This is a genomic window from Enterococcus sp. 5H (assembly GCF_028128615.1).
Taxonomy (GTDB): Bacteria; Bacillota; Bacilli; order Lactobacillales; family Enterococcaceae; genus Enterococcus_L.
The window spans coordinates 230,686-288,356 of record NZ_AMDP01000018.1 but is presented as its reverse complement, the minus strand read 5'-3'; the positions used below and the strand labels follow the sequence as shown (position 1 = coordinate 288,356).

The window sequence follows — 57,671 nt, the reverse complement described above, 5'->3', positions numbered from 1 at the left end:
TAAACTTTCCCGTTCTTCTTCTACTATAAGATTAACCGACGATTTATAAGTGATAACAGCAAATATTGTAAATACAGCAAATATGAAGAAAGAACTTGCGGAAGCCCACTTGATAGTCAAGGAAGGCCCCTTCAGTTCTTTGTTTTCATTTCTTTTCTTTTTTATCGTTTTCACGAGCGCATCACATAACCTGTCCCACGAACAGTTTGAATGTAGCTTTCTTCCCCTGGAACATCAATTTTATTACGTAAATAGCGAATATAAACATCTACTACATTTGTTTCAACTTCTGTCTCATAGCCCCATACTTTGTTTAAAAGTACGTCTCTGGCTAATACAACATTTACATTTTCCATTAAAGTTAATAATAGTTCATATTCACGTTTTGTTAATTCGATCATTTCGGAGTTACGGCGAACTACACGATTTTCTTTTTCAATCGTTAAGTCACGGTAAGTAATTGTTGTTTGTTTTGCAACGTTTTTATCACCTTCAATATCGATTCGGCGAAGTAATGCGCGTAAACGTGCTAATAATTCTTCTATTGCAAATGGTTTAACAATGTAATCATCTGCTCCATGATCTAATCCAGATACTCGATCAATTACTGAATCACGAGCTGTCATCATGATGATTGGTGTATTTTTCACCTGACGCACACGTCGACAAACTTCAAGTCCATTTAATTCAGGTAACATCAAATCTAAAAGGATAGCATCCCAATCATTATTTAAAGCCGCTTCTAAACCAGTACGTCCATTGTAGTGAACTTCTGTAGTATAGCCCTCATGCTTCAACTCTAGTTCAACAAAACGTGCTAAGTTCTTCTCATCTTCAATAATTAGAATATTACTCATTGGTTATTTGTCCTTTCTCTTTAAAAGCTATCTTAAAGCCTACCCATTATACCCATTTTTCTTTTAAAAAGCTAGCAGCAACTTAATTATTCCTTACAAATCTACATATTTGTATATAAAAAGAAAGAAAACCATGAGAATCTTTAAAATCCCATGGTCTTCAAACATATTATTCTTCGTTATACCAACTGTAATGATAGGTTCCTTCTTTATCTGTACGTTGATATGTGTGTGCGCCAAAATAATCCCTTTGTGCTTGAATAATATTTGCAGGCAAGCGCTCTGAACGATAAGAATCATAGTAGGCAATTGCTGAAGCAAATGTTGGTACTGGGACACCCGCTTGTACAGCAATTGAGACCACATCACGAACAGCTTGTTGGTATCTTTTTGTGATGTCGGTAAAGTATTCATCTAATAACAAGTTTTCAATTTTAGGATTTTTTTCATAGGCATCAGTGATTTTTTGTAAAAACTGAGCGCGGATGATACAGCCAGCACGCCAGATTTTAGCAATTTCGCCAAATGGTAAATCCCAATCATATTCTTCAGAAGCCACACGCAATTGTGCGAATCCTTGCGCATAACTCATGATTTTACTGAAATAGAGAGCTTCACGGATTTTTTCAACTAGTTCTTCTTTATCACCTTGATAAGAAACATTCTCCGGTTTAGCTAAAACTTTACTTGCTTTTACACGTTCATCTTTATATGCAGAAATAAAACGAGCAAATACAGATTCTGTAATTAATGGTAACGGCACACCTAAATCTAAAGCACTTTGGCTCGTCCATTTACCTGTTCCTTTATTACCGGCAGCATCCATAATAACATCAACAATCGGTTTGCCTGTTCCTTCATCGTCTTTACGTGTTAGAATATCTGCTGTAATCTCAACCAAGTAACTGTCTAACTCACCTTGATTCCATTCTTTAAAAATCTCAGCCATTTCATCAACTGATAAACCAAGAATATTTTTCATTAAATCATATGACTCTGCAATTAATTGCATATCACCATATTCGATCCCATTATGGACCATTTTTACATAGTGACCAGCACCATTAGGACCAATGTAAGTCACACATGCTTCACCATCTTCTGCTTTGGCAGAAATCTTTTCTAAAATTGGAGCAACTAATTCATACGCTTCTTTTTGTCCACCTGGCATAATTGAAGGTCCTTTCAGCGCACCTTCTTCTCCGCCAGAAACTCCAGTTCCGATAAAGTTGATGCCTGAATTAGCTAATTCTTCATTTCTACGAATAGTATCTTTAAAGAAAGTGTTCCCTCCGTCAATCAAGATATCACCTTTATCTAAATGCGGCAATAATTCTTGAATTGTTGCATCAGTTGCAAAACCAGCTTGAACCATCAACATGATACGACGTGGTTTTTCAATAGAGTCGACAAATTCTTCAATTGTATAAGTCGCTTTAAAGTTTTTATCTGGATGTTCTTCAACAACTGCTGTTGTTTTCGAACCTGTTCGATTAAATAGAGCAACTGTATATCCTCTACTTTCGATATTCAATGCTAAATTTTTCCCCATTACGGCCATTCCGACTACGCCAAATTGTTGTTTTGTCATGTTGTGTCCTCCTACTATCTTTGAAAAGAAATTTCATTAGAATTTTCTTATAATCTACATTATTATAACGTAGAATGCTTGATATGAAAACAAAAATAGTTCGAAAAATCCATTTATCTTTTTCTATTTTCGATGATCTAACTTATTCCCTAATTTTGTATAAAAATAAATACCCTAGGCTCCATGGTTAGCCTAGGGTATTTTAACATTTTCAAAAAATGTTTTATGCTTCTTTAGATATTACGTCTTTTCCATCATAATGACCACATGCTGGACATACGTGGTGGCTTTTTCTCATTTCGCCACAGTTTGAACATGCATTCAAACCTTTGATTGTTAATTTGTAATGAGTACGACGTTTTGCCTTTTTAGCTTTCGAAGTTCTTCTAGCTGGTACTGCCATTGGTGTTCCACCTCCTTGTAAAGATGTGTGCAAATACATGCACAATATATTCCAATCTTACTGCTCATCACTTTCATCAGGTGTTTCACTGAATAATTCGGATAGTTTAGCAAGACGAGGATCCGTAATTTGTTGTGCTTCTTCTTGCCTCTTTTGCAAATATGTTTCTTCAGATAAAACTTCCCAATCATCACCCTTAGGCATATCCTGACTGTCTTGTTCTTCTTCAGATAGTACTTGTAGAGGAATCGACAATAAAATATTGTCTTCGACTGATTCATCTAAATCAATTGTTGGTTTTTCCAACAAAATAATTTCTTCCTCAGGCAAACGTTCATCTTTACGCTGATATTGTTCAGAAGTCATAAATAATTCGTCCACATTAATTGTTAGCGCAAGCGGAACAGGTGTTAAAGAACGTGAAGATGGAACTGTTACAATAACATCAATTTTATAATGAATTAAATACTCGTCCTTTCCTACTGTCAAAATCCCAGTTACTTTAACCGGACTAACATCTAGGATCAGATTATCTCTTTGTATCAGCGACTCTTTTAAATCTAATGTCTCTGAAAATTCACACGGTTTGTCTTTATATTTGTTTAATTCTAGTAAAGACCATTTCATATTCATCACCTCTAAGCAACAAAAGCAATTATACAGGGGTATGAAAGCTTTGTCAATGAAATTTTCTTGACAGTATTTTCTTCTTTCAGATTTTTTCAGGTTATTTTATTTTATAATTTATTTTTAATGGTAGAATAAAGAAAAGGAGGAGTTTTATGAAAGCATTTGAATTTAAAAATGTCTCTTTTATTCGGGATAAGAAAACATTGTTAAATAACGTAAACTGGAAAGTAAATGCATCAGAAAATTGGGCGATTCTCGGCCTAAATGGTGCTGGAAAAACATTGCTTTTGCAATTAATTTGCGGCTATCTTTGGCCTTCTAGCGGTAGATTAGAAGTTTTAGGACAAGTATTTGGACAGGATTCTATTCCAGAATTGCAACGCAGAATCGGCTGGGTTAGCACAGCATTACAATATCGCATGAAGAATTGGGAAACTGCTGAAAAAATTGTTCTTTCAGGTAAATTTGCAAGTATCGGATTATATCAAAGTTATACAGAAGCAGAATTAGCGCACGCAAAACAAATTTTAATAGATGCTGGCGGCGAGTCATTAATCGGAAAAAGATACGATGTATTATCTCAAGGTGAGCGGCAGCTAGTGTTGATTTCTAGAGCATTAATGACTAATCCAGAATTACTCATTTTAGATGAACCTTGTAATGGTTTAGACTTGTTTGCTAGAGAAAAATTGCTGATGCAAATCCAACAGATTGCTAAACAAGATAAACACCCTACGTTGCTTTATGTGACCCACCATACGGAAGAAATTCTGCCTTGTTTTAATCATTTAATGCTTTTAAAAGATGGTGAAATTTTTGCAAAAGGAAAGCAAGGTGAACTATTTGACGAGGCAAAACTAGCTGATTTTTATGCCGAGCCTATTCAGATTATCTCCTTAAAAAATGAACGATTTGCAGTATATCCAAAATAACCCTAAAGTAGCTAGCTCAAAAAAATTGAGCTAGCTACTTATTTTTTACTATTTTTTCTTTAAGTCGACAACCATTCTACCTTTGATTTTTCCTTGTTCCATCTCTTCAAAGATATCATTGACTTCATGCAAACAACGTGTTTCAACAACCGGAACTACTTTGCCTTCTGCACCAAATTGGAATGCTTCTTCTAAGTCTTTGCGAGTACCTACAAGTGATCCGACAATTTGGATACCGTCTAAAACTGTTTTAACAATTTCTAAATCCATTGTTTCTGGCGGTAAACCAACTGCAACAACTTTTGCTGCCGCGCGCACTGAGTTAACGGCTTGATTGAAGGCAACTTTTGAAACAGCTGTTACAACTGCTGCATGAGCTCCGCCAACTTGTTCTTGAATCCATTGACCTGCATCACCAACAGTTAGCGGATTACAAACTAAATCTGCACCTAATTCTTTGGCAAACGCTAATTTATCATCATTAATATCCACAGCAATAACTTTTGCATTAAAGACATTTTTTGCATATTGAATAGCTAGGTTCCCTAACCCTCCAATACCATAAATTGCGATCCATTGTCCTGGTTTTACATCAGATACTTTAATCGCTTTATAACAAGTAACACCTGCACAAGAAATACTACTGGCTTGTGCTGGATCTAATCCTTCTGGAACTTTAACTGCATAGTTCGCTTTAACGATACATTGTTCTGCCATGGCACCATCCACAGAGAAACCAGCATTTTTTACATCGCGGCAGAACGTTTCACGACCAGTTGTACAGTATTCACATGTACCGCATCCTTCAAAGAACCATGCAATACTAACACGATCCCCCACTTTTAAGTTTTTAACATCCGGAGCAACTTCTTTAATATTCCCAATACCTTCATGCCCAATCACGCGGCCCGGCACTTCACCAAAGTCACCATGCGCTACGTGTAAATCAGTATGACAAACGCCACAATACTCTACATCAACCAATGCTTCACCTGCTTCGAGTGGACGTAGATCTAAGTCTTTAATTTCAACTTTCCCATTACTTTCTTTTGTTACAACAGCTGCTTTCATTTTATCACTCCTATTTTTATAGTAAGTCACATTTATAGTTTACCATGTATGAAATCGTTTTAAAAGAATTTTTAAGAAAATGTTCTATGATCTTGAAAATTTGTTCACAAGAGATAAAAAAGAATAGAAATAAATCAATTTGCATGATTTATTTCTACTCTTTTTAATATATAATGTGTCCTATTTAGATTGCTGTTGTTGCGCCACGGTATACAATACCACGACGAGGATCAACAGTGATTAGCTCATCGTTGTTGATTAGGTTTGTTGCATCAGCAGCTCCAACAATAACTGGAATATCTTTAGCAATTGCTACAACAGCCGCATGAGAAGTTAAACCACCTTCTTCAACAACTAATGCAATAGCTTTTTCAATTGCCGGCATATAATCTTTGTCTGTTGTTTTAACAACTAATACAGAACCTTCAGTTGCATTTGCAACTGCTTCTTCAGCTGTTTTAGCAACAACTGCTTTAGCAATAACTGAAGCTTCGCCAATCCCTTGACCTTGAACTAATTTTGAACCGATCATTTGAATCTTCATTAAGTTTGTAGTACCTTTTTCACCAACTGGAACACCAGCAGTAATGATGATTAAATCACCTTCGCTCGCAAAACCTTCTTCTTGAGAAACATGAGTTGCTAAACTGAACATTTCATCAGTGCTTGATGGTTTTTCAGCAACGGTTGCATATACACCCCAAGATAATGATAGGCTACGTGCTTTTTGTTCTGTGAAAGTAATCGCTACAATATGCGCTTTTGGACGATATTTAGAGATCATACGTGCAGTGTGACCAGATTCTGTCGCTGCAACAATTGTTTGAATACCTAAATTACGTGCAGTATGTCCAACTGATTGACCAATTGCTTCTGTCATATCTGTTTTGCTGTATAGTTTCAACGCGAATGAATCTTGGTTGATTAATGCTTCTTCTGTACGAACAGCAATACGAGCCATTGTTTGAACTGCCTCAAGAGGATAATCCCCAGCTGCTGTTTCACCTGAAAGCATTACTGCATCTGTTCCGTCATAAATAGCATTAGCAACGTCATTTGCTTCCGCACGTGTTGGACGAGGATTACGTTGCATAGAATCCAACATTTGTGTAGCAGTAATAACTGGTTTACCTAAAGCGTTACATTTTTTGATTAATTCTTTTTGGACAACAGGAACATCTTCTGTTGGAATTTCAACACCCATGTCACCACGAGCAACCATTAAACCATCAGAAACTTTCAAGATTTCATCGATGTTATCGATACCTTCTTGGTTTTCAATTTTAGGAATGATTTGGATGTGTGTAGCATTTTCTTCTTCAAGAATTTTAGTGATTTCTAGAACGTCTGTTGCACGACGAACGAAACTTGCAGCGATAAAGTCAACGCCTTGTTCAATCCCAAAACGGATATCAGCAGCATCTTTTTCTGTAATACCAGGAAGGTTTACAGAAACGCCAGGAACGTTTACGCCTTTTTTATTTTTTAATACGCCTTCGTTTTTAATTTCAGTAACGATTTCGTTTGCACCACGATCAATATCAGTAACTTCTAAATCAATTAATCCATCATCTAAAAGAATATGAGAACCAACGTTTACGTCGTTAATTAATTCTGGGTAAGTAATTGAGAATTTTTCGTTTGTTCCTAAAACTTCTGTCATAGAAAGTCTAACAGTATCACCAGTTTTTAAAGTGATAGCGCCATTTTCCATTTCGTTTGTACGGATTTCTGGACCTTTAGTATCTAGTAAGATAGCCACACGTTTCCCTGTAATTTTTGCAGCTTCGCGGATATTTTTGATACGATTACCATGCTCTTCAAAATCACCATGTGAGAAGTTCAAACGGCAAACATTCATTCCTTCATTCATTAAGTTTACTAGCATATCAACTGTTTCACTAGCTGGTCCGATCGTACATACGATTTTCGTTTTTTTCATTACCAAACGCTCCTATTCCATTTTTGTTTATACATATGTGAAAATATCTATTTTCCTCAAGGTTACTTTTCAAAAATGCTTAAAAAGAGATCTCTTGATTTAAATCATAAAGTGATAAGTCAGGTTTGTGTTTATGGTTTTCTAATGTATCAACAATATCAGCTGAAACGACTTGATTATCAAGCATACCGATACATAATCCGCCTTTACCTGCTTTTAATAGTTCAACAGCATAAGAACCAAATTTACTTGCCAATACGCGGTCGCGTGCACTTGGTGATCCGCCACGAACAACGTGACCTAAAATAGATACGCGAGTATGGAAATCGCCATGTTCAGATAATTTATCAGCGAATTCATTTCCGCCCATAACACCTTCAGCCAAAATAATTAAGCAATGCTTTTTACCACGATCACGGCCGTCTCTGATGCGTTTTGCAACATTAGCCATGTCAAAATCATGTTCTGGAATGATGATTTCATCTGCACCGCCAGCAACACCAGACCAAAGAGCGATATCGCCTGCTCCGCGTCCCATTACCTCAATCACGAATGTGCGTACGTGTGAAGTCGCTGTATCACGAATACGGTCAATTGATTCTAAAACTGTATTGATCGCTGTATCAAAACCGATTGTAAAGTCAGTTCCAGGAATATCATTGTCAATTGTTCCAGGAATTCCTACAGCAGGAAATCCACGTTTTGTTAAAGCCATCGCTCCATGATAAGATCCATCACCACCGATGACAACTAAACCTTCAATACCGAATTTTTTCAATTGTTCGATACCTTTTAATTGTCCTTCTTCTGTTGCAAATTCTGGATAACGAGCCGAATATAGGAAAGTTCCGCCGCGTTGGATTTTGTCACCAACATCAGCGATATCTAAACGGCGAATGTCACCTGCTACTAAACCAGCAAAACCGTAGTTGATCCCATAAACTTCGATTCCGTCAAAAATACCTTTACGCACCACTGCACGAATTGCAGCGTTCATTCCTGGGGCGTCTCCCCCACTGGTTAAAATACCGATACGTTTCATTCGTTCTTTCACCTCATAATAATATACTTTTAAGCTGTAACAGATTTTGTCACAGTTATTAATACTCAAAAATATTACGTCACTCATTTTACCATTAATAGTGCAAAATGTCTTGATTTAAGAAGAAAAAGTTGAAAAAGATGAAAACAATTAGTATTTTTTACCGTAAATCATTTGAAAACAACATTTTCATCGCCTAAAATTGCTTTTAATTCTACTTTGACTTCTTCCGAATCAAGCACCCAGTTTTCTTCACCTAGGACTAATTTTTTCTGATCTTTTTCAAAGTATAGAATGACAGGAGTCTGTCCCTTGTTAGCTTGAATGACCTCATGGACATGCTGTAATATCTCTTTTTGATCTTTTTCTTCTGAAATTTTCAAATAACAAGTTGTTGCACTAATCATTTTTTCTATATCACTAGCTTTTTCTATTCTATTTACCAAAAGTTGCAGTTCTTGATTATAATTACTTTTTTCAACTTTACCTTCTACGTAGTAAACTTGGTTTTTCTCTACATTCTGGCGGAGCGTTCGATAAACTGTCGGAAATAAGGTTAACGAGAGTGAACCTGTTAGATCATCTCCTTCAACAAAAGCCATTTGTTCGCCTTTTTTCGTTCGAATCACCCGAATATCTTTCACGTAAATTAATAACCGAACACTTTGTTTTTCAACAATATCAGTGATTAAAGTTACTTGTTTGGCAATTTTAGTTTTTTTGAATTCTTCAGTTGGATGTCCCGATAAATAGACCCCAAGGTACTGCTCTTCTTGCTCTAATTTTTCTTCTAGAGAATAATCAGGCACTGTGATTTTTTTTAACTTCAACGTGTCTTCCAGCAGATCCATGCTGCCGCCGCTATAAACAATATTTTGAATTTCGCTATCTAGGCTATCAGCTAATTGTCGACGATTGGGCTGTAGTTCATCAAATGCTCCAATAGCAATTAGCGGTTCGATATTTTCAACTTTTAACCATTTGCGGTCAATTCTTAATAAAAACTGTTCAAACGATTGAAATATGCCGCGTTCTTTCCGCTCATCTAAAATGTTTTGAATAAAATCTCGACGGATGCCTTTCAATGAGCTAAAACCAAACATAATTTGTTTTTCATCTTTTAAGTAGAAGCTATATTGGCTTGCATTAATTGATGGCTGAAGAATGGTCATTTTATTTTTACGAGCTTCTCCGATATATTCTTTGATTTTGTTTGGATTATGTCTGACAGAATGGAGAATCGCTGTATAAAAAGCTCCTGGGTAATGAACCTTAAGATAAGCCATTTGAAAACCGATGAATGAATACGCAAACGCATGTGATCGGTTAAATCCGTAATCAGCAAAACGTTCTATATAATCATAAATAGTTGTCGCTACGGCTTCACTATGTCCTTGTTCCAGTGCACCAGACACGAAATGTTTACGCTCTTCATCTAGAATATCTTTTTTCTTTTTGCTGACAGCTCGTCTTAAAATATCCGCTTGACCTAAACTAAAGCCAGCCATTTGAGAAGCAACTTGTATAATTTGTTCTTGGTAAACAATTACGCCATAAGTATTTTTTAAAATTGGTTCTAGAATCGGATCTGGATAGTCAATAGCTTCCAAGCCTTTTTTTCTTCGAATAAATAAATCGATGTTCTGCATTGGTCCAGGGCGATACAATGCATTCACTGCCGCTATATCTTCAATACTCGTCGGTCCTAATTTTCTTAGCACATTTCGAATACCGGCTGATTCAAACTGAAAAACACCACTTGTTTCACCGCGTCTAAAAAGAGCGAGTGTTGCTTCATCATTCAATGGTATTTGATTTAAAATGATCTCTTCTTGATTAATCCGTTTAACAGACTTGAGTGTATTATCAATAATTGAAAGATTTCTCAATCCCAAAAAGTCCATTTTAAGTAAACCGATTTTTTCAACATCATTCATTGTGAATTGTGTAAGAAAGATGTCGTTAGAGCCTGGTTGCAGAGGAACTAAATCCAATAAGTTTTTGTCACTGATTACTACACCAGCAGCATGGGTAGAAACATGGCGCGGCAAACCTTCCAAACGCAATGCTGTATCAAAAAGCAGCTTGTTACTTTCAGAAGAATTCACCAGCTCAACTAATTTTTTTGATTCAGCAAAAGCTGTTTTAAGAGTCATTTTTAGCGCATTAGGAACAGCAGCTGACCAGCGATTAGATTCACTTTGAGAAAGCCCGAATACACGAGCTACGTCTCTTAAAACCATTTTAGCAGCCATCGTACCAAACGTAGCAATTTGCGCCATATGATTATGTCCGTATTTTTCACGAACATATAATAAGACCTCTTCTCGGCGATTATCAGGAATATCTAAATCAATATCCGGCATGGAATGTCTCTCCGGGTTCAAGAATCGCTCAAAAAGTAAATCATATTTTATCGGGTCAACATCTGTTATCGATAAGACATAAGAAACTAATGATCCAGCAGCAGATCCTCGACCGGCACCAGTCACAATTTTACGCTCATGAGCAAAAGCCATCACATCCCACACAATTAAAAAGTAGTCATCGAACCCCATAGTATGAATGATATCTAATTCTTTAGCTAAACGTGCTTCATATTCAGAGGTTAATTCTGTAACTCTTTCAGGTAACTTCTGATAACATAATTCTTTTAAATAGTCTCCAGCCAGTTTATTTTCCGGAACAGGATAGTGGGGTAATAATCGTTGATGTAATGGAATTTCTACAGAACAATTTTTTGCGATCACATCTGCATTCTCAACTGCCTGTTCACTTGTTAATGCCAGCAGTTGCTCTGCAGCATCCTGTTGGTTTCTAAGATAAAAAGGGCCTTCAATTTGTGTTGGTTCATTGGCGTTAATTGTCATTTGCTGCCCCTCGTCTATATGAGCCAACACTTGTAAGGCGAAACCATCTTCCCGATTTAAATAACGAGTTTCTTGAAACGTAACTGTTGCTTGTTCGTTTTCTAGATAAAATTGGAAGAGTTCAGGATCTGTTTTAGGATTGCTGGTAAAAGAGGCTCCAACAAAAAATGATTCCGGGTCAAATGAATTGCTTAAGTGAGTTAAAGCTTCCGCTGCTTCTATTTTGTTTCTTTTAAATGTATAAGCAATTTCACCAGTATCAGAAGGCATTACTGCGAATAAATGAGGTAAATATTCCTTGATAGTTTCTAAATAAAAAACATTGCTGCTTGTCATTTTTGCACTGGAAATTTTCATTAAGTTTTGGTAGCCGGTTAAATCTTTTGCATATAGAATTATTTTTGCAGACTGCTCCGATTTCACAGGTGTATATTCTAAAGTTAAACCAATAATTGGCTTTATATCAGCTTGTTTACAAGCTTCAAAAAATTCGACAGCTCCATGCAATACGTTAATATCTGCAATTCCTAAAGAGCTATAACCTAATTTTTTTGCTTGTGCAACGAGTTCTTTAATCCGAATCGTACTGGATAATAACGAATAGGCTGTAATTGTATATAATTGTGGAAAAGGCATAGAATATCTCCTTTACAAATTAGTAGTTTTTTAATGAAAAATGTAACGGTCAAATTCTTTACATTTAAGAAAAATGTGCTAAACTAAAGCTTGAAAAGAGGTGCAGTCCATGCGTTACATTCTTGTATTGTTGTGGTCCTTTTTACTAGGACAAGTAGTTGGCTATATCGGTGGTGCTTTAAATAGCGGTTCTTATGATTTCATGTTAACAACTATTTTATCTTTAGCTACTGGTGTGATTATCCTATTGATAGGTCAATTTGCATTACCAAAAAAAGAAACAACTAAAAGTGTTGAGTAACACAAAAGCGATTAGACAGAAGTTTTGGCTTTTTATTAGAGCAGCTTCTGCCTTTTTATTTGTCCAAAATCTAAATCAAACTAATTGTTATTTTACTATTAAAGAAAAACCAGTTACTACAAACATTGTAACTGGTTTTTTTATGTTTTCAACTGTTTAGAGTCTTTTATTTAAAATTTTGCGAAAATTAAACAATGATAGGAAGACATTTCCTAAAACAAAACAAGCAGTAACAAGAAAAACTGCACTATAGCCCATACTATGCGCAACGGTTGAACCTACCATTGGACCTAAAACTTGCCCAAAATTACTGAACATTTGATTATAGCTGTAAACTCGACTGACACCTTCTGTAGGCGTAATTTTACTAATCAACGTATTAATAGAAGGCATTAACGCTCCTGTTGAGAAGCCTAAGAAAAATCTTAGTAAGCCCAGTTGAAAAGGCGTTTGAACAAAGGCCATGGGGATATAACAAATTAAAGATAAGACTAAGCCTGCCAATAAAACTTTATGATTCCCAATTCGATCGCCTAATTTTCCAAGAACTGGTGAAGAAATCACTGCTGAAACGCCGGCAACTGAAACAATCAAACCACTAACAAATAAGATATTTCCTGTATTACTGCTTAATGAGCGAATATACAAGGTTAAAACAGGACTAATACTTGTCACACCTATTTGTAAAATTAATGTGGTAACAAACAATCCAATTAAAATAGAAACATGATCCATTTTCGAGAATATTTCTTTGGTACTTAACAAGTCTTTTTTCTCAACTGGTTGAAAATCTTCTTTTACCATAAAAATTGTCAATAAGGTCGTAATCATCAAAACAACGCCCGTGATAATAAATACATTTTCCATACCAAACCACTGTGCTAAAGCTCCGCCAAATGATGGGCCAATCAAATTACCGGCAATTGCTCCAGTTGAAAGTGTTCCAAGAGCCCAACCGCTTTTTTCTTTTGGCGCTTGTGAAGCGATCATTGCAGTAGCATTCGGAATGTAACCAGAAAGTATGCCATTAAAAAAACGCATAATTAACAGCCAATATACATTAGGCACAAAAGCTAATGAACCCATTGTAATTGTCATTCCCGCAGCAGCCCGAATCATCATCAACTTCCGACCTTTTCTGTCAGCTAGATTCCCCCAAATCGGAGCCACAATAGCCGCAGCAAAAGCAGTGACAGAAATTGCTAATCCAGAAAATAGCTCAACCTGACTTTTAGGTGTTCCCAACTGTTCTACGTAAACAGGAATAAAAGGCATTACTAAACTAATACTCGCACCTGTGAAAAAACAACCTAGCCACGCAACCATCAAGTTCTTTTTCCAATCAATTTTCATTTACATACACACCTCACAAGTTCTTCACTATTAACTATACTCCAAAATTAACAATCTCTCAAAAAAATATTTTTATGATATCGTATTCATATAATAAAAACACAAAAAAACTACCTACTCAGCAGATGTTTTGCGACTAGGCAGTTCTTATTTTTCTATCTATAAAATAGCTAAGATAACAAAGTTTAAAATAAACAATGCGTTAACGATCCAAAGAATTGGTGAAATTTCACTAATTTTACCTTTCGCCACTTTTACAATTGCATAGAATATAAAACCAACAGCGATTCCGTATGAGATGCTATAACATAAACCCATGAAAACTGAAGCAAAGAACGCGGGAACAGCTTCTTCTAAATCAATCCAGTTAATATCTTTAAACGATGCCAACATCATAACCCCGACTAAAATCAAGGCTGGAGCAGTGGCTTGCGCTGGGACAATAGCAATTAGTGGTGATAACAAACTACTTAATGCAAACATCACGGCAACAACCACTGAAGTCAAGCCAGTTCTTCCGCCGGCGCCAATCCCTGCAGCACTTTCGACATATGTTGTCGTATTAGACGTACCAAAAACAGCACCAATGGATGTCGCAACTGCATCTGCAAATAAGGCTTTATCCATTTTTGTTGAAAAACCTTTACTATCTTCAAGTGCAAGTTCATCTTCTTTAGAGAAAATTCCTGTTCTGCGACCAGTACCGATAAATGTCCCGATTGTATCGAATGTATCAGATAAACTAAACGCAATAATAGTCATGATGACTTGAGGAATTTTTGATGCATCACTAAACAATGATTGCATTCCATTGGTTCCAAACGCTGCACCAAAAGTTGTTCCTAATTCGTTAATGGAACTCCCTAAAGAATTTTCTTGCCAATTAATTGACGAGACATTTACTACACCCAGTGGAATACCAATGATTGTAGTTGTCACAATCCCAATTAAAATAGCTCCCCGAACGTTTAATACCACTAATACTGCTGTAATAACTAAACCAATAACTGCAAGTATAATCTCAGGGTTATTGAAATTCCCTAATCCTGGGACAATGCTATCACCATTAACAATACCATTGTTAGGTTCAGCTTGAACAGTAAATTCTAATAGTCTGGCATTCTTAATCCCAACATAGGCTACAAATATTCCAATACCTCCGCCTATAGCATGTTGTAAACTTTCTGGAATTGCTTTAATAATCAACTTTCGAATTTTCGTCACAGTAATCAAAACATTAATTAATCCGCAGATAAAAACCATTGCTAGAGCTTGTTGCCAAGTATATCCTAATCCAAATACCACAGTAAAAGTAAAAAATGCATTTAAACCCATTCCAGGTGCTTGCGCATAAGGAACGTTTGCAAATAGTCCCATAATTAGCGTACCAATAATTGAAGCAATAATTGTCGCTAAAAATACGGCTTGAAATGGCATTCCAGTCTGAGAAAGGATTGATGGGTTTACAAATAAAATATAACTCATCGCAAAAAATGTTGTGATCCCTGCCATCATTTCAGTTGAAACGTTTGTTTTGTTTTCCTTTAACTTGAAAAACTTTTCCATGAATTTGTTACTCTCCTCTTTGCTAAAAATTTCATCAGCAGTTTATACGTGAATAAAAATAAGTGCCCTGTGCTTCGCCGATGAATACTTTTAAAGTATAAAGTAGTAACAATTCCATTTCAACAAAATATTAACTTTGAAACTCAAAAAACTTATTATTGTTCGTGTTTTAACAAAAAAAGGACTTTGCGAAAAATAATTCCATACAATCACGCCGAAATTATTAACAATTCTAAATTAACCCCGATTTAAAATCGAAAATCAGTTTTTGTTTTCAAGTTGTTCAACTTCAGCAAAATAATCATGTGTCATCTGTTCAATCTGTTTTAGATGTTGATGAATAGAGGCAATCAATTGCTGAGAAATTCTTGCTAACTCAGAACAATCATTTGCGTCAAGTGTTTTTTCTTTTTGCTTTTGAATTAATTGCTGCTTTGTTTGAAATACATAGGGATTATCACTAAAAATAATACTCAACTCCAAAGCTTTATAAATTCCGTGAAATTCTTTGAAAATATCTAAGGGGATAAATTTCAGATAAATGGCATAAAATTCAGTAATTTCTCCAGTAATATACTCGCCAACTTCAGTAGATAGTTCCAAAGCTGTTAGATCATTTGACTTTATACGATCTTCGTTAATCATGTATTTGTTGGAAGAAAGCAATAGATGCTCTTTAAGCAGACCTTTATGCCAAAATTCAGGCGTTAAGATTTCAACCCTTTTTTGATACAATTCTTCAAAGGCTTTATCAACATCGTCAACAGAACCTACAAAATTTTCGAGTAATCCGTGTTTAATTGACCAGATTAATTGTTCCTGCGCCTCTTCCCCGATTGAAAAGTAATCTGAATCTTCTCTGATTTCTTCCAGTAATCGATCTCTTCTGTTTAAGAATCGCTCTAATAGAAAAACTGTTGCATAAACTTCGATAGGAACAAAAGCAATACCTGACAATAAATTAATCGCAATATTTCGGGAAGATTCACCCAAGGATAAAAGTAGAATATTTGATACAGCAAATAGGAAAATCAGTGAAACGATTAATATAATATGGTATTTATCTTTTTTCATAACAAGCCCTCCTTAATCTTTCATCTCTTAGTTTAAAGTATAGTACATAGTTGTTAAGAAACAAAAGCAAAAAGAGTGAGTGAAACAAAACTAAAGATCAGTTTTGTTTCACTCACTAGATCCGAATAAACGGCGAGAAAAAAGCAGCTACTGCACTTCGTTCCGATCACAACAATTTCTAAGAGCTAAAGCTCTAAGAATTGAAGGCTTCGGAAATAAGCCGAAGTTGCTATGAAACACAGTGAGGTACGAACTGATGTAGAATAGTACCTACTTGGTTCAAAAATTTGAAGAGCACCGAGTGGGTACCAATCATCATCCATTCGCAAGCTCATGGTGATTCTTGGCAATTTTCGTGAATCCCTTCTTATTACTGTAAAACACAACGAAAACCGAGTTGATGTTGCACAGTACCTACCCGGTTCTCGGAGCTAAACACTTTGGTTTCAGCCTCTCTCTAAAACAAATTAATTAAACAGTTTTTTCAGACTTTTTTCTTGCGTAGCACAACTACCCACAAACCAATAATTGCTGTGCCTGATAGTAACCAAATGACTGATGATTGTTCACCAGTTTTTGGCAATTCTTTCGTTGAATTTGTTTCTGGAAGTTCTTTTGTATTTTGTGTTACCAGATTCAATTCTTTTTTTGGTAGTATTTCGATTGGAAAGACTGCTTGATTTTTTTGTTCATCAACAACAACAGCCGTTAACTTTTTCTTTCCTGCAATAGCTAAAGAAGTAACGTTAATTTTAATTCGTCCTTCTGAGTCAGCCTGTCCGACTAAATCACCTTCCGGAAGTTCAGTCGATCTTGTTGTAGACTGCGGAATATCACCATCGTAAAGAATGATGGTCGCGTTGGGCAACGTAACACCTCTTAATAGTTCGTCATTTTCATATAACGGATCAAAAATCGTTGCTTTTCTAAGTTTCGCTTCACCCTCATTTGCGTCGGGATTTTCTGGTTCTTCTGGTACTAGTGGATCTACTAATTTTTTACGTCCTTCAACGGAAGCTGTGATTAGTTCACCAGCCGCTTCTTTCGACTCTATATAATCAATAAAGGTTTCCGTATCAGGTTTAATCGCATTAACCAACGTAGCTCCAGTGAATCCAGAAAATCCATCACCACCGCCAAACAAGAAATCATTGATAACAACAAGATAAGTCTGTTCCTTTTGAAGCGGTGTTCCATCATTTTTTTCGATTTTTTGAACTTTAAATGGCTGATTTTCATCTTCTGTTTTCTCATAGGTATATTTCAGACCAGAAATTTGTAAAAAGTAACGCTCTTCTTCATCATATTGCTCGTTGAGGACTTGCTCAATTTGAGCCCCTGTCATTTCCACTACTTGCATAATATTACCAAAAGGTTGAACAGCTTGTGCTGAGCCCCAAGTGATTTCTCTATTTGGTCCAACAGCTAAATCTGCACGTATTCCACCATTATTTGTCATTGCAAAATCAGCTTCAATTCCTTGCGCTTTAGCCATCGCTACCTGACCATCAGTAATTAGATTACCCAATGGTGACTCGTTAGCTTCATTTACTTCTCGTGAAATTGGGCCGTTTTCTTTGGCTGTTCCGATTTTTTTATTTGTGACTGTTGCTACACGTTCTTCAGCATCCGACACAGTAGCAGCTACCTGCTCATCAACTTTCGGTACATCTTTGCCCGCTGGATCTACTGGTAAAACTTGAGCTGTAGGTGTTTCAACAAAATCATTTGTCTTAGGATCTAATCTTCCTTGTAAATCGATATAGCCCTTCCCTTGGGCAGTCGATTGTACCACGCGTGTTTGATTCACAACTCCATTGGTATATTGATGATTATGAGCTGCAAAAAAGGCATCTACACTATTATTTGGATCAGTCTCATTTACTTGTTTTAAAATACTTTCAGCATCGCCAAAAACTTGATTTTCCTTACTAGTTGCCGGAATGTGAGCTAAAACAACAATCGCATTAACGCCTTGTTCTCTTAATTCATGTGCATAATATACAATGGTTTGCGCTTCGTCTAAAAAGTCGTAAGCTTCATAGTGCTGTTTTAAAACTAAATTTGGAATCTCTGTCGTAACAACACCGATAAATCCGACTTTTACTTTATTTTCACCAGTGCCAACTTCTTTAATTGTATACGGCTTCCAGTTAAAAGGAATTTCCGGATTATCCGCCGTTCCTTTTTTCACTACATTTCCAATAACGATTTCAGTCTTTGAAGCTTCTCGAGGATACTCTGCTAAAATGCCATAAGGATCAGATATCGGATTCTGGCCCGTCATAATTCGATTGAATTCATCTAATCCTTCATCAAATTCATGATTACCAATTGTTCCTACAGTGAAATTCATTTGGTTTAAGACTTTAATTGTTGGTTCATCTTGCAATAAGCCTGAGCTTGCCGGACTAGCTCCAACCATATCCCCTGCTTGTACGCGAATCGTTTGAGCACCGATATGCTCTTTTGCAAAACGATCTTGCGCTTGATTCAAATAACCTGCAAGTAAAGGGGCTGTTCCAGCATTTGCTGTTTTTGTCCCTAGATCATCATAGAATGAGCCCGTACTATTCAATGCCCCATGAAAATCATTAATCCCCAAAATTTGAAACGGAATTGTATCTTCTTCAGCTAGGCTACTATTACCAGTTACATTTTCTGCAACTACAGTTTTGTTAGCCCCAACTAACGTACCGCCGATACCTCCGATAGTAAATAAAACGGTTACTAAAGAGTATTGCCACTTTTTCATATTTATGTATCTCCTCTTCACTTTTTTCCAAACAAACACTATCCAAAGAGTAACAATTTACACACAGACTGTCAATCAACAGCTGTCTGTTTTTATTCCATTGATTGCCATAAGAAGTACTAATTGAAAGCCTGTTAGTATCAATATAAAGCCAAGTTTTTCTATCGACCAATCGAAGAAGATAATTTTCAAGGTATTGATTGGCTGGGTAAATAAATGTACGCTGTGTAATCGATCAAAACGTCCAACAAAAATGGCTAAACTAGATAACAAATTTACAGCTAAAAATAAAACAGCTTGGTGCCATTTTTTCTTGATTAGCTGCCTTTTACGAAATTCAGAGAAAACCGTAAAGAATGTATTCATTCCAATCAAACCCCACGCACAAATCCCAATTGCTAATAAACTAAAAGAAAGCCATCCTGAAAGAGATAGTCCAAAAATATAATCCATTCCTTGGTAAATCGGCAAAAGTTCTAAATGAAAAAAGTCTGTAAATAAATAGGGCGCATTCGGATAAAATAATAACCAAAGAACACTAAGTATTACAAAAAACTTGGAATTAACTTTTTTTAAATGAAAACTTATTTCTATAGGTATGTAGGCTAAAAAAACATTTAATGCCATAAATTGATAAATTTTGGCAAAAAATATCATGTAGATACAATAGCCTATAGTTAATAACCTTAAACCCCAGCGATATTTTTTCTGCATCACGTCTCTCACCTCACTCTTTATTTTATCATAATGAAATTTTTTTCAAAGATTTTCTTGAAAACTTGTTATTCTCTCATTTTATGCTAGACTAAGTTAAAGAAAAACTTTCCGGGAGGAACGATTTTGAAAAAATTAATTGCAATTGATTTAGATGGTACGACGTTGAACGCACAATCTTTAATTAGTGAAACAACGGAAAAAGCCTTAAAAAAAGCCATGAATCACGGACACTATGTCAGCATTGTCACTGGTCGTCCTTATCGCATGAGTAGTCAGTTTTATCGTCAGCTTGGTTTAGCGACACCAATGGTTAATTTCAACGGCGCACTTGTCCATATGCCGGAAAAACAATGGGCGAATGAAAAAGAAACAGGCATCCAAAGAGATTTGGTTTTTGATATTTTAGCTCAGAAAAAAGCGTTAAATCTTGATTTTGTAGCTGCAGAAAATAAGGAAACATTTTTCATTGATAGTTTAGATTATTTTGACTCAGCCTTTTTTGCTTCTGATGCAACAGCTGATAATCTTTTAACTGCTAAAAATTTAGTTTCCGATCCAACATCCATGATGGTGCGGACATCGCAAGATCAAGCGAAAATGGTGTCGGATTCTCTAATGAAACAATATGGTGATTATGTAGATGTTAGAACTTGGGGTGGACCAACACCTATTTTAGAAATAGTCTCTAAAGGAATTCAAAAAGCCAAAGGTGTTGAACAAGTGGCGAATTATCTAAATATTAAGCGTTCAGATATTCTGGCTTTCGGCGATGAACATAATGATGAAGAAATGCTTGATTATGTTGGCTGGGGTGTCGCAATGAAAAATGCTACCGACCAAATTAAAGCTGTTGCTAACGACGTTACAGAAAAAACAAATGATGAAGATGGTCTAGCAGATTACTTAGAACGTTATTTAGATTTGAAGGACTTCCAGTAAGAATTGAACTACTTATATAAAAAAGACTGAAATCACAGCTTTTGCTTGATTTTGGTCTTTTTTCTTTTTGACAACAAGCTTATCTCTTGTTAAAATAAGAACATATGTTCTTTTCAATAAAAAGAAAGTTGGAGCTATTATGGATTTGTCTAGAAAAATAGAGATTCTTTCTGAATCTGCTAAGTATGATGTTTCTTGTTCCAGTAGCGGTGTCACAAACAATACACGTTCCGGTTCTGTGGGCAGCACTTCAGCTGCTGGTATCTGTCACTCGTTTACTAGTGACGGCCGTTGTGTCTCGCTCTTAAAATTGTTGTTTACTAATGCCTGCATTTTTGATTGTCATTACTGTATTAACAGAAAGTCAAACTCAATTCCCCGTGCAACTTTCACGCCCCAAGAAGTAGCAGATTTAACGATGGAATTTTATATGAGGAATTATATTGAAGGACTTTTTTTAAGTTCAGCAATCATCAAAAATGTCGATTATACCAGCGAACTATTAATCAAAACCTTAAAGATCTTACGGTATGAAAAAGGGTTTAAAGGATATATTCATGTCAAAGCTATTCCTGGCGCTGATGAAAAATTAATCGAAGAGTTAGGATTTTTAGCGGATCGAATGAGTGTTAATGTGGAACTACCTTCCAGAGAAAGCCTTAAGTTATTGGCGCCTGATAAAGATCCCTTCGCTTTATATAAACCGATGAAACAAATTACTCAGACAAAAAATGAACTGGCACAAGTTCCAGCCTTAAGAAAAGGAAAAAGCTTTGTCCCTGCTGGTCAGTCTACTCAAATGATTATCGGAGCTTCTCCCGAAAGTGATCATTCTATTGTTAAAATTGCGGAAAATCTTTATCAAAAATATGAGTTAAAAAGAGTTTATTATTCGGCGTATATCCCTGTTAACCAAGATTCATTATTGCCGGCTGTCACTACTGACCCGCCACTTTTACGTGAGCATCGCTTATACCAAGCCGATTGGCTTTTGCGTTTCTATCGGTTTTCAGCCGATGAGATTCTATCTGTAGAAAAACCAAATTTCAATTTATACTTAGATCCAAAAGCAAATTGGGCTGTACAAAATTATGAACAATTCCCAATAGATGTACAAAGCGCTTCTTATGAACGGCTATTAAGAATACCTGGAATTGGACCAAAAAGCGCTCAAAATATCATAAAAGCCAGGAAATATTATCGCTTACATTTATCTGATTTAAAAAAATTAGGTGTTGTCATTAAACGAGCGCAGTATTTTATTAGTTGTAATGGTGTTACTCAACCAGGATTAATTCATGATCCTGAATGGGTCATTTCTTCCTTAATTTCATCTCGGCAATATGAGACGTTGAAAAAAGTAAACAGTCAGTCAAAGCAAGAACAACTGACATTATTTGATGTCGAACGTTTTGAAGCAGTTAAACGAAAGGAACAGCGCTATGTTTATTGATAAATCAGCTGATGTTTGGGAGTATGATGGCAGTTATTATGGTTTTTTAACAATTGTTTATCAGGCGTTCAAGCAGCAGCGATTTCCGGAAATTATTTTAACACCGGAAACGTCTATAGAAAGTCTGTTTCTCAGCAAATGGATTGAAACAGATGAAATATTAGCAGGTAAAATTGCTGCACGCCTCATTAAACGTTTAAGAACAGAAAATATGCAGTTTATAATTGATGGTTTTTATTGTTCTCTAGAGGAAAAAGAAGCTTGCTTACTAGAGGCGATTGAAATTGGTTTAAAAACAAATGATTTATTAATTAATCACTTAGGCCATCCTGCTATTTTGGCACTACAAAAATCAATTAAAGCTCTATATAGTGAAGTTCACCTATTTACTGGATTTGTACGATTTGAATATGTCGGAAATTTTCTCTACAGTACTATTGCACCGAAACATTTTTCCTTACCCTACTTATGTCCGCACTTTGCACAAAGATACTCTGGAGAAACAATAGTGATTTATGATGAAACTCATCGATTATTAGCATTAATCGAAAAAGGAAAGATTTCTTTTATTGAAGATGCTGATCCACCAGCAATAGATCCTCAAGAGACCGAAAAGAACATTCAGGAAAATTGGCGTGTTTTTCTTCAGGCTGTTACAATATCTGAACGTAAAAATGAACGAGTTCAATTATCTCATCTACCGAAGCGATTCCGCAGTAATATGGTTGATTTTGACGAATAAAAAAGTCTATGCCAGTCATGGCATAGACTTTATATCTGAATCATTAGTACGAGATAAAAAGTATCTTATTAACCAATTTTCAAATGAATTTTCTTTACAATGATTTTATCTGATAAATTAGATTGATTGCTTTGTTCCCCAATCACTTCAGCAAATATATTAGTTCGGTCTTCTGTTTTTTGTAATTGATAATCAATTTTACCTGTTTCATTTAATTCATTCATCATTTCCTGATAATCGTCAGTCTGATTTTTTCTAGTGACGAAACCTAAAGAAACTAAGTGTTCATCTAAATTTTTAGTCGAAATTAATGATCCAAAAGCAATTTTCTGACGAATCGCTTGATTCAGCTGCGCTATTTTTAACTCTTGATCTTGTTCAGTGGAATTTTTTTTGATTAATGATTCATATTGTTCGGCAGTCAGCATAACACCAGCAACTTTTTTTCGGTTATAAATATAAACACCTGTCTTCTGTTTTTTCGCTGTGTCAAAAATTGCCATAGGTGACTGCTTTACATCGGTAATTGAAAATACTACTTCTTTTGCTTTCTTGTTACTCATTACTCAACTCCCTTTCCTAGATGATTATATCATATAGAATTAGGGTGTGAAGGGGTTTTTAGCTTTAATATTATTTTTGTGAAAGTCTGTATCTTACATTATTATTACTATCAATATCTGTATAAATTCTCAATAAAATTAAAGTAGCTCTTCTGTTTGTTTATCGGAGTAAAACACTTAAACTTCAGCTTTCTGTCAGTCCTTTGAAACCAATATCTTTTCGATAAAAAGTATTCGTAGTATTTTTATTTTCCAACACTTCATATACCGCTGCTTGCGCCTCTTTTAGTGTATCGGCCGAAGCTTCTACTAAATAAATGCGACCGCCAGTTGAAACAAGTTCATCCGCTTTTTCCTCAACTCCGGCATAGTAAACATGAGCCGTTTTTACATCACCAAAATCAGGAAGAGAAATTTCTTTTTGATAGGAATTCGGATAACCATCCGCTGCAACAACCACTCCTAAGCTAAAACCATGCTTTTTCCATTGAATATTCGGTTGTTTCCCTTTTAGTAAGTCATCGATATTTTCAGCCAAATCACTTTCTAAACGTTGTAACACGACTTGTGTTTCTGGATCACCAAATCGAGCATTAAATTCAATCACTTTTGGACCGCTGTTTGTTGCAATTAATCCAGCATATAAGACTCCTGTAAAAGATCTATCTTCTGCAACTAAGCCTTGTGCAGCGGGTTTGAGAATAGTTTCAATCGATTCTTGAATCAATTCATCAGAAATTTGCGGAACTGGTGCATAAGCCCCCATCCCACCAGTATTCGGTCCTTGATCTTTATCGTACGCACGTTTATGATCTTGCGCTACAATCATCGGATAAACTTCCAAGCCACGAACAAATGCCAATAAAGAAAATTCCTCTCCTTCAAGAAATTCTTCAACCACTACTTTTGACCCGCTTTGACCGAATTTGTCTTTTTTAAGCATATCATTTAATGCTTCGACTGCTGTTTCAACGGTCTCAGCTACAACAACACCTTTACCAGCTGCCAAGCCATCTGCTTTGATCACAATTGGTGCACCTTGTTGAGATACATAAGTTTTAGCTTGTTCAAAATCAAAAAATGTTTGGTGATTTGCCGTAGGAATATGGTATTTGTTCATGATTTTTTTGGCAAAATCTTTTGATCCTTCAATAAATGCTGCTGCTTTTTTCGGTCCAAAGGCTAGTAATCCTGCTTCGTTAAAATCATCAACTAAACCATTTAACAATGGTATCTCAGGACCAACAAATGTCCAATCTACATTATTTTCTTTAGCAAATTTAATTAATGCCTGATGGTCGTCTTCGGCAATCTCAACTACCTTAATTCCAGTTTTCTTCATCCCAGCATTTCCTCTAGCACAAAATACTGTGGAAACTTTAGGACTTTGCATTAACTTTTCTGCAATGACATGTTCTCGTCCACCACTACCAATAACTAAAATCGTTAATCCCATCAGTTTCTCCTTTTTAATGTCTAAAGTGACGAACGTCAGTGAAGATCATTGCTATATCGTATTTATCCGCCATGTCAATTGATTCTTGATCTTTAATACTTCCGCCCGGTTGTACAATTGCTTTTATCCCATGTTTAGCAGCATACTCGACACTATCACTCATTGGGAAAAAGGCATCACTTGCTAAAACAGCCTCATTGACTTTTTCTCCAGCTTGTTCAATTGCAATTTGAACTGAACCAACACGATTCATTTGACCAGCACCAATGCCTAGTGTTTGATGGTTATTTGAAAGTACAATAGCATTACTTTTAACATGTTTTACCGCTTTCCATGCAAAATCCAAGGCAGCTAGTTCCTCTTCAGTCGGTTTTCTTTTAGTAACGACTTGCCAATTTTCGGCAATTTCCTCAATTGTATCTTGATTTTGAATGAGTAAACCACCTAATACAGAGGTTTTTTCGTCTAAAACAGCTTGATCTTTTTTAGCAAAGTCCAATGTTAGCAAGCGCAGATTCTTTTTAGTGGCTAACAAATCAAATGCTTCTTTTGAAAAACTTGGTGCAATAATTATTTCAAGGAACAATTTATGCATTTTTTCAGCTGTTTGTAGATCAACTTCTCGATTTAAGACGAGCACACCGCCAAAAATTGAAACAGGATCAGCAGCATACGTATATTGATAAGCTTCATATATTGTTGAAGCTATGCCAATGCCGCAAGGATTCATATGTTTAACAGCTACAACAGCAGGTTGACTGAATTCTCTGGAAATTCGAATTGCCGCATCTGCATCTTTAATATTGTTGTAAGATAGCTCTTTTCCGTGCAGCTGTTTTGCCTGTGCAACTGAAAAAGAAACCGGTAAAGCATCTTGGTAAAAAGTCGCCTGTTGATGACTGTTTTCGCCATAACGTAGGGTTTGTTTCAAATCATAGGTAAGTGTCAACGTTTCGGGGTGAGTTTCTCCAACTAAATCAGTTAAATATCCTGCAATCAACGCATCATAAGCTGCTGTATGACGAAAAACTTTTGCTGCCAATTTTTGTCTAGTTAAAAGGGTTGTTTCACCTTTTTCTGATAATTCATTCAAAATAAGTGAATAATCTGCCGGATCAACAATCACTGTCACAAATTCATAATTTTTGGCACCGCTTCTTAGCATGCTCGGTCCACCAATATCAATATTTTCGATTGCTTCAGCTTGAGACAAATTATCTTTCAGAATCGTTTCTTTAAACGGATAAAGATTCACACAAACAAAATCAATCGGATGAATTTTATGTAACTCCATTGCCTCCATGTGTTCGTCAACATCACGACGTCCTAACAAGCCGCCATGAATTTTAGGATGTAATGTTTTCACTCTACCATCCATCATTTCTGGAAAATCGGTGATTTCTTCTATTGAAATCGTGGGAATATCTGCTTGTTCGAGGGCTTTTTTTGTTCCACCTGTTGAGATAATTTCAACGCCTTGTTCTACCAACCCTTTGGCAAAATCAATTATTCCTGTTTTATCTGAAACGCTAATTAATGCTCTTTTTATCGTCATAACTGGCTCTCTCCTTGTTGAGTTTTAATAAGTTTGGCTAGTGTTTCGGGATAAAGTTTATGCTCTATTTTATGAATTTTTGCTTCTAATGATTCCAGTGTATCATAATCTTCAATTTTCACTTTTGTTTGAGCGATAATTGGTCCTGTATCAATCCCGTCGTCAATATAATGAATCGTTACGCCCGTTTCAGCTACTTTAGCGGCAAAAGCATCTGCAATTCCATGCAAACCTGGAAAATTCGGTAATAAGGATGGATGAATATTAATCATTTTTCCCGAAAACATTTCAAGTAATGTAGGACCAACAATTCTCATGTAGCCTGCCAAAACAACTAAATCAATTTGCTCCTCTTCCATCAAGTGTAGGATCTCTGCTTCATACATTGCTTTAGAAGGAAAATCTTTTGGGGAAAAGGAAATCACAGGAATCATTAATGCTTTCGCCCGTTGAATCACATACGCATTCTTTCTATCACAAAATAATAAACTCAATTCGGCATTAATCTGTCCCCTTTTAACTGCTTCTGCAATTGCTTGAAAATTACTACCGTTACCTGAAGCAAATACAGCTAATCTCATAGTTACACCTCTTTAAAAACGAGTGCTTGATCGCCTTTTTTCACAACTTTTCCAATAACATAATTCAGCGTATTTAACTCTTTTAAAGTATCTTGAACATCCTTCAGTTTATCAGGTGAGATAGCTAAAACCATTCCAATTCCCATATTGAATATCTCATACATTTCAGTATTAGGAATTGCTCCGTACTTTTCAATGACTGAAAAAATGGGTAGAATCGGCCAACTATTTAACTCTATTTCAGCAGCTAAGCCGGCTGTCAACATTCGAGGAATGTTCTCTACAAATCCACCACCAGTAATATGAGCAATTCCATTCAGTAAGTTGTTTTGAATTAAAGGTAGTAATGATTTTACGTAAATTTTAGTTGGCGTTAATAATTCTTCACTTAATTGTTTTCCCGTCAGTTGAAAAAATTCAGATTCATCCACAGAGGTTTCGTTATCAAAGAAGACTTTGCGAACTAAGGAATAGCCATTTGAATGTAAGCCGCTGGAAGGTAAACCTAAAAGAACGTCTCCTTCTTGGATATTCTCACCTGTTATTAATTGACTCTTTTCAGCAATCCCTACAGCAAAACCAGCTAAGTCATATTCATTTTCTTGATACATTCCCGGCATTTCAGCTGTTTCACCGCCAATTAATGCCGCTCCAGCTTGTACACAGCCTTCAGCTACGCCAGCTACAACTTTTTCTAAATGCTCAGGGTTATTTTTCCCAGTTGCAATGTAATCTAAAAAATATAGCGGCTGTGCGCCTTGTGCAATAATATCGTTTACGCACATCGCCACACAATCAATGCCAATTGTATCGTGTTTATTTTCTTGAATTGCTACCAATAATTTGGTTCCTACACCGTCTGTTCCCGAAACTAAGACAGGCTCCTTCACGTCAACCACACTTAAATCAAAACATCCGCCAAATCCACCGATTGTATCCATCATACCTAGGCGTTCTGTACGTTTGATATGCTTCTTAATCCTTGTTACCACTTCATAGCCAGCTTCAACATCTACCCCGGCTTTTGTATAAGCATTTGCCATTCATGTTCCTCCCACATTTTAAATATAAGTAATCCTTCTATTTAAACAAAACTGATCTTCTCTTTTAATGACGATTGATAATCTTCTTCATAATCGTAAAGAGGCGTTGGATAATCTCCGTTGAAATAGGCCATACAAAGACCTGAATAGGGCGCATCAAAATTTAAACCAATTGCATCGATCAGTCCTTCTTCACTTAAAAATTCTAAAGAATCTGCACCAATCAGTTGTTTTATTTCACCAATAGAATGATTTGCAGCAATCAATTCTTTTCTTGATTGAATGTCGATACCATAAAAGCAAGGAAATTTCAGTGGCGGTGAAGCAATGCGTACATGGACTTCTTTGGCGCCAGCTTCTTTTAGTAACTGTACAATCCGACGACTTGTTGTTCCTCGAACCAGTGAGTCATCTACCATAATGACTCGTTTCCCTTCAACTACACCACGAACGGCTGAAAGTTTCATCCTGACACCTTGTTCTCTTAATTCTTGAGTAGGCTGAATAAACGTTCTAGCGATATATTGATTCTTGACCAAACCCATTTCGTAAGGAATTCCACTTTCTTCTGCGTAACCACTAGCTGCCGAAAGAGATGAATTGGGCACACCAACAACCATATCTGCTGCTACCGGTGCTTCTTTTGCCAAATGTTTACCCATGTTTTTCCTTGCGGTATGAACATTTACTCCAGCAATATTGGAATCAGGTCGTGCAAAATAGATATATTCCATCGAACAAATTGAATACTGTGTTTGATCTGTGTATGATTCTATCCTATAACCAGCATCGTCAATAATCACTACTTCTCCTGGCCCAACATCTTGAACATATGACGCACCAAGTACTTCTAATGCACAAGTTTCGCTCGTTATAACAAAAGAACCATTTTTCATTTGACCGATTGAAAGTGGTCGGAACGCATTAGGATCTAAAGCTGCAATCATCACTGTTTCAGTTAACAGTAAATAGGCAAAGCCGCCTTGTACAGTTCGTAAGCTTTCTTTTAGTCGTTCAATAAAAGTCGCTTGTTTACTTTGGCGAATTAAATGCATCAATATTTCAGTATCAGAAGTAGAGTGGAAAATTGCACCTGCTCTTTCCAGTTCTTTCCGTAAACTTTTAGCATTCGTTAAATTTCCATTATGCGCTAATGCACAGGCGCCATCATAAAACTCGAATAGAAAAGGTTGGATATTTTCAATACTACTGTTACCTGCTGTTGCGTACCGAACATGTCCAATAGCTGAATTTCCGCTAAGAGAAGTAAGTATTTGATCATCCTTGAAAACTTCTGACAATAAACCTAACCCACGATAGCCTTTCAAATTTCTATTTTTATTTACAACAATCCCAGCACCTTCCTGCCCGCGATGCTGTAAACTATGCAAACCGAAATATGTAACTTGAGCGGCATCAGGATGACCCCAAATACCAAAAATTCCACATTCTTCATTTAAGCTTTTTACTTCATTAGGCATGGAATAGCTTCCTCCCATAGTTCTTTTGCTTCCGCAGTTCTTAGAGTTACTTTTTGATCTGTTGTTTGAATACAGAGCTCTCCACTAGTTGTCACTTTACCAAGCTTTTTAGCTTTACCGTTCATTAATTCTTCAAAAGAAAGTTGTTTCTCAGGATCAATTGATAAAATAAAACGTGATTGTGTTTCAGAAAAAAGGTTATGAACTGGCATTGATACTTTAACTTCTATACCAAAATTATTTTCAAAAGCTGATTCTGCTAATGCAACGCCTAGACCACCTTCTGAACAATCATGCGCACTCGATACTAAACCAGCTTTAATTGCAGCGAGTACCAACTGTTGATGTTCTTTTTCAGTTGTTAAATCAAAATCCATTAATTTTCCTTCGATTCGGCCTAAATGCATTTTTTGCAGTTCACTACCATTAAAATCAGGCCTTGTTTCGCCTAAAATATAAATTAGATCATCTGGATTTTTAAAATATTGGGTTGTGATATCTGATAGGTTTTCGATTAATCCAACCATCCCAATCACAGGTGTAGGATAAATCGCTTTACTGTTGGTCTCGTTGTATAAAGAAACATTTCCCGAAATCACTGGTGTTTCCAATACTTCACAAGCTTTAGCAATACCATCAGCGGAAGTCCACAACTCCCAAAAGCCTTCTGGTTTATCAGGTGATCCGTAGTTTAAGCAATCAGTAATCGCCAAAGGTTGACCACCACTAGCAACAATATTTCTAGCTGCTTCAGCTACCGCAATTTGTCCGCCAACCTCAGGATTTAAATATAAGTATCGGGCATTACAATCGGTAGTCATTGCTAAAGCTTTGTTTGTTCCTCTAACTCTTAACACAGCTGCATCACTCCCGGGTAAGACAACCGTATTCGTTCTAACTTGAGAGTCATAAGTTTGATAAATCATTTTCTTTGATGCAATCGTTGGTTGTTGCAACAGCTTCAACAATGTAGCAGTTCCATCGCTAACTTCTGGTATAAAATCTGGTAGACCTTCAAATTGTTTGATTCGTTCCGGTTCTTTCCGTTCTTTTTGATAGACAGGTGCATCTTCCGCTAAAGCATCCACGGGTAAATTCGCTACTTCAAGTCCCTTATGATATAAACGATACAAACCATCATCCGTTACCTGACCAATTGTCACCGCGTCAAGTTCATACTTTTGAAAAAGCTCGATTACCTCGAGCTCATGTCCTTTTTTTACACAAATCAACATCCGTTCTTGTGATTCAGATAGCATCATTTCATAAGGTGTCATATTCGTTTCACGTTGTGGCACATCGTCTAGATCTAAGATCAAACCAGAGCCAGCTTTTGAAGCCATTTCAGCACTAGATGAAACTAATCCAGCTGCTCCCATGTCTTGAATTCCTACCAAAATATCTGCATGCTCTAAAATCAATTCCAAACAGGCTTCAAGCAATAATTTTTCCATAAATGGATCACCAACTTGTACCGCCGAGCGTTGCTGCTCTTCACCTTCAACAAACTCCTCAGAAGCGAATGTTGCTCCATGAATACCGTCGCGTCCTGTTTTCGCTCCAACATACATGATTGCATTTCCGACTCCTTTAGCCTGTCCCTTTTGGATATCTTTATGTTCAATCAAACCCACGCACATAGCATTAACTAATGGATTTCCTTCATAACACGGATCAAATGCAACTTCTCCGCCAACTGTTGGAATACCGATACAATTACCATACCCACTGATCCCGGCAACAACTTCTTCTAGCAAATATTTTGTCCGTTCATTCGTCAATTCTCCAAAACGTAATGAATCTAAAATAGCAATTGGTCTGGCTCCCATACTAAAAATATCCCGAATAATTCCGCCAACTCCTGTAGCTGCACCTTCATAAGGTTCAACCGCCGATGGATGATTATGACTTTCAGCTTTAAAAACCACCGCTTGACCATCACCGATATCAACTATCCCTGCTCCTTCACCTGGTCCTTGCAAGACACGGGAACCACTAGTCGGGAATTTTCTTAAAACCGGTTTTGAATTTTTATAAGAGCAATGCTCGCTCCACATAACGGAAAACAGACCTGTTTCGGTATAATTTGGCATCCGTCCTAAAATTTCTACTTCAATTAATTGATACTCTTCATCTGTCAATCCCCATTGAGCGTAAATTCTTTGATCTTTGATTTCTTTCGGTGTCGGTTCTTGTATTTTCATCATTTCGCCGCCACAGCCTTCCTGTAATTTTTGATGATTGATTTGAAAAAACGCAGTCCGTCTTCTGAACCTAGTAAACTTTCCACGGCCCGTTCTGGATGAGGCATCATCCCCAAAACATTCCCTTTCTCATTGACGATTCCTGCAATATTTTCCAAGCTGCCATTAGGGTTTTCATTTTCATAGGTGAAAACTATTTGACGGTTGACTTTAAGCTGTTCTAACGTTTTTGCATCACAATAATAGTTGCCTTCACCATGTGCAATTGGCAGTTGAATAAGTTCATTTTTTTGATAGTCAGAAGTAAAGTTAGTCTGGTTATTAACCACTCTTATCGGGACTGTTTTACAAACAAAATGCAGTGATTCATTACGGATTAACGAGCCAGGTAACAAACCCGCTTCTGTCAAAATTTGAAATCCATTACATGTACCAAAGACTGGTTTTCCTTCTTTGGCAAAACGAACTACTTCAGTAATAATTTTTGAAAAACGAGCAATCGCTCCACATCTTAGATAATCCCCATAAGAAAAACCACCCGGAATCAAAACACCATCAAAACCAGCAAGGCTTTCTGCATCATGCCGCACATATTCCGCTTCTTCTCCTAAAATATCTTTGACTGCCCACAATAAATCCATATCACAATTCGATCCGGGAAAAACAAGTACTGCAAACTTCATACTAGACTTCCTCCATAATCTCATATCGATAAGTTTCCATCGTAACATTCGCCAATAATTTATCACAGATCTCTTCAATAACGTCTTCCAGTGGTTGTTGGTTCGGAGTGACTTTAATTTCAAAATATTTACCAATACGAATTTCTTCGATTTCATCATAACCCAGGCGATGTACAGCACCTTTTACCGCTTCACCTTGGGGATCTAAAACAGAATCTTTATACGTTACGTAAACTTTTGCTACAGCCATATTTGCAACTCTCCTCTATTTTTAGTCAGCTATTTTTTCTAGGCGCTCAAGTACTTCTTGATAAACAGGTACAATATCACCTAAATTCTTCCGATAAAGATCTTTATCTAAACGATCACCGGTCTTTTCATCCCATAAACGACAGGTATCAGGTGTAATCTCATCCGCTAGTAAAATTGTTCCATCATCCCGACGGCCGAATTCAATTTTAAAATCAATTAAACATATACCGATTTTTTTAAACAATTTTATCAAGGCTTCGTTAATTTTATACGTTTGCATTTTGATTGTTTTAATTTCGTCTTCAGTTGCAATTTGTAGAATTTTTATATGATCTTCATTTATTAGGGGATCATCAAGGGCATCATCTTTGTAGTAAAATTCAATTATGGGGAAGGCTAACGGTGTCCCTTCAGCAATTGCCAGTCTTTTAGCAAAACTTCCCGCTGAAACATTCCTAATGACAACTTCCAGTTGAACAATTTCTACCGCCTCGACTAATTGTTCGTTTTTTGATTTTTTCTTTATAAAGTGATTTTGGATACCTTCATGGGTAAGTCGTTCAAAAACTAGTGCTGTTATTTGATTATTCAGACTTGCCTTTCCAGTTACTATATCCTTCTTTGCACCATTTAACGCTGTAGTTTGGTCTAAATATTCTACTCGTAAAACATTGGGTTCATTGGTTTTGAAAAGTTTTTTAGCTTTTCCTTCATACAATAAATTTTCTGTTTCCACAGATCAACCTCACTCCTATTTCCGTACGTTTTTTATAAAAACCAATTCATAATTCGTGTCCGATCTTTTCTATAGTCTAACAAGGTTATTCTTACTCGTCAACAATTTATTAACAATAAACAGAAACAAAACCAAAAACGTTCGTGTATTATCCGTAACTTTTTTATAAAAATAAAATATATTTAAAAAATACTTGTAAGCATTTACAACTATGTTAAAAAGTGGTATGCTATCAAACAAGAGATTGTAGATAATTTCACTCTATTTTATGTGTGTATTAGTGATGATTTTTGGGAGGGAACACAAGGATGACTAGCGATTATGATAATTTGGCGCAGGAATTTTTGGCAGGATTAGCACCTGAAGAAAAAACACAATTGTACAACGATCTATTAGCTTTAGAGGAAGTACATAAGTTGAATCAACATAGTACTTTCTACACCTTTAGAAATTTAAAACGAGCGGCCCATCGCCATTCTGAAAGAAGAAAGCGAACATTCCGCTATATGAATAGTCATAATACAGAATTGATTATTCATCAAATTCATGAACAACATTTTTTCAAAAATAATTATTGTATTCATGTATATTTGAATTCAAAAGAATGTACGTATCTTTTTATAGATCAGCTACTTTCTATGTTAAAAACTCCGAAAACTACACCTTTTCGAGTTTTACAGGAAATCACGGTTTAATCTAGACTTTACTGATGAGACAAAACTAGTCACTTAGTTTTGTCCATCTTTTTTTACTTTGGTTTGAATAAAAGGAGGAGCTTATGGAAAAACTAAAAGTAATCGTAACGATTGATAGACCAATTGGTTATAAAGATTCATTCGGAAATACTTACCCGATTAACTACGGCTACATTTCAGGCGTGATTGGCGGAGACGATGAAGAACAGGATGCTTACGTTCTAAATGTACCATCAAAAAAACTGAAAAATTTCACCGGTTTTGTAGCAGCCGTTATTCATAGAAACGACGATGTGGAAACAAAATGGATTGTGATTCCTGAAGACACACAGATAACAGAAGAGGAAATTCTTAAACAAACATTTTTTATTGAACAATATTTTGATAGTCATATTGAAATGCTTAAATAAAAAACTAGCAACTTATGATGTTCAACCCCACATCATAAATTGCTAGTTTTTTTACTGTTAAGCTAATCCTACTCGTTCAAAAATAAGATCAACATTTTTTAAATGATAGTTGTAATCAAAAGCATCATCTAACTCTTCTTTTGATAAAACAGAAGTAATATTTTCGTCCGCATCCAACAATGGTCGAAACGCCGTTTGATGATCCCAAGCATAAGCTGTCTTAGGTTGAACTAAATCATAAGCTGCTTCTCTGGACATTCCGTGGTCGATCAATTTCAATAAAACACGTTGGCTGTAGATCAAACCATAAGTTGCATCCATATTACGTTTCATATTCTCAGGAAAAACAGTCAGATTTTTAACAATCGTTGAAAAACGATTCAACATATAATCCAACAAAATCGTTGTATCTGGAATAATAATCCGTTCAGCAGAAGAATGGGAAATATCGCGTTCATGCCATAAAGTAACGTTCTCATAGGCTGTAACCATATGTCCACGAATCACACGAGCAAGTCCTGTCATGTTTTCAGATCCAATTGGATTACGTTTATGTGGCATTGCTGATGAACCTTTTTGACCTTTTGCAAAAAATTCTTCCACTTCGCGAGTTTCCGATTTTTGCAAGCCTCTAATTTCTGTTGCAAACTTTTCGATACTTGTTGCAACTAATGCCATAGCCGATAAATACTCAGCATGTAAATCACGCGGCAAAACTTGAGTAGAGATTTCTTGTGCTCGAATACCTAGTTTATCACAGACATATTCTTCAACAAATGGCGAAATGTTCGCAAAAGTCCCTACAGCTCCACTGATTTTCCCAGCTTCTACACCCTTAGCAGCATGTTCAAAACGCTCAACGTTTCGTTTCATTTCAGAATACCAAAGCGCTAGTTTTAAGCCAAATGTTGTCGGCTCCGCATGAACCCCGTGGGTACGTCCCATCATCACTGTATGTTTGTGTTCTTTCGCTTTTTCACCAATAATTGCTGTAAATTTTTTCAAATCTTCGCGTAAAATATCATTTGCTTGTTTTAGTTGATAACCGTAAGCTGTATCAACTACGTCTGTACTTGTCAGTCCGTAGTGCACCCATTTACGTTCTTCACCTAAAGTTTCAGAAACGGCACGAGTAAAGGCAACTACATCGTGTCTTGTTTCCGCTTCAATTTCTAAAATTCGCGCAACATCAAACGAAGCATTTTCCCGAATTTTTTGTACATCTTCTTTCGGAATTTCACCTAATTCCGCCCAAGCTTCATCGGCAAGAATCTCTACTTCGAGCCATGCTTTATACCGATTTTCATCTGTCCAAATAGCACCCATTTCTGGTCGTGTATAGCGATCAATCATTCGTTTATTTGCTCCTTTTTAATCCCAAATATTGGTTTGATAAATATCTTCTAGTGTTTCAAATATATCTTCGGTTAGAATTGTTATATGTCCCATTTTTCTACCTTTTTTGGCTTCTGATTTGCCATAATAATGAAAATGCCAGTCCGGTTTTTCAGCAATAATATCCATCGTTTCATAGATTTCATTACCTAAAATATTTACCATCACTGCTTCTGAAAGTAAATCAACTTCAGGCAACGGCCAACCACAAATCCCGCGAATATGCGCATCAAACTGACTCATTGAGCAAGCTTCAATTGAATAGTGACCTGAATTATGCGGTCTTGGCGCTAATTCGTTAACATAGATACCGCCATCACCAGTTAAAAACATCTCTACCGCTAATGTGCCAGCTAAATTGACTGCTTCAGCAATCACTCGGGCTATACGCTGTGCTTCTTCTACAACATCCTCTTCTACTCTTGCCGGCGCAATTGTTTCATGTAAGATATTGCTGCGATGAATATTTTCTACAACTGGAAAAACAGTTATTTCACCTTCACCATTACCGCTTACTAAGACTGAAATCTCTTTCTCATAAGGAATCCATGCTTCTAAAACACAAGTTCCTTCTCTTAGTAAATTCATTGAAGGTGCTAAATCAGAAGTACTGTATAAAACATATTGGCCTTTGCCATCATAGCCGCCTCGCGTTGTTTTTAAGACGCAAGGATAACCGATACCGTCGATTGCATCTTGGATATCTGTAGGACTAACAATCGTTGCATGAGGGGCTATAACAATATTATTTTCTTCTAAAAAGGATTTTTCCAATAGTCGGTCTTGTGTAATCGCTAAAAGATCCGTTCCTTGGGGGATACTTACTAAATCTTGAACATGCATTAACGCTTCAACATCAACATTTTCAAACTCATATGTCAAAACTTGAGAACGTCTCGCCAGCTCTTCTAAAGCTTCTAAATCGTCATAATCAGCTAACAAATGCCAATCAGCGACTTGAGCAGCCGGGCAATCAACAGTTGGATCTAAAACGCCTACACGAAAACCCATTTCACGTGCGCTTAGAGCCATCATCCTACCCAATTGTCCGCCACCAATAATACCAATCATTTGTCCTGGCAATAAAGGTTTATTCAAGTTCATCACTACTTTCCATCACAGTTTCTTCAAGAAATTTACGCTCTTCGTCTAATTTCCCTGCTAACTCTACATCATACATGGAAAGCATCTGAACTGCAAGTAGTCCGGCATTCGTTGCGCCAGCTTTTCCAATTGCCGTCGTAGCTACTGGCACTCCGCCAGGCATTTGAACAATTGAAAGTAATGAATCTAAGCCGTTTAATGCTTTTGTTTGAACCGGAACACCAATCACAGGCAATGTTGTTTTTGCTGCGACCATCCCCGGCAAATGAGCCGCACCGCCAGCACCAGCAATAATCACTTTAACTCCGCGATCACGCGCACTTTCAGCAAACGTAAACATATAGTCTGGTGTACGATGAGCAGACACCACTTTTTTCTCATAAGAAACCGCAAATTTATCTAACTGATCGCAAGCATGTTTCATCGTTGACCAATCTGACGTACTCCCCATAATTACAGAAACTAAGACTGACATAACATTCCCCTTTCCTTCTCTATTCTCCTTTATTTTAGCAATGGAAATCTTACGTGTCAAAGTAAAATCGAATATTATATCATTTTTTTAAATTAACGTTCGCTTTATCAGCATTATCCTCATTAAAACACGTAAAACAAGTAGAAATTCACGAAAGTTTCTAGTTAACTTCTAATGAATTCCTACTTGTTTTTTTTATAAATGCTATAATCCGTTTAAAATATCAGGTCTATCAGTTAATAATATAGTCGTTTGAGATTTTCCTTCTGTCTCAAAGATAATAATCTCATTTTCTCCTAATTTCAACTTTGGGCCTGGTATATAAAGTTTTTGCTGCGGCCCTTCTTTCCAATAACGACCAATAGTAAACCCATTCACAATGACAACCCCTTTTCCCCAAGCATTCATATCTATAAACGTATCACCTAAGGAATCTAAAGTAAATGTAAAGCGACTAAAAGTCGGTGACATCGGTATCACCGCACCCGAAAAATCAATTGTATCTATGTTTTCAAAATCAAGACTGTACTGTGACCAACTCGTTTGAAAGGCACCATTAATGACCACTCCGCCGCTAATTCCTTTACGCTGGGAATCCATTTTCACAGAATAATTAACTCGTCCCATATTCTCTACCAAAATCCCTAGTTGATTCTCTTTTTCAACCAATTCAACTTCCATTGATTTTTCAATTTCTAGATCATATTTTGTTTCCAGCCATTGTTGATTAATGAAGATCTGAGCACGATCTGCTACGTTTATCAGTCTAAGATCACTAATGCTACGTGCCGTTCCGATTTCGCTCGTATAAAACACATAACCGTAATTTTGATCTAAATCTTCCATTGTTAACGGATAAGTTGAATCTACTTTTTGACTAATGCTTTCGATTGTATTAAATAAAGAAACTGAATTATCTATTTTAATTACACCAGGATTGATACGTAAGATTGGTTTGATTGGCACTTCAGTGATTTTTGTATACTCAGCAATCACTTCTTTAAATGCTAAATATTTTTCGGTTGTTTCTCCGTATTCATTTACTGGAGCATCATAGTCATATGACGTAGTATCAGGCAATAGTTTCTCATAATAATTCGAACCATTCATAAAGCCAAAATTAGTACCGCCATGAAACATGTAAAAATTGACACTACCTCGCTGTAAAATTTGTTTTAGCGAATGAACGCTGTCACCAATACTTGTTGTATGATGTTCTTTGTCCTGCCAAGCATCAAACCAACCAATCCAGTATTCCATAACCATTAGTGGCCTTTTTTTGTTTTGGAATTCTTCTAAGCGTTTAAAATGTTCAGGAATTTTTGATCCACAGTTAACTGTAGGTAATGCAATATCTTGAATACTGCCATTTTCCAGCATATCGCCCCAAGGTCCATCGGATGTTACTAAGGGAACTGTTACGCCATTTTCTTTCATTAATGTCGCCAGTTGGTACAAATATTCTTGATCATTACTATAGCCGCCGAACTCGTTTTCCACTTGCATTAAAATAATTGGACCGCCTGTCGTAATTTGTAAATCCCTTACTTCTTTAAATAGTTCATGATAATACCGTGTAACATAATCCATGAATGGCTGATACGTACTTCTTACCCGCATATTCCGATCCTTTAACAACCATGCAGGTAAACCGCCAAATTCATACTCTGCACAGATATATGGAGAAGGTCTTAAGATAACTTTCAGTTCTAATGACGCTGCAATTTGAATAAATTTTCGTAAGTCACACCCACCCGAAAAATCATACTGCCCTTCTTTAGCCTCATGTTCATTCCAAGCAACGTAGGTTTCCACTGTGTTACAACCCATATTTTTTAATAAAGTTAAACGATGTTCCCAATACTCCGGGACAACTCTGAAATAATGAATAGCACCTGAAATGATTTTAAAGGGTTTGCCATCTAAATAGAAATCTTCCCGAATCTCAAATGTTGACATGAATATAATGCTCCTATCTCACTTTAGGTATTTTTAGAATTTTAAGATCATTTGCTGGAATCGTGATATTATCTTGCACGATTGCTTCATCTAGTAAAGAATATGCTGACACGTTTAATTGAATAGTTTCAGATTTCTGTCCATAATTAAGTAGAAAAATAAAATTGTCTAATTGGTTTTCACGGCAAGTAACTGAAATAGAGTGACTTTGGTTTTGGATAAATTCACTAGCCGTTGAGGGAATGTCTGCCTCTGTAAGAATCTTCTCTATAATGACTCGGTTGCCTGCTTCAAAAAGTTTTGTTCCTATATAATAGGATTCTCCTTTTCCATATTTATATTGTGTTACTGCCGGCATTTCAGCTAAATATCCTTGAGTAAAATTAGCTACCGCTTGCGCTCCTTTAAGATGAATCACTTCTTCCCACGTTTCAGTTTCATAAGTGCCGTCCCCTATTGCGATCCGGCTCTTAGCATCTAACGGCATTGGGTAAAATTCTTCTACATAAATCCCCAGTACTTCTTTAAAGGCACCTGGATAACCGCCAAGATAAACTCGATCATTTTCATCAACGATTCCGCTGAAGAAAGTCGTCATAAAGTGACCGCCAGCGTTAACATAGGCTTTGACTTTAGTTGAAAAATCTTCAGTTACCAAATATTGTGCATTTGAAATGACCAATTTATAGGGATCAAGACTTTCACTTGGATGAACGAAATCTACACCAATATTCAGCTCATGAAATACTTTATATAAATCCCTCATTTGCTTGATATAGTTAATCTTTGCGCTTGGTTTAGCATCTAATTCTAATGCCCACCAATTCTCCCAGTCAAAAACAAAAGCAACATCTGCCACATAGGTTGTCCCTACTAATTCATTTAATTGCTCCAATTCTTCACCTAATTGAACAATTTCTTTAAACAAACGACTTTCAGGATCTTGATTGTGGCTGACCATACCGCTATGAAACTTTTCTGCTCCGCCTTGTGATTGCCGCCATTGGAAAAACATAATGCCATCTGCACCGTGAGCTAGTGCTTCATAGCTCCATAATCGCATTTGTCCCGGTTTTTTAGCGCCATTAGCTGCGCGCCAATTTACTGCACTTGGAGCTTGTTCCATCACTAAAAAAGGCTTTTTCTTCAAGCTTCTGGTTAAATCATTGGCAAGAAATTGCGGATATGGTTTTTCTTCAAAAGGATTAGGGTAAGCATCCCAGCCAACCACATCCATTTCTTCAGCAAACTTAAATCCATCCACATGTTTATGCAAGCCCATCAAATTTGTCATTACTGGAATATCTTGTGAATACTTACGAATGGCTTCTTTTTCTAGTTTGAACAGAGCTAAATTCTGATCTGAAATAAATCGTTTATAATCTAATTGATGGGCTGGATTTTTAAATGTCGGCATTTCTTTCGGTAAGAAAATTTCATCCCTCTCACTGTACGATTGACTCCAAAATTTCGTTGACCAACAGCGGTTTAATTCATCAATTGTCTGATATTTCTCTTTTAGCCATTGACGAAATGCCGCTAAACAGGAATCACAATAACATTCACTAATATGACAAGTATACTCATTGTTAATATGCCACATAATTAAAGCAGGATGGTCTGCGTAACGTTTTGCAACAGCTTCACTAAGTCGTTTTACATAGGAACGATACAATTGATTGCTAGGACAATAATGTTGTCTGGAGCCATGCACTGAAGGTGTTCCGTTAATCGTTATTGGTAAAATTTCTGGATGTTTTTTGACTAACCACGCTGGCGGAGAAGCCGTACCGTTTGCTAAATCTACACCTATTTCATTTTTATGGAGCAGCTCCATCATTTCATCTAAAAAGGTAAAATCAAACACGTCTTCGCTTGGCTGAATATTTACCCAGCCAAAAATATTTAAGCTAACATAGTTTACTTTGGCTTGTTTCATCAGGCGCATATCTTCCATAATTATTTCCCGACTCCACTGCTCAGGATTGTAGTCACCACCATAAAATAACTCTGTTTGTCTTAACAAGTAAATCCCTCCTAGACCATTTTAAAATAATAACATTCACTTCTAAAGTCACCAGTTTGTTCTATTGATGTATAAATTCCAGCATTCATTAATTCACTGCCTGAAAATGTACCTAACTTTTCATTATGGTAGAGCTCATCATTTTTTAACCCAGCTAATTTTAAAATACATAAAGGCGCTGAGGCTTCTTCAAGCACTTTAAAATAGAAAACTAAACATTCTTTCTGATCTTTTGAAATAAAAGCCCACGCTGTGTCGTTGCCTTCAAATGGACTTAATAAACGGTAAAAATCACCGAATTGAATTAGTTGGCGATGTTGTTTATAAAAACGAACCTGTTCTTTGATTTCATCTTTTTCAGTTTCTGATAATTCTTTTACATCTAATTCATACCCGAAAACGCCAGACATCGCTACATCTCCACGCATCTTCAATGAAGTTGTTCGTCCTGTTTGATGATTAGGGCTGGCCGAAACATGAGAACCCATAGTCACAATTGGATAGACTAAACTGGTGCTATATTGAATTTTCAAGCGAGCGACTGCATCTGTATTATCACTGGTCCATGTTTGAGGCATGTAGTAAAGCATACCTGGATCAAAACGACCGCCACCCCCAGAACAACTTTCAAATAAGACATGAGGGAAGTCTTGTGTCAACTGTTCTAAAAATTCATACAGACCTAATATATACCGATGATGAACTTCTCCTTGCTGAGCAGCATCTAAGGCTAAAGAATAGACTTCACTTAAATTCCGATTGCAGTCCCATTTTACATATCTAATATCATATTGTGTGAGAATCGCGGCAACTTTTTGGTAAATATGCGTACGCACTTCTTGACGGGAAAAATCTAAAACAAATTGATCTCGACTTTTTGATTTCTCTCGATTAGGTATTTGTATCGCCCAATCTGGATGCTGTTTAAATAGTTCACTTGTTTCAGAAATCATTTCAGGTTCTAACCAAAGACCAAACTGCATATTTTTTTGTTTCGCTGCATTAATAATGCCATTCAAGCCGTTTGTTAGTTTCTCAGCATTTACTTCCCAATCGCCTAATGACGTCTGATCGTTATTACGTTTTCCATACCAACCATCATCTAAAACAAAAAGTTCAATCCCAAGTTCAGCTGATTCCTCAATCAAGGTTGTAATGCTTGCCTCGTCAAAATCAAAATAAGTTGCTTCCCAGTTATTGACCAGAATTGGTCGTTGTTGTTTTTGATAGTTTCCTCTAAGCAAGTTTTCAGTATAAAGCTGATGATATATTTGAGACATACCATTTAATCCTTGATCTGAATAGACCAAAACAACTTCCGGGGTTTGAAATTCCTGGTCTTTCGTTAACAACCAATTAAAGTTCAGTGGATTCAACCCAGCATTTACACGCAATTGATTAAATGGATCTTTTTCAATCGAAAATTGAAAACTGCCGCTATAAATCAAACTAATCCCATATGCATCTCCGACAAATTCGTTCGTCTGTTCTTTAATGAGTGCTGTAAATGGATTTTGTTGATGACTGCTGGCACCTCTAGAAGAAGAAATCGTTTGAATACCTGTATTTATTTTTTCTCTGACTAATTGTCGTTCACGCCCCCAAGCACCAGGAAAATTCAGACATTCAAAATCACTTTCCAGAAAATCAAGCTGACAACTATCAAATTTTCGGATCATTAACTTTTCTGATGATCGATTCACTAACTTAGCTGAACGGATCACCGCATCTTTCCCTTCCACTAAAGAAAAATAGAGAAACAATTGAACATCAGGCAAACTTTGATCCTGCATTTCGATCGCTAATGTTTGGCTATTTTCACTATGAATTTGCGGTAATCCGTGAATCTCATTTTTCTCTGAATAGATTTCATGAGCAGCATAACGAAAATCTGTTACTTTAGAACCATTGGCTTGTTCTAAAACCAAAGCAGGCACACGAAAATCACCCGCTCCATAGCCACTATAAACTTGGGGAAGAGTATCTTTTGAAAAAAGCCGATCCGTTGCATCATACAAATTTGGTGAAAACGAGCGATCAATTCTCGGATATTGACGAATTCCATGATAATCAACAATACGCTTGCCAAAATAATGATGGGCTAATAGATCTCCTTCTTCAATTTTCATAATATAGCTCATCGTATCCGTTGCTAAATGAAATACTTGTTGCTCTGCTTGAAATGTAATAGATATCATAAGACATCTCCTTTTTATTTAATCGAGCCAATCATTCCTTGTACAAATTGTTTTTGCATCACAAAGAAAATCACAGCCGTCGGTATGGTTGAAATAACAATCCCTGTCATCATCATCCCAAAATCTGGTGTATAAGAGGCTCCCATAGCTGAAAGAACTAAAGGCAACGTTCTTTTTTCTGGTGATTGTAAAGCAACTAATGGCCATAAGTAATTGTTCCAAGAACTCATAAAAGTGATAATTGCACCTGCGGCATAAGTATTTTTTGCAGCCGGCATAAAAATTCTAAAAAATATACCTATTTCCGAAACGCCGTCAATTCGAGCGGCTTCCACTAATTCTTTGGGAAATGCCTTTGCATTCTGACGAAAGAAGAAAATCAAAAACGCAGTAGAAACAGCTGGGATAATCACGGAAAAATAACTATTCAATCCAAATGAAGATAAACCAGCCGCATTTAGACGGCCAAACATCCGATACAGAGGAATCATCAAGGACGCGAACGGAACCATCATCGACAATAAAATAAAATTAAAGATTTTTTCGGATCGCTTAGTTCGGTAAATTTCAAATCCATAACCTGCAATCGAAGAAATAATTAAGGCTAAAATCGTTGTAATCACAGCAATAATCAATGAATTCATAAAAGCTCGTTGAAAATTCAAATCATTGGAAAATAAATTGCTCAGATTAGTAAGAAACTCTCCTCCTAATTTTAAATTTCCACTACTGATATCAATTGATTTATTCGTTACCCCTAACAACATGAATAGGAAAGGAAATACTGAAATAAACGCGGCTAATGATAAAAAGAAATATTTAAAAATTGTTTTTGCTTTATTCGACATCACTACTTCCTCCAAGCTTCATTTGAATCATCGTTAAACATACAATCGCCAATACAATAACAAACGAAATTGCTGCTGCATAACCGAAATTCGGCGTAAACTTATAACTTAAATTATAGATATATTGTGAAAGTGTCATGGTCGCATTGGCTGGACCACCATTGGTAATATTCACAACTTCATCAAACAATTGCAGTGTACCTATGGTTGAAGTAATGGTTGTAAATAAAATAATCGGTTTCAACATAGGAACCGTAATCCTGAAAAATTTTTGCCACTCTGAGGTACCATCAATATCGGCTGCTTCATAAATTGCTGGATCAATATTTTGCAAGCCAGATAAGAAAAAGATCATGTTGTAACCAGTCCAGCGCCACGTAATCGAAATAACGATTAAAACTTTTGCCCAAACAGGATGTGTCAGCCAAAGAATCGGCTCAGAAATCAAGTGACTATTTAACAAAATAGTATTCACCAATCCGTTTTCCATAAACAAAGACTTCATAATCAATGAATAAGAGACCAATGACGTAATACAAGGCAAGAAAATCGCGATTCGGAAAAATGAACGAAACTTCAGATTTTTTTGATTCAGTAAAACAGAAATGACCATTGACAGCAAAATCATTAACGGTACTTGAATAAGCAAATATAAACTAGTATTAAATGCTGCTTTTTTAAAGGTTTCATCGCTTAACATTCTGATATAATTCGATAAGCCTGAAAATTGCATGTTAACTGGTGAGCCTGTTTGAAATGACATAATTAGTGCCTGTATCATGGGGAAAAAAACAATAATGGAAATAATAATCACACTAGGCAAATAAAAATAAGAACCGGTACTTTTCTTGGTCAGTCCCGACTTACTACGCATCCTGATTCCTCCAAACTTTCTACTGTGTAAAATGTAGTGACAAAATTTAATTTTAAACTATAGGGTACAAGGCAAAACAGATCGTTTGTTTTGTCTCATACCCTTTAAATTAAGACTGCTCTAATTAATTTTGGATAGATGATTCAATTTGTTTTTGAGCATCTTCTAAAGTTTTATCAATAGGAGCACCACTAACAATTTTTTGAACATATTCAGTAAAAATATTTTCAATCGCATATGTGTGCAATCCGTAGTTAACAACGGGAACTTCTCCTGACCATTTTGAGAAGTTTTCAAAAATTTTCTCATCACTAAAGAATTTGTTTGGTGATTGATAATTTTTTGTTTCAGCAGCAGCATTTAATGTACTTACTAAGCCAATTTCGTTAGCTAACGTATTCATTAATTCTGCATCCGTTGCAAATGTTTGTTTCAAAAAGTCTTTCGCTTTATCACTATCACCTACGCCTTTAAGTACATACCAGCCTCCGCCGCCAATACTTGAGGCGTTAATTGATGTTTTTACATTACCTAGTCTTGGAATCTCAGAAATAGCCCATTTACCACTTTGTTCTTCATTCCCCATAATCGTCCCAGCATACCAAGCACCGGTTGGCGCACTAGCTACATCGCCATTATTGACAGCACTAACGCCAGCATTCCAATCCGGTGTTAACGTAACGGTACCTGAATTCATTAAATCAACATATACTTTCAGTGATTCTTTTAAAATATCGTTGTCAGCAATATCAACAGTGGTTCCGTCTTTTAGATACCAACCTCCAGCTGACTGCATCATCACTCTTAATGTTCCTAAGTCACTTGGATTTAAACCAATCATATTTTTCCCTGTTTTCGTTTTAACATCTTTTGCAATCGTGATATATGTTTCCCAGGTAATATCTTTCAGATCATCTGCTGTATAACCTGCTTCTTCTAAATAGTCAGTTCGGTAAAATAATCCAGCTACACCACTGTCAAACGGAACACCGTAAATTTCGTCGCCAACTTTATTAATCCCAAATTTATAGCTTGAGAAATCTGCTTCGTTAACAATATCTGTTAGAGGCTCAAACGCATCTGGAAATGAGGTTAGATATCCTTGAATACGATAATCTTCAATCAAAACAATTTCCGGCAGACCTTCTGTATTTCCTGAAGCTAAACTGGTATTTAATTTTTGAACAATATCATCTTGCGCCATTGTTACTACTTCAAAATCTGCTTCAGTAACATCTGCTTTTTCTTTGTAAACCTTAATTGCTTCATCCACAGCTTTGATATTAAACGATTCATCCCAAGCCCAAATGGTAATTTTATCCCCCTTACCAGATTCTTTCGAACTATCACTTTGATTGGAGCAAGCTGTAACAACCATTACAGCGGCTAATAAAACAAACAATTTTTTCACTAATTTCATTTTTACGGCACGCCCTTTCTTTCGATAATTTAAGTTTAAGCGAAAAAGATACCGCTTACAATAAGCTGCTAAAACTGAGTGTGTTTTTTACCAAAAAGTGGATATTTTACTAATTGACTAAAAAGTGCTTTTAAGAAAAACAAATTGACAAAGCTCCTACTCCTCTGATACAGTCTGTTTATTAAAATAGTCAAAGAGGTGGAAATCAATTGACAGATAAAAAAAAGATCATGATTGTTGATGATGAATTTTACATCCATAACGGATTTGCGAACATTTTACCTTGGGATCAACTAGGATACACTATCTCAAATACTGCTGCTAATGGTTTAGAAGCACTAAAACTATGTGAAGAAAATCAGCCTGATATTATTTTTACTGATATCATGATGCCTCATCTCGACGGTATCGAGCTAACAAAAGCTGTGACCAAACGGTATCCTGAAATAAAAGTGGTCATTTTAAGCAGCTACAACGATTTAGACTATGTCAAAACAGCAATGATTAATGGCGCACGTGAATATATTTTAAAACCTTCGATTAACGCTGAAATAGTCGAACAAATTTTATTAGATTTATGCCCGCCAACCAAAAAATTCCAGTTATCTCTTTCTCATTTTTCAGAAAAAGAAAAAGCAGAAGTGATTTCATTGAGAGAGATCCATTTTGACTATCCTTATTTTAGTTGTTTTTTAATTCAGGAAAATAACTTTTTTACAATTAATGAGATTACAGAATTTGTAAAGCGCTTTCTAAATGAACCTAACTTCCAAATATACACTCTTCCTTTCAAAAATTGTTATTTAGTGCTGATTAATCATTCTCTTTCAAATCACACGATAGAATTAAGTACACTAACTCTGCCCTATATTTTTTTTAATAGCACCAATGATATTGGTTGGCTAGAAGATCAACTTAGTTTAGCTGTAAAATTTTATGGTGATTTTCATTATTACTTTTCTACACCATATTTTATCTGGAACTCACAAGATTTAATCATTGAAACACACCAACTACATTCTGAACAAAAAACGATTAATAAATTAATCAAAAAAGAATATTTTTCTGAAGCTATAATGTCATTACAGTCAATTGCTGAAGACCAGCGTCCGTTTTTAAAAAGTGATTTTCAAAATTTCTTTAGCTCAAACATCATTTCACTATTATCAAAAATGGAAGATACACTTAACCGGTCAATCGCAATGGAAAAACTGACTTATTTAACAATCAATAATCAGGTTGATACACAAGATCAAGCTGCTCAAAATATTGTAAGTTTCTTGAAATCTGTTCGTCAGAATTATTTAAATAACAGCGAAGATACAACCATTCAACTTATTTTAGATTATATTCAGAAACATTATGCAACAGGTATTAACCTAGCCTCGATTGCTGAACAATTCCACTTTAATTATAATTATTTATCACGATATTTTGTCACAGTTACCGGTCAATCATTTACAGATTACTTGAATGATATTCGCATTACCGCAGCCAAACAACTCTTAAAAAAGACAGATTTAGCTATCTCAGATGTAAGTGCTCAAGTTGGTTATACTGATACCAGTTATTTTTCAAAAGTTTTCAAAAAAATAACACAAACATCCCCATCAAACTATAGGAGAACTGCCCGTGATTAAGTGGATCAAAAAGTATTTTTTTAATCATCAATTATTTTTTGAGATCATGCTTATTATCATGATTTTCATGAGTGCTTTAAGTGCAATTTTAACAACGGTAGTGATTGATCTTTCAAGTAAAAGTTACATTGATTCTTATGTAGATTCAAACCAGCTAGTTCTGGAACGAAGTGTGATTGAATACGAAAATTTACATAATTCAATTAATACTATTTTGACAAAGTTTAAAAATTCTTCTGAAGTCAAAAACTTTTTAACGTTAGATAAAAATACTGATGCTTCAGAGAACTATAATGTGTACTACCAATTCAGCTATTTTTTTGATAGCCAATCCGATCATCTCTATCAGAATATCCCTTATCACCTTATACTAATTGGAACCAACCAACAAAGTTACTATAGTAATCATGCCGTTGAAAAATTAAGTCCTAATCAAATTCTTGAAGAATCATTAGTTCAATCATTAGCACAAGAACCCAATTTAATCACTTCAATTGCACCCGATTTTGAAATGATTAAACGTTTAAATTCTGTACCAACGATTTTATCTGGCACCAGTATCACAGATGGAAAAAATGATACGATAATCGGTTATGCATTTATAGAATTAACTGAACCAGATTTTTCGAGCATTTATGATCGATTGGTTTCTCCCAATGTAAATACAATCTCCATGACCAATCAATCAAATCAAATACTTTCATCTAATCAAAAAAAATTAGTTCGTACGAATAAAGAACAACAATCTAACACAGACTTTGTTACGCAAGAATTGCTGATTCCAAGTTTTAATTTTTCTATTACTAGCGAAATTCAGCTTAATGCCTTAAAAAAGGAAATGAATATCTGGTCTAAAATAATTACAATCACACTCTTAAGTTTTTCGCTCTTGCTTATTTTGATCTTTTTTTATCTGAAAAAGATTCTAGATCCGTTGTATAAACTAATTGAACGAACGCCGCAAATAGTTGCAGGAAATTTCAATCAAAAAATGACTGTTAGCGGCACATATGAAATAAAAAAATTAATTTCGTCCTATAACTATCTTCAAGATGGCTTAAATTTATACATGCAGCAATTAATTTATACAGAAAAAGAAAAAAGAAAAACTGAATTTCAGTCTTTACAACTGCACATAAAACCACATTTTATTTATAATACATTAGCTAGTATTAAGTTTCTCATTTTTGCAAATAAAAATAACGAAGCCGTTTCTTCAATCGATGCCTTTATCCATTTATTAGAACAAACTATCTATAACACGAATGAACTGATTACACTAAAACAAGAACTAGCAATTTTGAAAGATTTTTCAACAATTTTAAATACTCGCTATGGTAATCATATAAAATTTATGGCGATTGTCCCAGACGATTTATTAGAAACTTCGATTCCTAAGCTGTTACTTCAACCTTTTGTAGAAAATGCCTTTATTCACGCTTTTCCTAATGAAGAAACTGGTTCAATTTGTGTCAACGCTCGAAAAACACCAAACCATATTTTAATCGAAATAATTGATACAGGCGTCGGCTTCACTCAAACAAATACGATAAATAAAGAAAAACAAACTTATTCAGGTATCGGTATCCATAATGTTCAGGAGCGAATGAATTTATTCTATAATAATCAAGCTGAGCTTTTTATTGAAAGTCGAATCGGTCATGGAACGGTTATAACTATTAAATTACCACTTTAAGACCAGAACAACATAATTCTGTAAACAAAAAAGAGCTTGAAGCATAACTCTGTGAGTTAGATTTCAAGCTCTTACTATTTGAATAAATAATGGTACAGGTTCTTTTTATAACTAAATTTCTGGATGACTTTTTAGACCATTAAAGAGTAAATTCAAAATAATTGCAGTTAAACTACTCATCACAATTCCGTTTCCAGTGAACATCCGCACTGTTTCCGGCATTTGTTGGAACAACGTTGGCATCATGTTAAAGCCTAACCCAAAACCTATAGAAATTGCAATAATTAGTAAATTTTTATCATTGTTATAGTCAACTTTAGACAACATCCGCATCCCTTGAACTGCAACCATCCCAAACATCACCAACATCCCGCCGCCTAACACTGGTTCTGGAATAATCTGAGCAATTGCACCGACTTTCGGTAACAGCCCTAATGCAATCAAGAAAAATGCAGAATAATAAATTGGCCGACGTGTTTTGATCCCAGAAAGCTGTACCAATCCAACATTTTGAGAAAAACCAGTATACGGAAAAGTATTAAAAATCCCACCTAAAATAACAGCTAATCCTTCAGCGCAATAACCTTTTTTTAATTCTTCTTCACCGATTTTTTTCCCTGTAATATCACCTAAAGCAAAATAAACACCTGTAGACTCAACCATACTAACAATAGAAATAATAATCATCAACAAGATTGAGGAAATGTCAAATGTCGGCGTCCCAAAATAAAATGGCTGAGGAAAATTAAACCACGTTGCTTGACCTACTGGCGCTAAATCAACTTGACCTAAAATAGCTGCAAGAACTGTTCCGCCAACGAGACCTACTAATACGGCAATCGATTTGATAAAACCGCGTCCCCATACTTGAACAACAATGATTAAAAAAATTGTTACAAAAGCCAATAGTAAATTTGTTGTATTGCCAAAGTTTGTATCAGTAGCAATACCGCCACCCATTTTTTCAACAGCAACTGGAATCAATGTCAACCCAATCACCGTAATAACCGTTCCAGTCACTAATGGCGGAAATAATTTTTTTATCTTTGAAAATATCCCAGATACTAGGACAACAAAAATCCCTGATGCGATGATAGCACCGTAGATCGCACCGACACCTTTATCGTTGCCTATCATAATCAAAGGCGCTACTGCTTGAATGGCACACCCTAAAACAACTGGCAAGCCAATTCCGAAAAATCGATTGACCGTCAATTGAAGCAAGGTTGCAATTCCGCACATAAATATATCAATCGAAATTAAATATGTCATTTGCTCTGAATTAAAATTAAGTCCTGTACCAATCAATAGTGGAACTGCCACTGCGCCTGCATACATTGCTAATAGATGCTGCAAACCTAAAACAGCTGATTTTCCGTTGCCAGTTTCAGGTAGAACTTTAGCTTCTGTTTGATTTGTCTGCTTTCCCAAGATTATGCATCTCCTTCGAAGAATTCAACTTTACCATCATTCAAGGATGCAATACGCGCCAACGAAACAACTTTCATACCCATTTCTTCCAATAATGAACGTCCATCTTGGAAAGATTTTTCAATAACAATGCCAATCCCATCCACGTTAGCACCAGCTTGCTGACACAATTCAATCAATCCTTTAGCGGCTTGACCGTTAGCTAAAAAATCATCAACAATCAAAACTTTGTCGTCACTGGATAAAAATTTTCGTGAAATAGAAATTTGGCTTGTAACCTGTTTGGTAAATGAGTATACCGATGAAGTTAACAGCTCTTCATTCATGGTTAAACTTTTGGCTTTACGAGCAAAAATCATTGGCACTCCTAATTTTTTTGCTGCAAAAAGTGCTGGAGCGATTCCTGACGCTTCAATCGTCACCACTTTTGTGATTCCCGATGCTGCAAATACTTCAGCAAAACGATAACCGATCGCTTCCATTAATTCTGGATCTACTTGATGGGTAACAAAACTGTCCACTTTAAGGACACCTTCTCCCAAAACTCGCCCATCTTCTTTAATCCGTCTTACTAGTTCTTCCATTGCTTCCGACTCCTTCATCCATTTTTATCAGTTTTTTCTCTATAAAAAATAAAAAAATCCCTTTTTCTGCGTAAGCAAAAAAGGGATCAAGCCTCTTTTTCACTTATAGACCAGCATTTACGGCACTGGGTAGAAACGGTCAACCATATTATGACCATATATAAGTTAATTGTATTAATCTACAATAGTACAAAACTCTGAAAATTTCAATGAAAATATTTTTCTTCATTGAAATTTTCAGAGTATCAAATCAATTTTATTATTAAATTCTATTTTGGTTATTCCTCTGATTGATAATTCTCTTTTTCGATGTTTCGATATTTGTTCATTTTATGACTAAATAATTCTCCATTAGAAGGTGGTGTATACGTAATTGCATTCGCACCTGCTTCAATAGTTTCTTTAATTGATTCATCGGTTGGACCGCCAGTTGCGATAATTGGCAACTCGGGATATTTTTCTCGGAAAAATTTCACTGTTTTAGCAGTATCTTTACCTGCACTGATATTAATCATCGTTACCCCAGCATCAATTTTTTCATCAATCGGTGTATGAATAGAAGTTACTGTACTAACAACAGGAATATCAACTGCTTCACAAACCATTTCAACAGTTTCGATTGGTGTTGGACCATTCAAAACGACACCTATCGAACCTTGTGCTTCTGCAAACAAGCTCATATAAGCCGAACGCTGACCTTGTGTTAGACCACCGCCAACTCCAGAAAACACTGGAATATCTGCTGCCTCAATGATACTCTTAGTAATGGCCGGATGGGGAGTAAAAGGATACACTGCAATGACTGCATTGGCATCCGTGTTTCTAATAATTGCAATGTCGGTAGTGAAAATAATTGATTTAATCTTTTTACCAAAGATGCGGATACCGCTTGCTTGAGCAATAACTTTTGGTACCTGAACAATATCTTGTTTCAATGGTGTCATGATTTCTGGTATCCATTTTTCGTTCATTTAGACACTCCCTCTCTATTCGCTGATTAATGATCGTATTGATCTAAATCATAGCTTTCAATCACATGGATAACTTTTTCTGCATAAGTTGGATCAGTCGCATAACCTGCATCTTGTAAAGCTTGAGCTGCTTCTTTATAATTTTTAGCTAAAAGAACATTTTCATACAGCCTAGGGTTCCATGTCACACCATTAATAAACAATCGTGTATGGTCATTCATTGATTCTTCCCAAGTATCATATACTCTAAAATCCCCCTGAATGACAATCCATTCTTCATTGATAAATTCTTTCGTTTCTAGATTAACTTTTTTTTGCTCTCCATAGGCTTTGATACCAAATAGATTATTATATTTAGACGCCAGCGTACTTTGCCCCCAATTTGACTCCAAAATCGCTTGACCAATAATAATACTCGGTAATACGCCATAAGAAGACTGCAACTCTTTCGCATGTGGACTAATTCGGTCAATAAAATCTTCTTTTGAAACCTGTTCACTTTGTTGTTCAAGTTCTTCTTCTGTTTGAGAGTTGTCTGACAATAGATTAATCGAAAAAATAAACGCAACACCGACTATTAAAAGCCCTGCAAACAGAGCTGGCAAGTTACTTTTCCGTGTTTTTCTCTTTTTATACCTTTGACTAGTCATACATTCCCTACTTTTTCGTGTATTCAATCCTTCACTTTTAACTTGTTAAGGATATTAGCTGACTGATTATATCAGTTTTTCCCTATAGAATCAATCAACAGCCGTTGCAGTCGTCTCTGTTGACGTTTCAGTTTGCACTTCGGATGTCGTGGTAAACACAGCCGTGCTCGTTTCACTTGTACTTTCAGTCGTTGTTGTCGTTGTCGGTTTTTCCTTTGACGAACCATTACCAAATAGAACAAAAACTACTGCAGCTAATACTATAATAACAGATATAATGCCTAAAATTTGTTTCACAAAAAAACTCCCTTACTTACTTATTCACCAACGTAAGTACCCATCAAGTTTTCATTCACCCAATCAAGCAATTCGACTTTTGATCCTTCTAATTGCCCTTGCAGTGTAGCTGGTAATCGAAAAGTTACAATATCGTCAAAGCCCCATTCTCCATATGTAACCGTTACTTTTAGATCAATATATGCTTGCTCTTTTTCGTCCTGATTTCCTTTTGAAGGAATCAGTTCTACAATCCCTGCACCTGATTGCAGCCATTTTTTCGCAATCACTGTTTTTAAACGTTTGTATTCTGAAACAGCAATATTACGTTTTTCCGGAAATAAAATGGTTTGGCGCAGTATCTTTTGTGTTAACATCCATTCATAGTCAGAAAATAAATTTTTAATTTTCTGCATCTCTTCACCTGTTAAGTTAATTCTACCTTTTTTCCAGTTATCCCAGTTTTCTTTCGTGGTTTGGAGATAGTCCGTATAAAATTTTTCTTCGGTTTCAAATTGTTCTATAATTGCATCAATAAGAATATCAATATACATTTGGTGCATGACTTTCGCCTCCTTTCTTTATTTTACTGAAAATTTTAAAAAAAAGCATCTCTTTAAATCGTTTATTTCAATATTTTTAATAAACTAGCCGCTTTTGGAGGGATTTCTTCTGACATTTCGTTCGCTTTGTCTAAATTTATTCATTTTCTTCACTTCTCATGTATAATAGAAATCGAACGAAGTTTATCATAAAATAGCTTTTATTACTAGGGAGGAATCATATATGAAACATTATCAATGGGGCATCATCGGTCTTGGTGACATTGCAAATAGCTTTGCAGAAAGTTTTCAGCAAGAAAATAGCCATTTAGCAGCAGTTGCATCCAGAAGTTTAGAAAAGGCCGAATTATTTGCTCGAAAATATCAAATTCCTAAAGCTTATGGATCATTCGATGCTTTATTGGACGATCAAGAAATTGATATCATTTATGTTGCTGTTCCTAACCGACAACATATTCAACATATTTTAAAAGCTCTAGAAGCAGGAAAACACGTACTCTGTGAAAAAGCTATTACCATGAACAGTAAAGAACTGGCAGACGCGATTAAATTGGCCGAAGAAAAAGACTTAATTTTAGCGGAAGCCATGACAATTTTTAATATGCCTTTATATCATGAACTACGTAGTCAAATTGATACAGGGCGTTTCGGAAAATTAAAAATGATTCAAGCTCCATTTGGCAGTTACAAAGAACCTGATCCAAAAAATCGTTTTTTCAATCCTGAATTAGCCGGCGGAGCACTTTTAGACATCGGAACGTATGCCGTATCATTTGCACGCTGGTTCTTATCTTCTCAGCCTAAGGTGCTGGCATCTGTTATGCAGCCATTTTCAACTGGTGTTGATGAACAATCCGCAACTATTTTACAAAACGAGGCAAATGAACTAGCAACCGTTTCATTAAGTTTTCAGGCAAAAATGCCAAAACAAGGAATTGTAGCTTTTGAAAATGCTTATATTGTTATCAATGAATATCCTCGTGCAGATGAAGCGAAAATCTATTTTAATGACGGCACTACAGAGACGATTGTTTCCGGCGATAGTCAACAAGCATTGAACTATGAAATTTCTAATATGGTAAAAACAATTGAAGGGACTTTACCCAACCGTTCGTTGTTCTTTACAAAAGATGTTATTGATATTTTAGATCAAATGCAGCAATCTTGGGATAAATAAAAACACGCCAGCTTTTGGGAGTCACTACAAAAGCTGATGTGTTTTCTATTTAAAGATAATTAAGCTTTTTAATTACGTTTCTTTTTTCTACTCAAATAATAGTTCACCCCGGCAACACTAACAAATAAAACACCCAACCAACTAATAACATTGCTTGTTATTTCATTCATTTTCGGGTAATTTCCTTTTGTTTGGTTATTAGGATCATTTGGTATTACTTTGTTTTGATAGCTTCCTACAGCAACAACTGCTGGTTTTCCATTAGCTTCTTCTGGAATTTCAAATTCTGCTTTTTGATCGCTTAATTGATACCCGTTTGGTGCTTTCGTTTCAACAAAATAATAGGTACCTGGAGCCAAATGGTCAGCTATCACTTTTCCTTTATCATCTGAAATTAGTTGCGTTTGAACATCTTTACCATTTTTATCAACTACTTTAAATTCAGCACCCGCTAACGGATCGTCCGATTCTCCAACTTTAGTCAACACTGCACTTCCTTGATAATTAATCAAGTTACCATTAACAGTTAGTCCAGCTTTTTCTGTTGATTCTGCCGTAATGGTTACTTCAATTGGATTAGTATTTAAAATGTAGCCTGACGGTGCTGCGGTTTCGATTAGATAATATACTCCAGGTTCAATCCCTTGAGCAGTTATATGACCACCGTCTGCGTGTAGTTCTTCAGTTTCTTCACCATTTTTATCCAACACAGTCACAGGTACTTTTGTATCTTTATTTTTGGTCAAAATGAATGTGCCGCCAGTTAATTTCTGATCGGTTTCACTAGTTTTAGTAATATCCATTTTTCCTCGATAGTTTGAAAATGTTTCAAGATTAATTGGTTGTGGTTCACCTAACTCTGGTGTTACTTCAAAAGGTATTTCTCGTTTATTTAAAACGTAACCCGAGTTCGCTTTTGTTTCCACTAGCAAATAACTGCCACTTTCTAACCCAGTAGCCAAAACCCCGCCATCTTTATCCGAAATTAAAGTATCTGTTTGATTGCCATCTTTATCATAAAACGTCGCTTTTTCTCCTCGACTGCCATCTTCATTCTGTTTAAATATTTGAAATTCAGAACCAGCAAGTGCTTGTTGATCGTTACTTTCTAGATTGTTCCCCAGTCCATCACCATCAATTTTTTTAGCTTGAACGGACACTTGGTAATTTTCAAATTTCAATTCATCTTCTGGTTGATCAATAAGATTAGGATCAACAACAAAATAAATCGGCTGGGTATTGATAATAAATCCTGGTGCAGGTTTTGTTTCAACTAATTTATAAGAGCCGGCACCTAAGTTATCAATTGGTATATTCCCATCATTTGCAGAAGTAACCTCAGCTATTTTTCTTTCTGTTCCAGTTACTTTGTCAAACAAGAATAAGTCAAAAACAGCACCAGCAATTTCTCTGCCATTTCCTTCTTTCGTAATCACAGCTTTTCCTTTGAAGTTTTGGAAGTCTCCTAAATTAATCACTTGTGGTTCTTCTTGCGCTGATTCAGGAATGACAACTTTGATTTGATACTGGTTAATAACGTAATCTGAACCATCCGGAAGTTCAGGTGCTTTTGTTTCCTCCACATAATAAGTCCCGGGACTTAAGTTTTCAAATAAAGCAAGACCGTTTTTATCCGTTGTTACTGATTGATTTAGTGGTTGGTGATTTTCATCAAATAGTGAAAATACAGCGCCAGCTAATGGCTTTACAGTAGTATCAACTTTCTTGATTTCAAACGATCCTTTAAAATTTTTCAGACTCCCAGCTTGAATAACTGTTGGCTTACCATTGGCCGAAGCACTAATAGTGAAAGAAACTGGTTGCGTGTTTAAAAGGTAACCATCCGGCGCT

50 protein-coding genes and 1 riboswitch (2 of these 51 only partly in view) are annotated in these 57,671 nt (G+C 35.9%); of the genes, 10 read left to right on the top strand and 40 right to left on the bottom strand.

The features are described 5' to 3' along the window. The 5 genes from C240_RS06120 to C240_RS06100 all read right to left on the bottom strand — a co-directional run. Positions 1-174, bottom strand: partial view of a sensor histidine kinase gene (locus C240_RS06120; RefSeq protein ID WP_271492317.1) — the 5' end (the start) only. It extends 1,344 nt beyond the left edge of the window; the window shows 174 of its 1,518 coding nt (coding positions 1-174); its start codon is at positions 172-174; its stop codon lies off the left edge, out of view. Then, positions 171-857: a response regulator transcription factor gene (locus C240_RS06115; protein WP_010765234.1), complete on the bottom strand. Its 687-nt coding sequence runs from the start codon at positions 855-857 to the stop codon at positions 171-173. The genes C240_RS06120 and C240_RS06115 overlap by 4 nt, the downstream gene beginning before the upstream one ends. 169 nt (positions 858-1,026) lie before the next feature. Beyond that, complete coding sequence (gndA, locus tag C240_RS06110) at positions 1,027-2,448, bottom strand: NADP-dependent phosphogluconate dehydrogenase (protein WP_271492303.1); 1,422 nt, start codon at positions 2,446-2,448, stop codon at positions 1,027-1,029. A 223-nt stretch (positions 2,449-2,671) separates the two neighbouring features. After that, entirely contained in the window at positions 2,672-2,851 is a 180-nt protein-coding gene (gene rpmF, locus C240_RS06105) for a 50S ribosomal protein L32 (protein ID WP_271492300.1), read from the bottom strand. A 57-nt stretch (positions 2,852-2,908) separates the two neighbouring features. After that, complete coding sequence (locus tag C240_RS06100) at positions 2,909-3,478, bottom strand: YceD family protein (protein ID WP_271492297.1); 570 nt, start codon at positions 3,476-3,478, stop codon at positions 2,909-2,911. 155 nt (positions 3,479-3,633) lie between these two features. Here C240_RS06100 and C240_RS06095 point away from each other — a divergent pair, with 155 nt between their 5' ends. Then, positions 3,634-4,413, top strand: a complete 780-nt coding sequence (locus C240_RS06095) for an ABC transporter ATP-binding protein (RefSeq protein WP_271492294.1) — start codon at positions 3,634-3,636, stop codon at positions 4,411-4,413. Between the two features lie 48 nt (positions 4,414-4,461). On the opposite strand, the gene adhP is transcribed toward C240_RS06095, so the two are convergent. The 4 genes from adhP to dnaE all read right to left on the bottom strand — a co-directional run bounded on the left by adhP (position 4,462) and on the right by dnaE (position 11,974). Next, complete coding sequence (gene adhP / locus C240_RS06090; protein ID WP_271492291.1) at positions 4,462-5,484, bottom strand: alcohol dehydrogenase AdhP; 1,023 nt, start codon at positions 5,482-5,484, stop codon at positions 4,462-4,464. A gap of 184 nt (positions 5,485-5,668) precedes the next feature. Next, positions 5,669-7,426 (bottom strand): pyruvate kinase, encoded by a 1,758-nt coding sequence (gene pyk, locus C240_RS06085; protein ID WP_271492288.1) that lies wholly within the window; start codon positions 7,424-7,426, stop codon positions 5,669-5,671. A 79-nt stretch (positions 7,427-7,505) separates the two neighbouring features. Continuing rightward, positions 7,506-8,468, bottom strand: a complete 963-nt coding sequence (pfkA, locus tag C240_RS06080) for a 6-phosphofructokinase (protein ID WP_271492285.1) — start codon at positions 8,466-8,468, stop codon at positions 7,506-7,508. Between the two features lie 170 nt (positions 8,469-8,638). After that, entirely contained in the window at positions 8,639-11,974 is a 3,336-nt protein-coding gene (gene dnaE / locus C240_RS06075) for a DNA polymerase III subunit alpha (protein WP_271492282.1), read from the bottom strand. A gap of 109 nt (positions 11,975-12,083) precedes the next feature. Here dnaE and C240_RS06070 point away from each other — a divergent pair, with 109 nt between their 5' ends. Continuing rightward, positions 12,084-12,275 (top strand): YjzD family protein, encoded by a 192-nt coding sequence (locus tag C240_RS06070; protein WP_271492279.1) that lies wholly within the window; start codon positions 12,084-12,086, stop codon positions 12,273-12,275. A 156-nt stretch (positions 12,276-12,431) separates the two neighbouring features. Here the strand turns inward: C240_RS06070 and C240_RS06065 are convergent, their stop codons facing one another. The 5 genes from C240_RS06065 to C240_RS06045 form a co-directional block, all read right to left on the bottom strand. Next, the gene (locus tag C240_RS06065) at positions 12,432-13,628 is read right to left on the bottom strand and encodes a multidrug efflux MFS transporter (protein WP_271492277.1); all 1,197 of its coding nucleotides are present in this window, start codon (positions 13,626-13,628) and stop codon (positions 12,432-12,434) included. Between the two features lie 159 nt (positions 13,629-13,787). Further along, entirely contained in the window at positions 13,788-15,194 is a 1,407-nt protein-coding gene (locus C240_RS06060; protein ID WP_271492274.1) for an NCS2 family permease, read from the bottom strand. A gap of 261 nt (positions 15,195-15,455) precedes the next feature. Beyond that, a complete protein-coding gene (locus C240_RS06055) occupies positions 15,456-16,268 on the bottom strand; it encodes a hypothetical protein (RefSeq protein ID WP_271492271.1) in 813 nt (270 codons plus the stop codon). A gap of 484 nt (positions 16,269-16,752) precedes the next feature. After that, the gene (locus C240_RS06050; RefSeq protein ID WP_271492268.1) at positions 16,753-19,023 is read right to left on the bottom strand and encodes a bifunctional metallophosphatase/5'-nucleotidase; all 2,271 of its coding nucleotides are present in this window, start codon (positions 19,021-19,023) and stop codon (positions 16,753-16,755) included. Between the two features lie 75 nt (positions 19,024-19,098). Next, positions 19,099-19,737: a DUF1361 domain-containing protein gene (locus C240_RS06045; RefSeq protein ID WP_271492337.1), complete on the bottom strand. Its 639-nt coding sequence runs from the start codon at positions 19,735-19,737 to the stop codon at positions 19,099-19,101. 126 nt (positions 19,738-19,863) lie between these two features. Here C240_RS06045 and C240_RS06040 point away from each other — a divergent pair, with 126 nt between their 5' ends. The 3 genes from C240_RS06040 (at position 19,864) to C240_RS06030 (ending at position 22,874) form a co-directional block, all read left to right on the top strand. Continuing rightward, positions 19,864-20,679, top strand: a complete 816-nt coding sequence (locus C240_RS06040; RefSeq protein WP_271492265.1) for a Cof-type HAD-IIB family hydrolase — start codon at positions 19,864-19,866, stop codon at positions 20,677-20,679. A gap of 139 nt (positions 20,680-20,818) precedes the next feature. Further along, on the top strand, positions 20,819-22,132 hold the full coding sequence (locus C240_RS06035; protein ID WP_271492262.1) for a putative DNA modification/repair radical SAM protein: 1,314 nt from the start codon (positions 20,819-20,821) through the stop codon (positions 22,130-22,132). Beyond that, positions 22,122-22,874: a TIGR03915 family putative DNA repair protein gene (locus C240_RS06030; RefSeq protein ID WP_271492259.1), complete on the top strand. Its 753-nt coding sequence runs from the start codon at positions 22,122-22,124 to the stop codon at positions 22,872-22,874. The genes C240_RS06035 and C240_RS06030 overlap by 11 nt, the downstream gene beginning before the upstream one ends. 68 nt (positions 22,875-22,942) lie before the next feature. Here C240_RS06030 and C240_RS06025 read toward each other — a convergent pair whose 3' ends face one another. The 10 genes from C240_RS06025 to purC form a co-directional block, all read right to left on the bottom strand. Beyond that, complete coding sequence (locus C240_RS06025; RefSeq protein ID WP_271492256.1) at positions 22,943-23,437, bottom strand: type II toxin-antitoxin system Phd/YefM family antitoxin; 495 nt, start codon at positions 23,435-23,437, stop codon at positions 22,943-22,945. 184 nt (positions 23,438-23,621) lie between these two features. Then, a complete protein-coding gene (purD, locus tag C240_RS06020) occupies positions 23,622-24,893 on the bottom strand; it encodes a phosphoribosylamine--glycine ligase (protein WP_271492253.1) in 1,272 nt (423 codons plus the stop codon). A gap of 13 nt (positions 24,894-24,906) precedes the next feature. Next, positions 24,907-26,442 (bottom strand): bifunctional phosphoribosylaminoimidazolecarboxamide formyltransferase/IMP cyclohydrolase, encoded by a 1,536-nt coding sequence (purH, locus tag C240_RS06015; protein WP_271492335.1) that lies wholly within the window; start codon positions 26,440-26,442, stop codon positions 24,907-24,909. Positions 26,443-26,444: 2 nt separating this feature from the next. Beyond that, complete coding sequence (purN, locus tag C240_RS06010) at positions 26,445-27,029, bottom strand: phosphoribosylglycinamide formyltransferase (RefSeq protein ID WP_271492250.1); 585 nt, start codon at positions 27,027-27,029, stop codon at positions 26,445-26,447. 2 nt (positions 27,030-27,031) lie between these two features. After that, on the bottom strand, positions 27,032-28,072 hold the full coding sequence (purM, locus tag C240_RS06005; protein WP_271492248.1) for a phosphoribosylformylglycinamidine cyclo-ligase: 1,041 nt from the start codon (positions 28,070-28,072) through the stop codon (positions 27,032-27,034). A 41-nt stretch (positions 28,073-28,113) separates the two neighbouring features. Continuing rightward, entirely contained in the window at positions 28,114-29,553 is a 1,440-nt protein-coding gene (purF, locus tag C240_RS06000; RefSeq protein ID WP_271492245.1) for an amidophosphoribosyltransferase, read from the bottom strand. Continuing rightward, a complete protein-coding gene (gene purL, locus C240_RS05995) occupies positions 29,538-31,760 on the bottom strand; it encodes a phosphoribosylformylglycinamidine synthase subunit PurL (RefSeq protein ID WP_271492242.1) in 2,223 nt (740 codons plus the stop codon). The genes purF and purL overlap by 16 nt, the downstream gene beginning before the upstream one ends. Further along, the gene (gene purQ / locus C240_RS05990; protein WP_271492239.1) at positions 31,757-32,440 is read right to left on the bottom strand and encodes a phosphoribosylformylglycinamidine synthase subunit PurQ; all 684 of its coding nucleotides are present in this window, start codon (positions 32,438-32,440) and stop codon (positions 31,757-31,759) included. The genes purL and purQ overlap by 4 nt, the downstream gene beginning before the upstream one ends. 1 nt (position 32,441) lies before the next feature. Continuing rightward, a complete protein-coding gene (gene purS / locus C240_RS05985) occupies positions 32,442-32,690 on the bottom strand; it encodes a phosphoribosylformylglycinamidine synthase subunit PurS (RefSeq protein ID WP_271492236.1) in 249 nt (82 codons plus the stop codon). A 21-nt stretch (positions 32,691-32,711) separates the two neighbouring features. Further along, positions 32,712-33,428: a phosphoribosylaminoimidazolesuccinocarboxamide synthase gene (gene purC / locus C240_RS05980; RefSeq protein WP_271492234.1), complete on the bottom strand. Its 717-nt coding sequence runs from the start codon at positions 33,426-33,428 to the stop codon at positions 32,712-32,714. Between the two features lie 308 nt (positions 33,429-33,736). On the opposite strand from purC, the gene C240_RS05975 reads away from it, so the two are divergent. Together C240_RS05975 and C240_RS05970 are read left to right on the top strand one after the other, a co-directional pair. After that, positions 33,737-34,123: a hypothetical protein gene (locus C240_RS05975; RefSeq protein WP_271492232.1), complete on the top strand. Its 387-nt coding sequence runs from the start codon at positions 33,737-33,739 to the stop codon at positions 34,121-34,123. An 83-nt stretch (positions 34,124-34,206) separates the two neighbouring features. Then, a complete protein-coding gene (locus C240_RS05970) occupies positions 34,207-34,533 on the top strand; it encodes an inorganic pyrophosphatase (protein ID WP_271492230.1) in 327 nt (108 codons plus the stop codon). Between the two features lie 57 nt (positions 34,534-34,590). Here C240_RS05970 and purB read toward each other — a convergent pair whose 3' ends face one another. The 9 genes from purB to C240_RS05925 all read right to left on the bottom strand — a co-directional run bounded on the left by purB (position 34,591) and on the right by C240_RS05925 (position 46,832). Beyond that, positions 34,591-35,886, bottom strand: a complete 1,296-nt coding sequence (gene purB / locus C240_RS05965; protein ID WP_271492228.1) for an adenylosuccinate lyase — start codon at positions 35,884-35,886, stop codon at positions 34,591-34,593. A gap of 18 nt (positions 35,887-35,904) precedes the next feature. After that, complete coding sequence (gene purK, locus C240_RS05960) at positions 35,905-37,026, bottom strand: 5-(carboxyamino)imidazole ribonucleotide synthase (RefSeq protein WP_271492332.1); 1,122 nt, start codon at positions 37,024-37,026, stop codon at positions 35,905-35,907. After that, the gene (purE, locus tag C240_RS05955) at positions 37,019-37,507 is read right to left on the bottom strand and encodes a 5-(carboxyamino)imidazole ribonucleotide mutase (RefSeq protein ID WP_271492226.1); all 489 of its coding nucleotides are present in this window, start codon (positions 37,505-37,507) and stop codon (positions 37,019-37,021) included. Before purE ends, purK begins: the two co-directional genes overlap by 8 nt. Positions 37,508-37,711: 204 nt before the next feature. Beyond that, positions 37,712-39,466, bottom strand: coding sequence for a glycoside hydrolase family 35 protein (locus tag C240_RS05950; protein ID WP_271492224.1), 1,755 nt, complete (start codon positions 39,464-39,466; stop codon positions 37,712-37,714). 13 nt (positions 39,467-39,479) lie between these two features. Continuing rightward, complete coding sequence (locus tag C240_RS05945; RefSeq protein WP_271492222.1) at positions 39,480-41,492, bottom strand: beta-galactosidase; 2,013 nt, start codon at positions 41,490-41,492, stop codon at positions 39,480-39,482. Between the two features lie 11 nt (positions 41,493-41,503). Beyond that, on the bottom strand, positions 41,504-43,690 hold the full coding sequence (locus C240_RS05940) for an alpha-galactosidase (RefSeq protein ID WP_271492219.1): 2,187 nt from the start codon (positions 43,688-43,690) through the stop codon (positions 41,504-41,506). Positions 43,691-43,704: 14 nt separating this feature from the next. Further along, positions 43,705-44,538 carry a carbohydrate ABC transporter permease gene (locus C240_RS05935; protein WP_271492216.1) on the bottom strand — a complete coding sequence of 278 codons (834 nt, stop codon included), beginning with the start codon at positions 44,536-44,538 and terminating at the stop codon, positions 43,705-43,707. Then, positions 44,528-45,412, bottom strand: coding sequence for a carbohydrate ABC transporter permease (locus C240_RS05930; RefSeq protein ID WP_271492214.1), 885 nt, complete (start codon positions 45,410-45,412; stop codon positions 44,528-44,530). The genes C240_RS05935 and C240_RS05930 overlap by 11 nt, the downstream gene beginning before the upstream one ends. Positions 45,413-45,536: 124 nt before the next feature. Continuing rightward, entirely contained in the window at positions 45,537-46,832 is a 1,296-nt protein-coding gene (locus C240_RS05925) for an ABC transporter substrate-binding protein (protein ID WP_271492211.1), read from the bottom strand. A 209-nt stretch (positions 46,833-47,041) separates the two neighbouring features. Here C240_RS05925 and C240_RS05920 point away from each other — a divergent pair, with 209 nt between their 5' ends. Both C240_RS05920 and C240_RS05915 read left to right on the top strand, forming a co-directional pair. After that, positions 47,042-48,472 (top strand): response regulator transcription factor, encoded by a 1,431-nt coding sequence (locus tag C240_RS05920; RefSeq protein WP_271492208.1) that lies wholly within the window; start codon positions 47,042-47,044, stop codon positions 48,470-48,472. Beyond that, positions 48,465-50,168 (top strand): sensor histidine kinase, encoded by a 1,704-nt coding sequence (locus C240_RS05915; RefSeq protein ID WP_271492205.1) that lies wholly within the window; start codon positions 48,465-48,467, stop codon positions 50,166-50,168. Before C240_RS05920 ends, C240_RS05915 begins: the two co-directional genes overlap by 8 nt. 111 nt (positions 50,169-50,279) lie before the next feature. Here the strand turns inward: C240_RS05915 and C240_RS05910 are convergent, their stop codons facing one another. The 6 genes from C240_RS05910 to C240_RS05885 all read right to left on the bottom strand — a co-directional run bounded on the left by C240_RS05910 (position 50,280) and on the right by C240_RS05885 (position 54,643). Next, positions 50,280-51,599: a nucleobase:cation symporter-2 family protein gene (locus C240_RS05910; RefSeq protein ID WP_271492202.1), complete on the bottom strand. Its 1,320-nt coding sequence runs from the start codon at positions 51,597-51,599 to the stop codon at positions 50,280-50,282. A 2-nt stretch (positions 51,600-51,601) separates the two neighbouring features. Then, positions 51,602-52,183, bottom strand: coding sequence for a xanthine phosphoribosyltransferase (locus C240_RS05905; RefSeq protein WP_271492199.1), 582 nt, complete (start codon positions 52,181-52,183; stop codon positions 51,602-51,604). Between the two features lie 86 nt (positions 52,184-52,269). Continuing rightward, a riboswitch (purine riboswitch) is annotated at positions 52,270-52,367 on the bottom strand. A 94-nt stretch (positions 52,368-52,461) separates the two neighbouring features. Next, positions 52,462-53,154 carry a hydrolase gene (locus C240_RS05900; RefSeq protein ID WP_271492196.1) on the bottom strand — a complete coding sequence of 231 codons (693 nt, stop codon included), beginning with the start codon at positions 53,152-53,154 and terminating at the stop codon, positions 52,462-52,464. A gap of 26 nt (positions 53,155-53,180) precedes the next feature. Continuing rightward, complete coding sequence (locus C240_RS05895) at positions 53,181-53,804, bottom strand: glycoside hydrolase family 73 protein (protein ID WP_271492193.1); 624 nt, start codon at positions 53,802-53,804, stop codon at positions 53,181-53,183. A 90-nt stretch (positions 53,805-53,894) separates the two neighbouring features. After that, positions 53,895-54,101, bottom strand: a complete 207-nt coding sequence (locus tag C240_RS05890) for a hypothetical protein (RefSeq protein WP_271492191.1) — start codon at positions 54,099-54,101, stop codon at positions 53,895-53,897. Positions 54,102-54,121: 20 nt separating this feature from the next. Continuing rightward, positions 54,122-54,643 carry a hypothetical protein gene (locus tag C240_RS05885; RefSeq protein WP_271492188.1) on the bottom strand — a complete coding sequence of 174 codons (522 nt, stop codon included), beginning with the start codon at positions 54,641-54,643 and terminating at the stop codon, positions 54,122-54,124. A gap of 223 nt (positions 54,644-54,866) precedes the next feature. Between C240_RS05885 and C240_RS05880 the strand changes: the two genes are divergently transcribed. Continuing rightward, complete coding sequence (locus tag C240_RS05880) at positions 54,867-55,820, top strand: Gfo/Idh/MocA family protein (RefSeq protein ID WP_271492185.1); 954 nt, start codon at positions 54,867-54,869, stop codon at positions 55,818-55,820. Between the two features lie 68 nt (positions 55,821-55,888). Here C240_RS05880 and C240_RS05875 read toward each other — a convergent pair whose 3' ends face one another. Continuing rightward, positions 55,889-57,671, bottom strand: partial view of a SpaA isopeptide-forming pilin-related protein gene (locus C240_RS05875; RefSeq protein ID WP_271492182.1) — the end only. 4,286 nt of this gene lie beyond the right edge of the window; 1,783 of the gene's 6,069 nt are visible here — the last part of the coding sequence; its start codon lies beyond the right edge, outside the window; it ends in the stop codon at positions 55,889-55,891.

Excerpts from the sequence above, each read along its gene's own strand:
- purQ (WP_271492239.1), bottom strand. The coding sequence starts at position 32,440 with ATGAAGTTTGCAGTACTTGTTTTTCCCGGATCGAATTGTGATATGGAT.
- C240_RS06035 (WP_271492262.1), top strand. The coding sequence starts at position 20,819 with ATGGATTTGTCTAGAAAAATAGAGATTCTTTCTGAATCTGCTAAGTAT.
- C240_RS06060 (WP_271492274.1), bottom strand. The coding sequence starts at position 15,194 with ATGGAAAAGTTTTTCAAGTTAAAGGAAAACAAAACAAACGTTTCAACT.
- C240_RS06070 (WP_271492279.1), top strand. The coding sequence starts at position 12,084 with ATGCGTTACATTCTTGTATTGTTGTGGTCCTTTTTACTAGGACAAGTA.
- purD (WP_271492253.1), bottom strand. The coding sequence starts at position 24,893 with ATGGGATTAACGATTTTAGTTATTGGTAGTGGTGGACGAGAACATGTC.
- C240_RS06045 (WP_271492337.1), bottom strand. The coding sequence starts at position 19,737 with ATGCAGAAAAAATATCGCTGGGGTTTAAGGTTATTAACTATAGGCTAT.
- C240_RS05935 (WP_271492216.1), bottom strand. The coding sequence starts at position 44,538 with ATGTCGAATAAAGCAAAAACAATTTTTAAATATTTCTTTTTATCATTA.
- C240_RS06115 (WP_010765234.1), bottom strand. The coding sequence starts at position 857 with ATGAGTAATATTCTAATTATTGAAGATGAGAAGAACTTAGCACGTTTT.
- pfkA (WP_271492285.1), bottom strand. The coding sequence starts at position 8,468 with ATGAAACGTATCGGTATTTTAACCAGTGGGGGAGACGCCCCAGGAATG.
- gndA (WP_271492303.1), bottom strand. The coding sequence starts at position 2,448 with ATGACAAAACAACAATTTGGCGTAGTCGGAATGGCCGTAATGGGGAAA.
- C240_RS05925 (WP_271492211.1), bottom strand. The coding sequence starts at position 46,832 with ATGAAATTAGTGAAAAAATTGTTTGTTTTATTAGCCGCTGTAATGGTT.
- C240_RS05880 (WP_271492185.1), top strand. The coding sequence starts at position 54,867 with ATGAAACATTATCAATGGGGCATCATCGGTCTTGGTGACATTGCAAAT.
- purL (WP_271492242.1), bottom strand. The coding sequence starts at position 31,760 with ATGATGAAAATACAAGAACCGACACCGAAAGAAATCAAAGATCAAAGA.
- C240_RS05895 (WP_271492193.1), bottom strand. The coding sequence starts at position 53,804 with ATGACTAGTCAAAGGTATAAAAAGAGAAAAACACGGAAAAGTAACTTG.
- C240_RS06065 (WP_271492277.1), bottom strand. The coding sequence starts at position 13,628 with ATGAAAATTGATTGGAAAAAGAACTTGATGGTTGCGTGGCTAGGTTGT.
- C240_RS06055 (WP_271492271.1), bottom strand. The coding sequence starts at position 16,268 with ATGAAAAAAGATAAATACCATATTATATTAATCGTTTCACTGATTTTC.
- C240_RS06095 (WP_271492294.1), top strand. The coding sequence starts at position 3,634 with ATGAAAGCATTTGAATTTAAAAATGTCTCTTTTATTCGGGATAAGAAA.
- C240_RS06100 (WP_271492297.1), bottom strand. The coding sequence starts at position 3,478 with ATGAAATGGTCTTTACTAGAATTAAACAAATATAAAGACAAACCGTGT.
- C240_RS05950 (WP_271492224.1), bottom strand. The coding sequence starts at position 39,466 with ATGTCAACATTTGAGATTCGGGAAGATTTCTATTTAGATGGCAAACCC.
- C240_RS05970 (WP_271492230.1), top strand. The coding sequence starts at position 34,207 with ATGGAAAAACTAAAAGTAATCGTAACGATTGATAGACCAATTGGTTAT.
- purM (WP_271492248.1), bottom strand. The coding sequence starts at position 28,072 with ATGGCAAATGCTTATACAAAAGCCGGGGTAGATGTTGAAGCTGGCTAT.
- C240_RS06050 (WP_271492268.1), bottom strand. The coding sequence starts at position 19,023 with ATGAAAAAGTGGCAATACTCTTTAGTAACCGTTTTATTTACTATCGGA.
- purS (WP_271492236.1), bottom strand. The coding sequence starts at position 32,690 with ATGGCTGTAGCAAAAGTTTACGTAACGTATAAAGATTCTGTTTTAGAT.
- C240_RS05885 (WP_271492188.1), bottom strand. The coding sequence starts at position 54,643 with ATGCACCAAATGTATATTGATATTCTTATTGATGCAATTATAGAACAA.
- adhP (WP_271492291.1), bottom strand. The coding sequence starts at position 5,484 with ATGAAAGCAGCTGTTGTAACAAAAGAAAGTAATGGGAAAGTTGAAATT.
- C240_RS05975 (WP_271492232.1), top strand. The coding sequence starts at position 33,737 with ATGACTAGCGATTATGATAATTTGGCGCAGGAATTTTTGGCAGGATTA.
- C240_RS06030 (WP_271492259.1), top strand. The coding sequence starts at position 22,122 with ATGTTTATTGATAAATCAGCTGATGTTTGGGAGTATGATGGCAGTTAT.
- C240_RS05905 (WP_271492199.1), bottom strand. The coding sequence starts at position 52,183 with ATGGAAGAACTAGTAAGACGGATTAAAGAAGATGGGCGAGTTTTGGGA.
- pyk (WP_271492288.1), bottom strand. The coding sequence starts at position 7,426 with ATGAAAAAAACGAAAATCGTATGTACGATCGGACCAGCTAGTGAAACA.
- purE (WP_271492226.1), bottom strand. The coding sequence starts at position 37,507 with ATGTCAGTCTTAGTTTCTGTAATTATGGGGAGTACGTCAGATTGGTCA.
- C240_RS05900 (WP_271492196.1), bottom strand. The coding sequence starts at position 53,154 with ATGAACGAAAAATGGATACCAGAAATCATGACACCATTGAAACAAGAT.
- C240_RS05930 (WP_271492214.1), bottom strand. The coding sequence starts at position 45,412 with ATGCGTAGTAAGTCGGGACTGACCAAGAAAAGTACCGGTTCTTATTTT.
- C240_RS05940 (WP_271492219.1), bottom strand. The coding sequence starts at position 43,690 with ATGATATCTATTACATTTCAAGCAGAGCAACAAGTATTTCATTTAGCA.
- purN (WP_271492250.1), bottom strand. The coding sequence starts at position 27,029 with ATGAGATTAGCTGTATTTGCTTCAGGTAACGGTAGTAATTTTCAAGCA.
- C240_RS06025 (WP_271492256.1), bottom strand. The coding sequence starts at position 23,437 with ATGAGTAACAAGAAAGCAAAAGAAGTAGTATTTTCAATTACCGATGTA.
- purF (WP_271492245.1), bottom strand. The coding sequence starts at position 29,553 with ATGCCTAATGAAGTAAAAAGCTTAAATGAAGAATGTGGAATTTTTGGT.
- purB (WP_271492228.1), bottom strand. The coding sequence starts at position 35,886 with ATGATTGATCGCTATACACGACCAGAAATGGGTGCTATTTGGACAGAT.
- dnaE (WP_271492282.1), bottom strand. The coding sequence starts at position 11,974 with ATGCCTTTTCCACAATTATATACAATTACAGCCTATTCGTTATTATCC.
- rpmF (WP_271492300.1), bottom strand. The coding sequence starts at position 2,851 with ATGGCAGTACCAGCTAGAAGAACTTCGAAAGCTAAAAAGGCAAAACGT.